Raw genomic sequence first — 57671 nt, 5'->3', positions numbered from 1 at the left:
TTCCCAGCACAGGAGCATAATGAAGAGTTAAAAGAGTGGAGAATTAAACAATGGAATGACAGAGAGATTCCAGAAGGTATTGCTTTCCTAGGAGATCCTCGTAATTGGGAAAAAGAAAAATATGAAAAAGCCCAACTTAGTGAACTTGGTGAAAAATTATTAGGACTTAAAAAATGGTAATTTAAAAGAGTTATATTTATAGTAAATAAAGTTCAACTTTGTCGATATAAAACCTTTATGGGCCCAAATAGCCACTTCATTTTAGTTATATATAATAGGAGAAACACGTCAAACAAACTCGTTTTGTTTTACTAAGGCTCCCTGTTTATCAATTGCTTTAATCACTCTAATGGCTTCTCTAGTAAATCAAGCTATATTCTAAAGTCTATACAATAGTCAATCCTTAATGATTAAAAATGATTTTAATAAGTTTTGTATGAATCTAGTGGGATATTGTAGGAAGAATTAAAGGATGAGTTTTTTTAGTTTAAGTGACACATTGCTGGTGGGGCTGAAACACGAGATCCTTACAGTTTCTTATTTTTATCATTGGATACGGTTAATAAACAATTTCACATTCTCTGTATCAAAATACACCATTTAAGTGACGGTATTTTTCTGGAGGAATCCCGACCATCTTTCTGAAAGTAGCCACAAAATGGCTTGTGGAACGAAAACCGACTTGCAGGGCAATATCACCAATTGTAGCTGAATTATTTTCTAAAAGGATTTTTTTAGCTTGCTGGATTCGTAAATTCACAAAATAGGCATAGGGAGTTACGTGAAAGTTCTTTTGAAACAACGAATTCAAATGGCGTTTCGATGTATTGATAAAGAGAGCCATTTCATCAAGGCCGACGTCCGGGTTGGAAAGATGGGATTTCATCCAGTCAATGAGTGAATATAACGTAACTAAGTTATTAGTTTCTTTCAAACTGCTTTTATTGGTTTTCCCATACTTTTTTAAAAGCAGAAGAAATTCATAGACATCAGAAGAGGCGCTTATGCTAAAGCTGTCTGTTGTCTCGTCACTTTGTTTTAACACTTTCGTAAGGAATGTGGAAATCGGTGCCTCTTGTTCCCAGTGAAAAAAAGCAGATTGATAGAGTCCAAGTGTAATTAAAATCTCTTTTACCATAATCCCGCCAAATGTTACATACAGTGTTTTCCATGAAGTAGCATCATTTTGTTCATTTTTATACGAATGTGCCATGTGCGGTAGGAGGAGGACCCCGTTATTGGTCGTGAGGTTTATCTGTTGGTTTTGAAACATGATGGAACCTTGTCCGCTGACGGTTTGAATCCAATGGTAATAAGGATAACCACTTGGGCGTGTGATATTTTCTTGTGCAGGATTAAAACCAATCGTTTCAGCAAAAAGCGGCAGTTTACTTTCATTTAATGGGATGAGAAAATGTTTTTTCATTGTTCCGCTTCCTTCCGGGAATCGCTGTTTATTGAGTTCCTTTTTCTTATATCTCTTTCCATTATATTATATGTAATCACATTTTGTAATCGTATACAATGGAATTATAATGATATAAAGGAAAAGGTGATTACATATGATAAACGAAAAACTTCCTAAAATTTGGTATGGGGGAGATTATAATCCAGAGCAGTGGGAAAAAGAGGACTGGGATGAAGATGTTCGTATGTTTAAACTAGCAGGAATTGATGTTGCAACATTAAATGTTTTTTCTTGGGCATTAAATCAGCCTGATGAAGAAACATACAATTTTGCATGGTTAGATGAGCAAATTGATCGGTTATATCAAAATGGAATTTATACCTGTCTAGCAACTAGTACAGCTGCACATCCCGCTTGGATGGCAAAAAAATATCCAGACGTACTGAGGGTTGATTTCCAAGGTAGAAAACGTAAGTTTGGAGGCAGACACAATTCCTGTCCGAACAGCCCAACCTATCGTAAATATGCAGAGTGGATGGCAGACCGGTTAGGAGAAAGATATAAAGATCATCCTGGAGTATTAATTTGGCATGTTTCGAATGAATATGGCGGCTACTGTTATTGTGACAACTGTGCTCAAAGTTTTAGAGAATGGCTTGAAGAAAAATACGAAAACTTAGAGCGCTTAAATAAAGCATGGAACACTCGCTTTTGGGGCCATACGTTTTATGATTGGGATGAAATTGTCCCTCCAAATGCTTTAAGTGAAGAGTGGAATGGGGATTCTACTAGTTTTCAAGGAATATCTTTAGATTATCGAATTTTTCAGTCCGATAGTTTACTAGAATGCTTTAAGCTTGAGAGGGATGTCTTAAAAAAGCATACTCCTAATATCCCAATAACAACAAATTTAATGGGTACCTATAAAGAGCTTGATTATTTTAAATGGGGCAAAGAAATGGATGTTGTTTCTTGGGATAACTATCCTGCTTATGACACACCTGAGAGCTTTACGGCGATGAGGCATGATCTTATGAGAGGCTTGAAAAGCGGCCAGCCTTTTATGCTGATGGAGCAGACGCCGAGCCAGCAAAATTGGCAGTCATATAATTCGTTGAAACGGCCGGGTGTGATGCGCTTATGGAGCTATCAAGCAGTGGCCCGTGGTGCGGATACGGTCATGTTTTTCCAATTGAGAAGATCAGTTGGAGCCTGTGAAAAATACCATGGAGCAGTGATCGAACATGTTGGTCATGAGAATACAAGGGTTTTCCGGGAAACAGCTGCACTTGGTAAGGAACTGGCGAAACTTTCTGATACATTGCTTGATGCACGTATACAAGCTAAAGTAGCGATCGTGTTTGACTGGGAAAACCGCTGGGCAACGGAATTATCTAGTGGCCCATCAAAGGCATTGGATTATGTAAATGAAGTTCATAAATATTATGCCGCCTTATTTGGAGAAAATATTTCGGTAGACATGATTGGTGTTGACGAAGATATAAGCAAGTATGAAGTCGTCTTTGCGCCTGTGTTATATATGGTGAAAACAGGGTATGCAAATAAGGTAAAAGAATTTGTTCAAAATGGAGGAACGTTTGTGACAACGTTCTTTAGCGGAATCGTGAATGAACATGATCTTGTCACACTTGGCGGTTATCCAGGAGAACTGAGAGATCTCCTTGGTATTTGGGTAGAGGAAATCGATGCCCTGCCACCTGAAGAAAAAAATCAAATTGTCGTGAAAAAAGAGGCAGGCAGCTTAACCGGCAGCTATGAGTGCAGTTTGTTGTTTGATATTATCCATTCAGAGGGTGCAGAAGTGCTGGCTGAATATGGCTCTGATTTTTATGCTGGTACACCGGTTATTACGTGTAATTCATATGGAAAAGGGAAAGCGTATTACGTAGGAACATGCCCTGACACAGAGTTTTTAAAGGATTTAGTAAAAACTGTTTGTGAGGAAAAGGGAGTAAAACCGTTACTTAATGTTCCAAAAGGGGTGGAAGTGACGGAGAGAAGCAAGGATGGTTTCGCTTACTTATTTATCATGAACCACAATTCATCAGTAATAGAATTCGAGATAAGTGAAGGAACAGACCTGTTAACAGGTGATGAATTTAACGGGACAGTTTCATTAGATGGATATGGAGTCATGATTATAAAGAAATAGGAAAGAGAGACTGCAGCCAATCTTGAGCTGGAGTAAGTTGGGAAATATCAGGATGAACCTAGGGGCAATAATCACTAGGTTTTTGTCCCAGCTGGATAAAAGCGATTAGTGTAAACGTATTGATGATCTTGAGGATAGATTTCGATTAGAAGAGAAGACAGTTGAGGATTATCAATTGGTCGTGTAAAGGAATAAAAATGATATTGATTGATTGGATACCAATTGGTTTAATACTGATGGTATCTTTTTTTAATTCACAGTTTCTGAGGTGCTATAACTAACCGAACAAAATATTATGAATAAGTGGACTAAAGAAAAGAAAGGGAATAGACTTCAGTCCACAAATCATATTTATGCTGGTAAATGGCGCAATTACCATGAAAATTGGGGACAATTTGTTCCCTTTTTGTTCTGGTTGCCATGGGGAATATCTTTAGGGATAGCAATTCTAGCCTATTATTTAAAAAGGCGGGGACGATGCAAGCATTGTGGTAAACTTTAACTCATCATTTTAATGGTCATTTAACATAAATAAGACCAAATGTAGCGAATTCAGATTACTTATAGATTGTATACATGAGAGTTTTTAATTTCCCTCACTTTAATTTTCGTTTATGCGCATTTCTTTAGCAAGAAATGCGCTCTTCTTAATTAATTGGGCCACTTAATGGATAAGACCTCCAAACTGAACTGGAAATTTACGTTAATGTTGGTGTGAGATGTAAAGAAATGAACTTATATAAACTAGCAGTTATCTGCAAAGAATCAACGTAACTTTTGTATTGATTTAATGGTGTCAAACTCAGTAAAACCTGTAAAATCAAGCCCATTAGGAGGAATGTAGAGTGTCAAATGGACTTCGTGTAAAATATCAATTAACCAAACTAAATCACCGTAAATGAAGTGCCTTAAATCCTTGCCATTATTGGGTTTGAGGCGCTTTTTTATAATCTCAGTACTAATGGATAAGGAAAATTATCCGAACTATCTAGATTGGTCATAACGTTTAGCTAATCCAGGTGCACTTAGTTGACATTATTGTTAACTAGTTTTGTATAGAGTATTTATGTGATAATTTGGGATCTTGCTCAACTAACTAGCATAACCAGTTCGTACTTGGTAATAATAAACAAAAATGAGATTTCGATTTTAATTAATAGATTGTAATCCTTTATACTTGGGAGACGATAATGAATCAAGAAAACATAAGTAGGTTCCAACTTTTTTATTTAATGGTTGGATACGTATTAGGTACAGCCTTGATTTTAGGGTTAGGAGCGGAAGTAAATCAGGATGCTTGGATATTTATTATAGTGGGTATGATATGCGGTATGATCTTAATGGGAATTTACACGCAATTATCATCTTATTATCCTGATGATTCATTGGTTCAAATGATACCAAAAATTATTGGCAAGTATCTTTCATACCCAATAATTTTGCTTTATATTATGAATTTTACATATTCTGCGGCAAGAGGATGTAGAGAATTAGGAGACCTGCTTGTCTCAACAATGTTAGCAGATACCCCTCTTATTGTTATAATTGGAAGCTTTATGGTTTTAATGATCTATTGTCTAAGGGGTGGAGTTGAGACTTTTTATCGTATGGGGGAAGTATTGTTTCCTGTTTATGTTTTTGCTCTCATACTGATTTGGGTTCTTTTAATTAGCGTTAAAGGATTTGATGTTAATAATCTAGCTCCAATATTAGCAAATGGTGTGAAACCAGTTTTGAAAGAGGCATTTCCTAATGCTATAAACTTTCCATTTGGAGAAACAATTATTTTCATGATGATTTTTCCATATCTAAATAATAAGAAAAACATAAAAAAAATAGGAATTTCCTCCATTCTAATTGGGGGTTTACTGTTAACAGTTAATTCAATAATGATGATGTCCGTTTTGGGTCCAGAGATTTATAGCAATAATGTTTTTTCTCTTCTTACAGCTACCCGGATGGTATCTATTGCAGATTTTCTTGAACGTTTTGATGTACTTGTTATTTTAATGATGGTAGCTGGAGTGTTCTTTAAGGTTGGAGGGTTTACATTAGGAGCTGCTGTTGGAATTGCTCAATTATTTAAGTTAAAACAAACCCGTTCTGTCATACTTGGATTGGGGACAATTATTACTTCCTTATCACTCATAAGCGCAACAAGTTATGTAGAACATATAGAATTCGGATTTACGATATATGTTCCTTATATCCATACTTTATTGCAAATCATTATACCGATACTATTACTATGCATCGCCATTATTCGCAAAAAGTTCAATCCTAAAAACTCTTCTTATTGAAGCTCAAGCTATCCGTAAAGCAGTAGAAATTCAAGATTCGAATCTAAGGGTGTTACGGTACTACTCTATGCCCATTTATATAACCAAGCTAGAAAAGAGAAGTACGATGAATGGATGTAATAAGAAATAGGATCGACTTCACGTAAAAATTTCAATTAACCAAATTAGATCAACGTAATTGAAGTGCTTCAATTCCTTGGTATTATTGGGTTTGAGGCGTTTTTTTATTAGCGCAGTACTCACGAATAGGAAAATTATCTGAACTTCCTAGATCGTTCAATTCGTTTAGCCAATCCGGTGCTTTAATTGTAAGCGATAACGTTTTACAAGGTGGACGGGTTTTTGACACCTCTCATGTTGATTTACGATCTGAAAACATGCGTGCGTTTTATCAACGCATGGCAAATGATTCTAATTTGGAATCTATTATTTTGCCAGTTGGGCATGGATTATCAATTGGCCGTGTAAAGGAATCAGTATAATATGGTTTAGGAAAGGGTTACCTTCAATTAGACATAATAGTTTATCCTGATAATTCCCTTAAGTTTGGGGAATATAGTAATACTCTTTATAAAGGATTGGTCTTATGTATATTTTAATTAACGCTTTCTATCTGATCGCAGGGTATAAATGGGGAGACTGGAGGAATTGGAAACAGTATTATCCGACCATACTTTTCTTCATCCTTGGAGACTTTTTATATAACTTTCTACTGTATGAAGAATCATTGTGGTTATTTCATGATTTAATCTTACCTAACCATACAACAATTACAATTTTAGCTATGGTCGTAGTTTACACTGCAACCGTATTAATTTATGTGGGAAGGTTTCCTAATGGATGGAAAAAACGATTATTATGGTTTTTGTTATGGACAGGAATATATTTAAGTGCAGAATATTTTAACTATAAGTTAGGGTTTATTACATACCATAATGGTTGGAATATTTGGTGGTCTGTTTTATTTACAGGTATAATTTTCTTTATTTTACCTGTTCACCACAAAAGACCTCTGTTAGCTTGGATATTTTCAATAATTATTATAGTATCATTGTTGAGTATTTTTAATGTTGAAATTAGTGAATTGAAATAGATTGTAGTGATAATTATTTTTAAGAAGAAATTTCACTAATGTGTGCGAGTGCGGCCGAGCTTAGGTCGAATATCAATCTAGAAAATGAATGGTAATCCATTAAACTTAAAATATGGAAAATAAATTACAAATAGCATTCTCCCTGATTTAATGGTAACAAGGGAGGATGCTATTTTATTCTTATTACATTTCTACATACTTAGTAGAGGTAGCACCTCAGACCCTTACCTCGAGTACCCTTTGACTTAATAAATTGTCTCTCCATTGGGTGTAGCCCACTGTATCTATCTTTTTCATTTAAATCAGTCCAAGTTATCTTTTAAAGTGTCCTTGTGTCGTCGTATGAAGTCTATTTGTTTCTCTAATTCTTCTCCTTTTTCAGCTGTCTCCACGATTCCTAACTGCACTAATTATTACGAAATAACAAGAAAACACAATGCGTGTGTATTGCTAATGAGTAATAAGGTAGAAGTAAATGCGTAAGCGCTTCCTATAACTTTAGGAAAAGAGTTAATTTTTATTCTGTAAAGAAGGGTTTTATAATAATTGTAGAGCAATACATGTTCTATCACTTGATAATAAGATAAGTAAAAAATCATTATTTAGCGTGTATACTACTATGAGATTGAGGGGGAAAAAATTGAAGATTACATCACTTATAAACGAAGATTTAATAGAACTTGAACTTGATGCTTCAAATCAAATAGAAGTAATCGAACATCTAGCTTCATTACTTGAAAATCAGGATCGAATTGATTCGAAGTCAGATTTTATTCAGGGGGTACTAGAAAGGGAAGCACAATTCACAACTGGCTTTGGAAATGGGATTGCAATTCCACATTGCAAAAGTCAAACGGTCAAAAACGCTAGCATTGTCATTGGGAAAATGATAAATGGAGTGGATTGGAAAGCAATGGATGATTGTGAAGTTTCATTTATCATTATGCTTGCAATACCAGAATCAGAAGGTGGATTGACTCATCTTCAAATTCTTTCAACTCTGTCAGGAAATTTAATAGACGAAGATTTTAGAACAAGCTTGATGAGTGCTTCAGATAAACAAGATGTATTATGTTTTTTAGAAGATTGTTTAAGTGAAAAATCCAATTCATAAAGGAGAGAGTATAATGAAAATCATCGCAATTACAGCATGTCCTGCAGGTGTTGCTCATACTTATATGGCCGCTGCAGCTTTAGAAGCTTCTGCTAAAAAAATGGGCGTCAAAATAAAAGTTGAAAAGCAAGGTGCTATGGGTATTGAGAACGCTATCAAAGAGAAAGAAATAGCTGAGGCAGGAGCACTTATTCTTGCAGTAGATACGGCCATTGCAAAGGCTGAACGTTTTAATAATATCCCGACAGTTAAAGTTTCGGTTGCTGAAGCGGTAAAAAACCCTCAAGGATTAATAAATCAAGCTATGGAATTAGCTAAGGAATAATGAATTAAGAAAAGGAGAGGGTCTCTTATGAAAAATTTTCTTGAAGAAGCAAAAAAACATCTAATGACAGGTGTTTCTTATATGCTACCTTTCGTCGTAGCAGGTGGATTGTTACTAACTATCGGTTTATTACTTGGTGGAGGAGAACAAGAAACGGGTTTTGCTAAAAAAACTGTCGAAATAGGAGTGCTGATTTTCTCATTAATGGTTCCTGTTATGGCGGGTTATATGGCCTACTCAATTGCTGATCGTCCAGGTATTGCACCAGGTATGGTTGGTGGCTTGGTCGCGAATGAGATTGGAGCAGGATTTTTAGGTGGTATTGTGGCCGGATTCATTGCTGGTTATATTGTGAATATTATTAAACAGCTTCCAATACATCGTTATTTTGTGCAATTAAAACCAATTATTATTATTCCATTATTAGGTGCTGGTGCTGTTGCATTACTAATGTACATTATTGGTCAGCCAATTGCTGCTCTTTCAGAAGGATTACAAGTATGGCTTAAATCTTTAAGTGGTGGAAACATAATTGTTCTTGGAATTATTATAGGTGCTATGATGGCATTTGATATGGGTGGCCCTGTTAATAAAGTAGCTTTTGCTTTCTGTGTAGGTATGTTAAATGAAGGGATATACGCTCCAATGGCTGCTTGTTGGATTGGAATTATGACTCCACCAATCGGTTTAGCACTAGCTACTAGACTGGCACCAAAGAAATTTACTTTAGCTGAAAGACAAAGTGCTTTACCAACAACGTTTATGGGTGCAACTGGAATAACTGAAGGTGCAATACCATTTGCGGCAAGTGATCCACTTCGTGTAATTCCTTCAATTGTAATAGGTTCAGCTGTAGGTGGAGCCTTGGCCCTGGCTTTAGGTGCAGAAGCTCCAGTTCCAAGTGGTGGAGTGTTCGTCCTACCATTCTTCATTAAGCCAATCATGTTTGTCATTGCTTTTGTAGTAGGTATTATCGTAACAGCTGTAACAACAGTTGTATTAAAGAAGAATGTAGAAGAAGAAATGGCGATTACTGAAGAAGCAGTATAAAAAATTAATCTTGTTGACATTGGGGACCTAATAATGGTTCCCTCATGTTTATTATGACCAAAATAGATTCTTACTGATGGAGGCTCAATATGAACTATCATGTCATTGCTCATACACATTGGGATCGAGAGTGGCACCAAACCTACCAGCAATACCGAGTAAAGCTTGTTCGGTTTATGGATGAGTTAATTCAACTACTAGAGACTAATCCTGCATATATATCATTTATGTTAGATGGACAGACGATTGTGTTAGAGGATTATTTAGAGATTAAACCTGATAATAGGGAAAAAATTGAGAAGCTAGTTCAAGATGAACGTTTATTAATTGGACCTTGGTATATTCAACCAGATGAGTTTATTCCAAGTGGGGAGTCTTTAATTAGAAACTTACTAATTGGACAACAAATTGCAGATGAGTTTGGACCAGCTATGCAAATTGGGTATCTGCCTGATTCATTTGGTCAAGCTGCTCAGATTCCTCAAGTATTACATGGATTTGGAATCAAGAATGCACTTTTTTGGCGTGGTATTACAGATGAGGAGACAAATAAAACTGATTTTTGGTGGGAAGGTCCAGATGGATCAAAAGTATTAACTACCCATTTGCCATTAGGGTATGGAAATGGAAGAATGCTTTCAACCGATCTTGAACAGAATTTAAAAGTTATTGAAGAAAATAATAAAGAATTAAAAGATATGGTTAACTCAACAAGTATGTTATTAATGTGTGGTTTTGACCAAAAAAGTGCTACAAAAGAGCTACCAGAAATTGTTGAGGAGCTCAATAGCCATTATTCTACCATTGGTAGTAACTCTTCAGTGAAAATTAGCAAATTAAAAGATTATTTTGATTCTGTACAGGAAGAGCCTCAAAACTTGGAAACAATCCAAGGCGAATTTAGAAAAGGAAAAAACATGCGTGTGCATGTAAGTATCGCCTCTACTCGTTTAGACTTGAAGAAGAAGAACTTTGAAGTTCAAAATTTATATGAAAAATACATTGAACCGCTTAATACGATGTCTCTTCTTTTAGGAAACAACTATGACAAAGATATAATTAACAAGGGTTGGAAATACATGCTACAAAATCATGCTCATGATTCCATTTGCAATGTTTGTACAGATGCTACACACAAGGAAATGGAAATGAGGTATGAATTCGCAAAGCAAATTGGTCAAACCGTTCAGAATGATGTAACAACTGATTTAATTAATAAAATCAAATTCGACTACAACAAAGGTATCCCCCTAATTGTGTTTAACACATTAGGTCACAAAAGAACGAATATTGTAGAGGCTACCCTTCATTTGAAGTCAAAGGAATTTGCCATCGTGGACCCAAAAGGTAATCATATTCCATATCAAATCATTGAAACGAAAAAAGAAAACTTAAATGATAAACAAATTGAGATTGGTGTTAAAAATGAAGATCAATTCGTTTGGACGACCAACATTAAATTCCTTGCAGAAATAAATGGTCTTGGTTATAAAACATTTTATATTAAAGAGAATCGATCAACGAATCATGATTCAACTCACATATACCAAGACGGTGTTTTTTCTAATGACTATTTTCAAGTAAAAGTTCAATCAAATGGTTCGATATCTGTTAAAGAACGTTTAACAGGTAAAAAATATTCCAATCTCAATGTTTTTGAAGAAGGTGGAAATGCTGGAGATGAATATGATTTTTCTCCACCGAGAGAAGATATGATCATCACAACGAAGGATTCTACGCCTGAGATCGTAGTCATTCATAACGGTCCTATTTTTGCAACTGTAAAAATAGTTCATACTCTACAATTTCCTGAAGATACAGATGTTAATGGACGATCGAAAGAAACTAAATCATCCACGATTGAAACATTGGCTACGATAAATCGTCATGAGAACAGAATTGATATTAGAACGGTTATTGATAATACAGTGAAAAACCACAGAATTCGGGCCCTTTTTGAAAGTGGACTTAAAGCAAGTACTCATACTGCTGATCAACAATTTGGAACGATATGCCGTGAAAATTTCCTTCCACAAGTGGAGTATTGGGAAGAAGAAAAATGGGAAGAAAAATATTATCCAATCTATCCACAACAAAAATTTGTCAATGTTTCTGATGAAGAACAAGGACTTACTATTTTTAATAAAGGATTGCCGCAATATGAGATTCTGAATGGACAAGAACCAACTATTGCATTGACCTTATTATGTGGAACTGACTATATGGGTAAACAAGATTTAGTTGATCGACCTGGAAGAAGATCAGGTCTCCATGTTGAAACCCCAGATAGCATACTTTATGGTAACCATGAGATGGAATATTCTATTATGCCACATTCCGGCAATCTTAACGATGCGAAAATTGGAGTAACATCTAACGAATATACTGCTCCAATGGTAGCTATTCCGGTCTATCATCAATCAGAAGCTGGGAAGTTCAAAGATGTGAATCATTTCTTTGCATTGGATAACTCTCAAATGGCTATTAGCGCTGTGAAAAAATGTGAAAATGATGATAGTATTATTGTGCGAATTTACAATACAACGAATCAGGAATTACCTATTGCAATGGCTTCTGTCAATACAGAATTCTTTAACAAAATTGAGGTTGTTGATTTTAATGAAATCCTTCATCCTGAAGCAGATGAGCGTATTCAATTAAATGAAAGCGAAATAGTGCTGAACGATCTTAAAAGTAATGAAATAATTAGCTTTAAATTAAGTAGATAAAGTTCATCGAAAAGGGGGATACCTTGATGCAGAGTTAGACTGTCTACTCTTTTCAAGTACCCTCTTTTTTGTTAAATGACAATCTGGATTGATAATCATTGAATTTGCTATACTAAGAAGGTTTAATCTTAAGGCTGACTCGCCAAACTTTGTTGCTATTTACCAAGTAGTGCGGTGTGGTTGATTGCAGCGAGAGATGCTCGCTTTCCGCGGGGCGGGCGGTGAGCCTCCTCGGCGTAAACGCTACATGAGTCTCGCAATCCGTTCCAATCAACCTTAAAAAGTTTTCGTTTTAAAAGCAACAATCTCTTAGAAAAGAGCCAATCTTAATGAAGGGAGGTTATGGGATTGTTAAACAACCGTTTAATAGAAATAATAAAAGAATTGCTAGCTTACGAAGTGCCTATCACAAGCGAATACTTATCAAAACTGGTAGGTGTCACTTCACGTACGATAAGAAATGATATTTCCACTCTAAACCTAGAGCTGAAAAAAATCGGCGTAAAAATTGATGCACAAAGAGGAGTAGGTTATTTTTTAGAACCTAAACCTAATAAAGAAATCAGGGAATTAATAGAAGAATTGTTCCAAATACATGAAACATTTGGAAATCAAGACCTTCCAATTTTACCCGAAGAAAGAGTTCTTTATATTTTGAAAAGAATCATTATGGCTGATGATTATATAACAATTGAACAAATAGCCAATGAATTATTTGTCAGTAAATCGACGGTGGACAACGATTTAAAGATAGTAGAAAAGCTATTGAGTAAATTCGATGTTTCTCTTTATAAAAAGCCTAACTATGGTATAAAACTAGTCGGTATTGAGATGAACATTCGCTTTTGTTTGTCTGATTGTTTGTCAAATATGAAAAGTGAGCAATCACGTGATGCGATGAATAATAGTGATCCTTCATTTGTAGAAGGGATAGACGTGAATTTAATTAAAGCGATTACTAATAATCATATTCAGCACCTACCGATTAATATTGCTGAAATGCCTGTTAATAATTTAATTATGCACATTGCTATTGGGATCCAACGCATAAAAAAGGGAAAGAATATTGAACCTAATACATTAGAAATTAAAGATATTGAAGAACAGAGAGAATACCATGTGGCAACCAATATCGTAAAGGCATTGGAAAAGGAATTTTCTATAAAAATCCCTAAAGAGGAAATTGCGTATATAACGATTCATCTACTCGGAGCAAAGCAGTTTCAAGGCGGAAATCTGTTGCATGATGATTTTATTGAATTAATTGGAGAAAGTAATTATCAATTAGTAATAGATATTCTTTCTGAAATAAATAGAGAGTATCGTATTGAGCTTTTGGAAGATAAAGAACTAGTGTATGGACTAGGATTGCATTTAAGGTCAGCAATGAATCGAATGAGATATAAAATGAATCTTCGAAATCCGATGTTGCAAGAAATAAAAAACAGCTACCCGTTTCCTTTTGAACTAGCTATCGTTGCTTCTAATATCATTCTGCGTGAACAACAAATTAGTATAAATGAAGATGAAATTGGATATATCGCTGTTCATTTAGCTGCTTCAATTGAACGGATAAAAAATAAGAAAAAACGTGAAGTAAGGCGGGTAGCCATTGTTTGTGCATCAGGTATGGGTACAGCAAAACTTCTTGCTGCTAGTATTGAAAGTAAATTTCCTGGATTAAATATTGTTGGAACATACCCATCCTATTCCATTAAAGACATTGAAAATGAGGATGTCGATTTAATATTAAGTACCGTTTCAGTAAAAGAAGAAAGAACGATTCCGATACTGCATATTAATGCTTTATTGACTGATAAAGACGTAGATATGGTAAATGACTATATTTCACGAAAGTATTTGAATGATGACAAAGAAAAATCATTTGAAAAACTCCAAAATTTATTTAGTGAAGATTTATTTTTTTCACAAATTGACAAAAGAGACCCTGCCGAAACTATTAAAACGATGGCTTCCACGTTAAACAGTAAAGGATATGTAGATGATTCATACGTAGATTCTGTACTTGAGCGTGAACAAATATCACCAACTTCGATTGGCAATTTAGTAGCCATTCCACATCCATTAAAACCAAATGCTCTTGATTCATGCATTGCAATTGGAATCTTAAAGAAACCGATAAACTGGGGAGGATCAAATGTCCAATTAGTGTTACTGCTAGCATTAAATGAAAGGGATAAGGAAGAATTCAGCACCTTATTTAATAGACTATGGAAGTTAGTAGAGGATAAGAAATTAGTAGCGGAGCTTTGCAAAACCGCTAGCTTTTCAGAAATAGTGTCTAAATTAGAAAAGACTAAATAATCAACTATAAAAATGAGGTATTTTATGAGAGTTTTAATCGCTCCAGATTCATTTAAAGAATGCCTTAATGCAAGTGAAGTAGGGCAAAGTATTAGAAATGGAATTCTAGCCGAAATTCCTGACGCTCACATCGATGTTTTGCCGATGGCTGATGGCGGTGAAGGGACCATTGAAGCTCTTGTTCATGCTACAAATGGTCGAACAATTGAACTTAAAGCAACTGATCCATTTGGAAAACGAGTAACAACATGCTATGGAATTTTAGGTGATAACAAAACCGCAGTCATTGAAACGGCAAAAATAGCAGGATTGCAGATTGTTTCCAAAAGAAACCCTCTATCTGCCTCCACTTTTGGGGTAGGAGAGCTTATCAATCATGCGATAGATTCCGGTTATCGAAAGATTATTATTGGACTTGGCGGAAGTGCAACCAATGATGGTGGCTTTGGTATGCTTCAGGCATTAGGTGTGAAGTTTCTTGGTGCAGAAGGGCAACAAATACGCCAAGGTCGAGGATTTTTTTCAAAGATTGCTTCAGTTGATTTATCCTCAATTTGTCCTTCCATTCATGAATGTGAAATCATTATTGCAAGCGATGTGGAGAATGAACTTTGTGGCCCTAATGGAGCAACCTATGTCTTCTGACCTCAAAAAGGAGTAAAAGAGATAGATCTTGAACCACTAGATAAGGGCTTAGGTCACTATGCGAGCCTTATTGAAACCGTTATGGGTAAAAGTATAAAAAAAACACCAGGAGCTGGTGCAGCAGGTGGATTAGGTTTTGGGTTGCTAGTATTGGGGGGACAGATTCAATCGGGAGCGAAAATTGTTTCTGAAGCAATTAACTTAGAGAAGTATATTCAGGTCTCGGATTGGGTCATTACAGGAGAAGGGAAAAGCGATTTTCAATCAGCCTTCGGAAAAGTCCCTGTTCATGTAGCGAAAATTGCAAGGAAGAATAATATTCATACGATCTTACTTTCTGGTTCACTAGGAAAAGGTTATCAAGAACTGTATGAATATTTTATAAGCTGTCATTCTATTTCAAGTGGACCTATGAGTTTGGAACAATCGATGCAAAATGCAGCGCAATTGCTAAATGATTCATCTCGTAATATAGCCCGCTTAATAAGAATGATTAATAGGTAGTTACGTATATTAATATGTTAAAAGAGATGGAGGCAAGTGCTATGGTTAAAATAGCGATAGGACAAATTACACCAGAAACGGGTCAGAAAAACAAGAATCTCGAAAAAATGAAACGATACACAATAGATGCAGCGGAACAGGGAGCAAAATTAGTTGTTTTTCCTGAATTAGCATTGACTGGTTACAACTGTGGGGATGATTTTTTTGATGTAGCCGAGCCTATTCCTGGAGATGCTGTAACATTTTTTAAAGAAATAGCTACTCAACATGACATTTATATTATTTGGGGGATGCCAGAAAAAAGTATAAACGGTATTCTATACAATGCAGCTGTCCTTGTTGGTCCAGAAGGTTACATTGGCTCTTGTAGAAAGAATACACTTCCAGGACATGCAACAGACCAAACTGGTCCTGGCGCATTTCCAGACAGAAGATACTTTAAGGCAGGAGAAAATCTCCCTGTATTTGATACGGCAATAGGAAAAATTGGGATACTTATTTGTTATGATATCTTCTTCCCAGAATTAGCACGCTTGCTTACATTAAAGGGAGCCGATATCATCGTAGGCATTTCAGGTTCACCAACATTTGAAAAGGACATTTTTGAACCTATTGTAAAAGCAAGAGCGATGGAGAATACAATTAACTTTGTATACACAAATCTTGTAGGACAAGAAGGAGAAACCACATACTGGGGTGGTGGATGTATTATAGGAGCCGGTGAAAAAGAAACAAAAGTACCTGGAACACCGGTCGTATGTAAAGCTCCATACGAAGGCGAAGGAATAACAATCGGTGATATAGATATACAGCACCTTAACAAAATACGTCCATATTTCCCTGTCTTAAGAGATATTACCACACGAATGTACGAACAACTGGCAGATGCTCATAGAAAGTTGACTTAACTGCTTGAAATTGATCCTAATTGAGAATCGATCATTTTGCCAGTTGGACAGTGGTTATCAATTGGTCGTGTAAAAGAAAATGAAATTTATGGAAGGGACACCAATTGGTTTATTGCCGATGGTATCCTTTTTTATTTTTATATATTTGTAGTTTCTGAGGCTGCTATAACTAACTGAACAAAAAATTATGAATAAGTAGACTAAAGGGGAAAATGGGGAATACACAATTCAATTCTTTTTCATCAAAAGGGCCGTTTGCTGAATTAATAAAGTATTTATAATCTATTAACATTAGCTAAATAAAATTATGTTAACTTTAAATTGTAACGATGAGGACAACTATTCTATTGAGTATAGGGTGTGTTAGATAAAATGGTTACTAGAGTGGGCATAAGTTTTTTACTTATAATGGTACACTTCTACTTGGTTTGAGTAGATCTAATTTTTTTTATTTTAATATAATAATTGAACCATAGAATTAGATGTCAGCAAAAATAATGCTGATTTTTTTTATTGTGCAGAACTGGGCGGAACTACTCAGTAACGTAACGAATTCTTATTGAAGCTCTCGTTTTTCATTTTAAGGGAAGTTTAATTAAAAAAGCTTATTGAGCTAAATGGGAAGGTAGTCAAAAAAAGATAAGGAAAAGTTATTACTTTTAACAAATAATTTGTAATACTCCATCAAAGAGGGAAGTGTCATTATTTTCCTATTAAGGGAGTGGTGAGTATGATGTTTACCATAAATCCTATTGGAGTAGTTTACAATGACCGTAAAGCACCAGAAGATGATTTTTGGGGGGAAGTTCTTTTAGAAATAAAGTTAGAAAAAGATTAGGATATGAGTTGTATGTTGGGTATTCACAACTAGAAACTCAATATCTTTAGCCTCTAGTAAATTCACATTGTGGTGAAGCACTGATTTTGGTGCTTAACTGAAGCTCAAGCTATCCGTAAAGCAGTAGAAATTCAAGATTCGAATCTAAGGGTGTTCCGGTACTACTCTATGCCCGTTTATATAACCAAGCTAGAAATGAGAAGTACGATAAATGGATGTAATAAGAAATAGGATCGAGTTCACGTAAAAATATCAATTAACCAATTAAATCAACGTAAATGAAGTGCCTTAATTCCTTGGTATTATTGGGTTTGAGGCGTTTTTTATAAGCACAGTACTCACAAAAGGAAAATTATCCGAACTTCTTAGATCGTTCAATTCGTATAGCCAATCCTGTTGCTTTAATTGTAAGCGATAACGTTTTGCTAGGTGGACGGGTTATGACGCCTCTCATGTTGATTTACGATCTGAAAACATGCGTGCGTTTTATCAACGCATGACGAATGATTCTAATTTAGAATTTATTATTTTGCCAGTTGGGCAGGGATTATCAATTGGTTGTGTAAAGGAATCAGTATAATATGGTTTAGTAAGGGTTACATATTGGTTTATCGCCGATAGTACCCTTTTTTGTTTTCGTTTAGGAAATAATAAAATTCTTGAACTGTGGATAAGCGCACGACATCCAGCTCCAGCGCCTAACCCCTCTAGGGTCTAGATAATTTAGAATTGAAGGCAAAGAACGCCTTCTATTCTAAATCATCTTATTTGCCCGAGGCTGATCAGGGCGCTTGCGCTTTTGTTCTTATATTCGTAGTTTCTGAGTCTTTTATAACTAACTGAACAAAAAATTATGAATGAGTAGACTTAAGGAAAAGATGGGGGATACTCGATTCTTTTTCAACAAAAGGCCATATAATTGAAGATCACATTCTCCAATTAAAGAATAGATGAAACCTTTAAAGGGTAGTTAACGTAGAACCTAAATAGAAGGTTATATTTGGAATATGAATCGAGGTGTTTTATGAGGGAAACATCAATTTACAAAAGTACAGAAGGAAAAAGAAAAATTGCTCAGTACTATGAAAATTATATAAAGACTTTCACATACGATATTGAAAGATTTTATATTGATACAAGTTACGGAAAAACACATATGCTTGTTGCAGGTCCGACTGAAGGTAAACCTTTGTTTATACTTCAAGGTGGCAATTGTATTAATCCAATGACATTATCCTGGTTTTCACCTCTTATAGATAAGTATAGAATCTATGCACCAGATACTATTGGACACCCTGGATACAGTGAACAAAAAAGGATTTCAGCAAAAGACGATAGTTTTGCTCAATGGATAACAGAGCAAATGAATTATTTCAATATTGAAAAATGTGCATTTATAGGTCCATCTTATGGTGCTGGAATTATTCTTAGATTAGCAGCATTTATGCCAGATAAGATTGATTGTTCAATTTTAGTCTCTCCAGCAGGAATACAGTTGGGATCTAAGTTTAAAATGAGTAAGAATATTTTACTTCCATTAATCCTATTCAATATCACTTCTTCTGAAAAATATCTCAATAATATTACAAACGTAATGTCGTCTAATAGCATGAAAGAAATTGATAAACGCATTATTGGAGATATTTTTAAATTTATTAAACTTGAACAAGAAATGCCTAAATTAACAAAAAAGGAGGAATTAATGCGGTATAACTCTCCTACTTTGATTATTACAGGAGAAAAAGACATCTTTTTTCCAGCCAATCGGTTAAACAAAGTAGCAAGAGAAATCATATCAAATTTAATAGAAGCCAAAACAATTGATATGGGACATTTCCCTTCAGAAGAACATTTAATAGAAATTAACAATGAAATTAAGGAATTCTTAAATACACACTACTAATAATATATATTTAATTCAGGTGCAAAATTTATAAATATTATAAGCCTATTCCAGAAAAGGGCGCGATTGCTCACCAAGGGCAGTCGCTTTTTTGTGCTAATGTGGAGTTTAGTATAACAAACAAGGAACTTCAATAGAAATAAAAAATCACATGGAAAAAAGTAAAAAAAAGATATGAGATTTTCTTAAATTGTTGTAATAGATAAGAATAGAGTAATCGGTAAAGAGAATGACATCTCCTGGAGAATTCCAATAGATTGGGAGTATGTTAAAGATATTACAAAGGGACATCCAATCATATTAGGTAGAAAGATCCTTGAGTCAATTTGAAGGACTTTAAACGAAAAAAAAGGAAACTATAGCAGAGAATGAAATTATAGTGAAAAATCAAGAGAATTAAACGAACTTAAAAAAACACTTATTATAAATATCTTCTCATTTTGCATCAGGTGTGAAATTTGAAGACATCGTAGAAATGCCTAAAGAATCATCTGATGAAGTAGTGGAAGAAGTTTAAAAAGAATAGGTTTGGAATTAATTAGTTTACTATTGATCAGAAGTTGATTAATGTCTCAGTTCGCAGATAATACGAATTTGAAGAAAATAGAATATTAATAATTCTCATGATGTAAAATCAATTATCATTTTTCCTATCCACACTCCAAGTGAAATCCAAATTAAAATAAAGAGAATACCAACAAACCAATTTTTTGGTTTTTCATTCTTCTTCAACTCTTCAGCCATAAACCGATTTTCCTCTATAATATAAGTAGGTATTAATTTTATGGCAAGGGAGATTCCTAGAGGAATGAGAATGAGGTCATCCAAATACCCTAAAATAGGAATAAAATCAGGGATTAAATCAACTGGACTAAAGGCGTAGGCCACAACACAGATTGCGACTGCTTTAGCATACCAAGGTGTTCTGTTGTCTTTGTATGATAGGTAAAGAACGAATAAATCCTGTTTTAATTTTCTTGCATAATTTTTTAATCTAATTATATTGTCATTTTTCATTATTAAATTACCCCCATTCACAACAATTATAAATAACTTAATGGGGTAGGTAAACTACTGAAGTTAATGAACATTTCTCACTTATTCCGAACCATAATGTAAACTATTCGAGATTTAATGGCCAGGATTTTTATTTCGAACAAAATAAAAGTGCCAACGAGTAATTAGACAAGCAATTAAGAATTAGATAGGAGTCCACCAAAGCTTCCACCCCTTATAAACAATGTACCCAAAATAGCTGGATATAAGTTCAAAAAGTGTCGAGAAAATAACCCAAAACAATAGATAATAGATAAACCGTTTTTTGCTTTTGGGCATGAAGTTTAGATAAAGAATCCCAAATGTTGCTGGCAAGGTAATCTGAACAAATAAATCATATGTTTGAGGTCCTGGGTCCATTAAATCGTATAAATCAAGTATATCGCCAAAAATTAGATCAGCCGTAAGTGCATTTAGAGTAACAAACATCCATGTTATATAAATTTCTTGTCGTGTTAGTTTAATGGGTACCAACAGAATTATTAGTATGTTAATAACTAATGAGGAAATGGTAAAAATGTAGACCAATGTAAGTCTCCTAGTTATGGAATATAGTGACAAACTTACAATAAAACTTAGTGAGTACCACATAATTCTAACTTATTTTGCAAATTCTTTTTTTTCTGTAGCAATTGAGGGATTGTGAATTTTTTTATCCAAGAAACGAATTCCCTCAATGCATCCTTTAACAAGCAAAAAAGTAAACGAAAGAACAATAAATGTAATATAGCTATTCCAGCCCTTATTATATTTCACTAATTTGGTATTATTTTCAAGCCAATTCTCAAAAAGTGTCATTGGTCCGCTAAAAAGGAAAACACTCACGATTGATTTTAACGGATTCATTTTATAAGTAAATTGATTATATATGACACATGATAAAGGAAATAATATATATAAAAACACAATGTTTGAGTCAAATAATTTAGGAAAATAGCGGTGTGGATATTGCACATATTTTGTCTTTATTACTGGTCCATCAAATACAGTAGAAACTAAAGTTTTAATAAAATAAATAAGAAACCAGTCCTTCAAATCACCTTTTCTTCGTAATAAAAAAAATATGCTTCCACCTATTCCAAATATAGTCAATAAGTTCAAAATTGCCTTGTCCTTCATATTTGCACCTCCTATAAATAATATATCCTTTTTAAAAAATATTATCAGGAAAACAAATTCTTGTTTCACTAACAGGGGCGATTCTCTTAAAGATTAAGACTCCAATGTCTTTTCTTCAAAAAGTAATATTCGCTTGTATAAAATGTGTAATAAAGAAGGAATTAAGATTGTAATGTAACCCCAAAATAGACAAAGGACCAATATCTTATCCATATGTGAGCCCTACAATAGGTGGCTCCCATGTATTAGGACGAAATTCAATTCCTGAAACAGATATTTTATCTACAGCCTGTGCAATTCAAAATATGTGGTTAACATCTTGTGCAGAAGGATTGGCGTTGGGGTGGGTAAGTTTTTACAAAAAGAATGATATTCGAGATATTTTAGAAATACCACCACATATTGACCCTATTGATCTTATATCTATTTGTTATACTGATAACTACCCAGAAAAACCTATTTTGGAATTAGTTAATTGGGAAAAAAGGCGTGCTTTAGAACACCTTATTTTCGAAAATAAATGGGGAAGAAACTAAAGGTTTATTAAACAAACGGGGGTGAAATAGCAGAAGATGAAGGCGATTTGATTCAATTTTTGCATCAATATATCCCTGATATTCGGCAATAGAAGTATGTAAAAACCTGTTTGTATACACTTAAGTCTGATGAAAAAATTTATCATAGATCTACATCCTAAGTACTTCAAAGTTGCGATTACAGCAGGATTCTTAGGACATGGGTTCAAATTTTGTAGTGCAGTTGGACAAGCCCTAAGTAACTTGATTATTTCAGGTAAGAATGACATAGATATTTCTCAGTTTTCAATCAATAGATTTAAAAGGGAGTAGCTAAGGTGAGATAATGAAGATATATAAGCTAAAGAATAATTTTAAAGGTATAAAAAAGGGAACACAATTCTATTTGATTGCTGAATCTGAATTTATAGGTGTCAAAGATTTTGTTTTACGAACTAAAGACTTGGCAATTAGGATATCAATTAATGAAAGGGAGCTGCAAAACAATTTTACTTTATTGAGAGATGGACGAACGGTTTGACCAGTTAATTCAATATTGAAGTAACTGGGTGCTTTACTTTAACAAGGATAGAGCTTATTTCAATATACTTAAATAAGTAGCCTTACATTTTCTACCTGATTTTTAATGATTTTCTCATTATCCTTTAAATTTTTTATAGTACTTTAAAAAGAAATAAAAGTACTTTTGGAGGGATATTAAGTTGAAAATCGTAATAGTGCCGTCCGTGATATCCGTTGCATTCGATAATCCGCTTTTTAATGAGTAAAGATAAAATAGGAATTTAATTATCAAAGAGATCAATTTGCTTAGCCCTTAATTATAATTTGGGCTTTTTTATATGGGGAAAAGCAGGAGTTTTGTACTAAAAAGACAACGAATGAGAGAAAAGACCAAAAGAACTCGGATTTTGTCGGATAGAAGTACTTTCCCACTATTTAGTGACCTAAAATAGTACCATTTATGGAAAATGCTGTTGAATTTTGGAAGACTATCAAACTATTATTATTGTTGTGCCGACGCGTTAGGTATATTAGAAGAATATTAAAGGAGTGGGAATGTGAAAAAGCAATTATTTGGTAAAGTAGTTAAACTGGGAATGGTTTTATCAATTGCTGCAACTGTTACATTATCTGGATTTGGAGGAGTTGCCTCAGCGGAAGAACAACAGAGCAATACTCCATCTCCAATACCAAATATTCAAGAATCAGTGGAACAGTATGTAGACACTACAAAAAGCTTTAGTGCAAAAGAAGAAAAGGAATTAACTAAAATTGCTAAGTCCAACTTAAATGAATTAGAAATGATTAAAAAGGGGGATCTAGATACTAATAATCCTGTAATCAAAGCTCTAAATGACGGGACTACTTTTGTGCAATTCTTGATAAAAGATTCTAGTAAATTAGAAGATATTAGTGGTGTTTCCTTTGTAATTGATGAGAATAACTCTGTAGCTTCAGTAAATGAGATTTATGTAAAACTGTTAGATGAAGAGAGTGCTGAATTACGTTTATTTACAAATGGTGAAGAAGTAATTTCTGAAATCTTGGAAAAACCGGATGTAATGCCACAGTGGTCTTGGAGTGTATTAAACAACTGTTTAGCATCTCAAGGTATTTCTTGGACTGTTATAGCGGTTGTTGGAGTTGTTTGTGGGGGGATCTGCTTAGTAACAGCTGGAGCAGGCTGTGTATGGTGCATTATGGTTGAGGCTTCTGCAACAGGTTCAGTTGCAGCGATGTGTGTGAAAAAAGCAGCCGAAGCCTAAATTAACCTAAATTAAAAAGGGAGACTAAAAACCAAAGGGTCAGACCCCTCCAACACAATATATAGCACCTTAAACGTTAAAGGCTACTATATATTAGTAATGTTGGGAGGTGTCAGACCCTTTTGAGTCAGCCTCTTTAATTCCTCTTTGTAATTATAACTAAAGAGACAAAATAAGTAGTTAAAATAAGAAAAACATATAGGAGCATACCGTTAAGAATATCTTCGAGAACACCTAGCTTTATAGATAGAAATATGAGGATAAAATAGATTAAAGCCAGGATGATGGTAGAAAAGGCAGTTTTCTTTTTTATGTCGTTAGCTCGCTCATCATTGTTTCTTAAATGTGGTTGTAAGTAATACAAACAAAACGAAATAATCGCAAACGATAAAATAATGAGTGAGTTGAAATTTATGCTAGTCGATTTTGCCATAAAAGTAACAAATGTCATAAAGAGAAAAATTAAAGTAAAGAGTATTCCTAAATACAAGTACAATTTTCTTGAATTCATTATTTTTCATCCTCCAAATCTAAAATGAATATATCCTCAACAGTTGTGTTAAATGTTCTTGCTATTTTGATAGCTAGAATCAATGAAGGGTTGTATTTCTGTTTTTCGATTGAAATAATGGTTTGGCGGCTTACACTTAACATGTTGGCTAGTTTTTCTTGAGAATACTTATGTTTCTTTCTTATTTCCTCTAATTTATTTTGCATCCAATATGTTAACCTCCTGTTTTAATGATATTTCAATTTTAATGTAAAGGAAACTTTACGTAAAGGACCCTTTACAATTAAGGTACGAAAGGACTACATAATTATGAAAAAAGTACTCTATTTACTTTTAGCGGCATCCATTTTATTTCTATCTGGATTTGGAGTTTATAAAGGAATCGAAAGAAAATCACAAATTGGTTTATATAACAAGCCTTTAGAAATTATTAATGCTAGGGATATTTTACCTTATCAAGATAAAACACCGAAAATAGCTATTATCGATACAGGAGTTGATTTGGGTAATAAATATTTATCAGAGAGCAATATCTCACAAGAATCTTTAAATTTATTGACTTCTAGTTCTCAACAACTCCATGGAACAATGGTAAGTGGAATTTTAGTAAGTGATGGTAATGGCCATTCACAACCAGGAGGTTTAGTACCAAATGCTCAAGTATTATCAATACAAGCTGGTACAGATATGGGGTTAACTTCAAAGGATTTAGCAGAGGCAATAGAAGTTGCTATTGAAAATGATTGCAAAGTGATTAATATCAGTCTTGCGACGAAGAAGAATACGGATATATTAAAGGCAGCAGTTGATAAAGCTCTAGCTAAAGGAATAATTATTGTTGCTTCTTCAGGGAATGAAGGTGAGTCAGAAGACTATTATCCAGCTGCATATGACGGTGTGATTGGTGTCGGAAGTGTAGATCTAGATGGTAATATCATGGGAAAGCCTAACCTAGATAATATTGAAATTTTTGCACCTGGAGAGGATATTTTAACATCGACAGTCAGTGAATCAGAAAAGGGGTTATTCGAAGGTAGCTCTGCGTCTACTCCTATTGTATCTGCTGCTTTTATAACATTAATTACAATGTATCCAAATTTAAGCTCTGAAGAATTAAAGGATCTCGTTATTTCTAATGGAGATTTAGAGGAATTTGATAAGGGAACCTATAATGTTCTAAATTTACAAAAAGCCGTTGAAGCGGCTGATGGAGTTTATGATAAAGACAATAATGAAATAAGGTGTTGGATTTTATTCATTGGGGATAACGTTTTACAAGGTGGACGGGTTTATGACGATTCCAATATTGATTTCCGGACTGAAAAGATGCTGTTTTTTAATGAACGAATGGCGAGTAATCCTAATTTGGTAACTATCAATTTATTTGTAAAAGGATTATCGATTGGTCGTGTAAAGGAATCAATATAATATGGTTGAGGAAGGGTTACCTATTGGTTTTCGCTGAAGGTATCCTTTTTTATTTTTATATTCGTAAACATTATTAAACAATCAGGCCGTGATACTTTAAAAACGAAAGATCTAAATTTTTGGCTGTTTTCGCAAACTTTGTTGCTATTTACCAAGTGAGGTGTGGTTGATTGCAGCGAGAGGATGCTCGCTTTCCGCGGATCGGGCGGTGAGTCTCCTCGGAGTAAAACGCCTGCATGAGTCTCACCTGTACCGCTGCTCTAAGCATGAGTCTCGCAATCCGCTCCAATCAACCTGAATTAGTTGTTGCTTTAAAAGCAACAATCTCTTAGACATGAGCCGAATTTTTTAACAGCTGAGATACTCCTTTAATATTTTCAATCCGATTTCTAACTCTGTGAATGTATTTGTAGTAGAAAGTGCAATTCGTAAATACTTCTCAGGAGTGGTCTGCCCGCTTAGAAAACGATCGGAATGAAAAACTCGAATTCCATGCTCCTTTAAATCAGTTTCTAACTTCCATGCGTCATTTTGCCCGTCAATTGGTAGCCAACGATAAAAACTTAGAGGGTGTCCTGCATTCTTTCTTAAAGGAAAATATTCAAAATAAATATCATTTGCAGTTTGTGCTAGCTGTTTCTTGAAAGAGATAATTTCATGGGCCTTTCCTGATAGAATGAGTTCTGTGATGACCTCTGCATCAAAAGAAGAAGTTTTTACATTGATGTTAAAAATAGCCCTTAAAATTTTCTCACGTAAAGCATCTCCAAATACCATAAAGGCAACTCTTAATCCAGAACAAATTGACTTAGAGGTGCTACAAATATAAACGCTCTGTTCTGGCAGTAAATTGAACATTGGTTGTTGATAATCAGAGATTATACCTGCCGTTAGAAATGCATGAATATCATCCTCGATTAATAGTAAACGATGCTTTCGGATGACTTCAGCTAGTTCTTGCTTTCGAAAATCTGAAATCATAACAGTAGTAGGATTAGAACAAGAAGGCATTAGGAAAATGCCGTGAATATTTATTTGACTGCATTGCTTTTCAAGTTCGTCTGGTAACATACCAAATTGGTCCCCAGGAATAGGCACTAACTGAATATGGAACATTTTTGCCAATTCGATAAAGTTTGAATACGTGTATAAGTCAGTTGCAATTTTATTACCAGGCTCAAATAAAGCAGCTAAGGCAATAGACAATGCATTTTGAGCACCAGAAACTATCGCTATTTGCTCTTGGTTCGCTTGAATACCAAATCCTTTTATCCAGTTTAGGGCAGCCGCTTTTTGATGTGGGATACCTGTTGGATCGTTGTAATTTAAAAGTTGCTCCAAATAACTTTTATTCGCAACGGTTCGAATAATGTCTGTTACTGCACTATTGGTTTGCTCAAAAGATGCTACAAAGCCAAGGTCAATACCGTTTGACATTTTATCCGTGGAAATGGTTATAGAACGAGTAGCATTAGGAGCCACAAAGGTACCACTTCCCGTAATGGCATAAATTAATCCCTTTACCTCGCATATTTTGTAGGCTCGTGTAATCGTGGTGAAGTTTAAGTCAAGAAAATCTGCTAATTCCCGTTGCGGAGGTAATTTTGTTCCAGGTGCTAAGTAACCATTTGTAATATGCTGTTCAAGTAAGGAAGCCAGAGATTTATAAAAAGGGCGATTTAATTCCTGCTTATCAGGTTTCCAAGACATTGGATAATGATCAAATGAATTTACTGGCATACTCCACCTCTATGATAATATTCCATACAATTACATTGTATATTGTATGTATTTTAAACGATATTGTATGAATATAAAAGCTACCTAAAAAGATCAAATATAATAAGGAATTTTACATCATTCACTCGCATTCTATCAATCTAAGTAAGCATTGAAATTGTAATCCATACAATTATTTAATTTATTGTATGGATTTTGTGTGTTAAAAATAATATAAAGTAAAACATCAGGATGTGAATCATATGAAAAACGAAAATCAAATATGGATAGCATTTCGTTCGGCCTTTCCATATACAGTGCCAATATTGGCGGGATTTGTATTTTTAGGAATTGCTTATGGAATCTTTATGAATTCATTAGGTTTTGGTGCAATTTACCCAATTCTGATGAGTCTATTAATATTTGCAGGATCAATGGAGTTTGTGGCAGCCAATTTATTGCTTGTTGCTTTCAATCCGATTAACGCACTACTTCTAACTTTAATGGTGAATGCACGTCATTTGTTTTATGGTATTTCTATGCTCGATAAGTATAGAAAAACTGGAAAGAAAAAATGGTATCTAATATTTGGTCTATGTGATGAGTCGTTTTCAATCAATTGTACTGTTGATATTCCAAAGAATGTAGACAAGGGGTGGTTTATGTTCTTTGTGACATTGCTCAATCATTCCTATTGGGTAGTAGGATCAGCAATTGGGGGTATTTTTGGCTCACTTGTCAGGTTCAATACAGAAGGTCTTGAATTTGTTATGACCGCTCTTTTTGTTGTGATTTTCATTGAACAGTGGTTGAAAGAGAAAAGGCACCATAGTGCTCTTGTAGGGCTAGGACTTTCAACATTTAGTCTTATTGTTTTTGGAGGAATCAATTTCATTATCCCTGCGATGCTAGCGATTCTAGGGATACTTACCATTCTTAGAAAACCATTGGAGAAAGTTGAGGTTAGCGTATGACGATGAGTATAACTCAGCAAGTGATCACAATCGCCATGGTTGTGTTGGGGACAATGCTTACAAGATTTCTTCCCTTCATTATTTTCCCATCGGGTAAGCCCACACCGAAGTATGTACAGTATCTCGGTGAAGTATTGCCTTCTGCGGTAATAGGACTTCTAGTTGTTTATTGTTTTAAAGATGTGAGTTTGTTATCTGGAAGTCATGGTATCCCTGAAATAATTGGAGTAGCAGTAGTTGCACTGCTTCATTTTTGGAAGAAACAGATGCTTCTCTCTATAGCTGGGGGGACAATTGTTTATATGTTATTGGTGCAATTGCTTTTTTAAACACTGTAGTAATGACAAGAATATGTCCAATTACTATACTGCTATGAATGGTAATTGAAATAAACTAAAAAGGGGGCAGTATTTGTGAAGAAGAAAATTGATGAAAATCAAATTTTCGAAAAACACTACGAATAAATTTACAATCAAGTAAAAAACGATCCTATGCTCAGTCGTTAGGAATTAAGTTAACAAAATTTGACTCAGGTTTTGCAGAAACAATACTAGAAGTGCAAAGCCATATGGTAAATGCATATGGAACTGTTCATGGGGCAGTTATTTATGCTTTAGCAGATCATGCTTTTTCAGTAGCCTGTAATGCATATGGAAAAACTTCTTTAGGACTATCAACAACAATCCAGTTTATTGAATCAGCCCAACCTGGAGACAAGATAGTTGCCTGTGCGACAGAAGTAAAACGAAACTATCGTACAGGATTCTATCGAATTGACGTCTTACATGAGCAAAATCTGATAGCAACCATGGAGGCAGTGTCTTATCGTAAGGATCAATATTTTATTAAATTTTGATGAACAAGGTTAAATGTAGAAATACAACATTTTTCAAAATGAATAGAAAATGACGGAATTATAATAATAGATTTGCTTTTAAAAGGAGTTTTATGGAAAAGTTTATAAAGAGCTTTAAAAATTAGGATTTTCGCAATATGAATTCCAAGTATATAAAGAAGTTTTAAGGGACTTTCCTATAACAGGATATGAGATCAGTATAAGGTCAGGCATTCCTAGGTCAAAGATATATGGAACATTAGTTTCACACTGAATTTATTAAACTTGAACAAGAAATGCCTAAATTAACAAAAAAGGATGGAATTAATGCAGTATAACTCTCCAACATTGATTAATACAGGAGAAAAAGACATCTTTTTTCCAGCCAATCGGTTAAACAAAGTAGCAAGAGAAATCATATCAAATTTAATAGATGTTAAAACAATTGATATGGGACATTTTCCTTCAGAAGAGCATTTAATCGAAATTAACAATGAAATTAAGGGATTCTTAAATACACACTACTGATACAATAAATTTAATTCGGGTACAAAGTTTATAAATATTATGAACCTTTTCCAGAAAATGGTGCGAATGCACAACAAGGAAAAATAGCCTGCAGAAAATCCCCTACAGGCTCGATATCAAAAAGTTATTTCTTCATCTCTTTATAAGACGAACTGAATTCTTCGATTATTTTATCTCCACCTTGTTTTTTCCACTCTTCTACTGCTGCTTCGAATCCTTTTTTATCTAGGTCTCCAATAATATATTTGTATGTGGCGTCATCAATGATTTTTTGTAAAGAAACACTTTTTTCTAAGAAGGTAGGTGAATCAAGCCCAATTGTCGGGTCTTTAATTAAATATTGTTCGTTATCGGTAAATAACTCTTCTGCTTTATTTTGTGGTTCATAAGTGAAATAACCTTTTAATCTACCATTGGTTTCTTCCTCGGTGATCTCTAATGTTTGTATTGGTAGTACTTCTCGATCAAATAAATTTTGATCTTTTATTTCTGCCATCCCATCCTTTATTGTATAATGTTCACCTTCGATACCCCAATAAATTAAATTTGCACCTTCAGGAGTCATAAGGTAATCATAGAAAGCTAGGATTTTCTTTAACTCTTCTTCTGATTCAACAGATGATTTAGGGAATAATATAGCATTTCCATATCCCGGTAAAGACCAGACTGTAAATTTATCATCTGGACCTGCAACTTTATTGTGTACATCTAACTCAACATCAGGGTTAATGGCAGCTGCATCGGTGTATAGAGATTGAACATCTCCCATAGACCCAACATAAACGCCTGCTGTCCCATTTTTTAACATCGCTTGCTGATCGGTTTTACTTGTTACTGGGAAATCTTTGTTTATATAGCCTTTTTCATGTAGGTCTCTAAAAAAGTCCAATGTCTCCATATATTCAGGGAACATAAATTCTGGTTCGATTTTATCGTTCTTCACGCCAAAGTTGTTAGGCGTATGGAACCAAGATGCAACTGTTTTGAATGCTCCGAATATTAATTCATTTCGGTCTGTTAAGCCAATGGTATCATCTTTTCCATTTCCGTCGGGATCGTCCTCAGTAAATGCTCTTACCATTTCATAAAACTCATCTGTATTTGTTGGAGCAGAAAGTCCAAGTTTTTCCGCCCAATCTTTTCGATAAATCATACCTTGACGAGATGCTGGCTTTCCTTCATAGATCATATAAATTTTCCCATCAACCTTCGTGTTTTCAACGACTTCTTCCTTCATTTTACTTAAATTTTCAAACTCATCTAAATAAGGACCTATTTCCCAAAATTGTCCATCACGAATTGCCTCTTTGTATTGTGTTAACATTTCTAAGTCTAAAACAACGGAGTCAGGAAATGATCCTGTGGCAAATAAGGTATTCACTTTTTCTGGATAAGTAGTAGCAGGCACAAATTGAATATCTAATTCCATATTCGTTTCTTTTGCAAGGATGTCTAACACCTTTTTATCAGGAACCTCTGGAGTATGTAGTTTAACCATGGCTGAAAATTCAGATGGTTCTTTAGAACTTTCGTTTGAAGCGCTTTCATTACTGCATGCTGTAAGTGAACCAATACCTAAAGAAAGTGAAAAAATGATAGAAAAAACCTTTCCTGATTTATTCATTTTTATTAAACCCCCATTGTCGTGATATTTGATATTTGATATATCAACACTTTTTATATTAAACGACGACCATTTATAAGTAAACAGTTTTTTGAATTTTTAATATTTTTTAAATTTATCTGATAACTAACATTAATTAGAAGTCTTTTAGTGAAGAGTATCCTAATATATTTATTTACACACAAGGTTAGTCTAGCAGGATATAAAATTGTTCAGTTGAAATGCTTCTTGTTGACAACGCTTTCAACATACTTTTAAATATAAGGAAATATTGATTCCATTTTCATTTTTGGTGAAAAATGGTTTTTTTAACATTTTAAAAGAAAGCTAGGAGGGAATGTACAATGGATTATGAATTAGTAGGAAAGTTGAAAACGCAATATATGAATGGGTGTGGTAAATGGTATTCGTCAAGATGGCACTACATTGAAGGTTGTATCCTAAAGTCATACTTAGATAGCTATCAATACACAGGTAATGAGGATGATTATCTTTTTGTAAAGAACTTTGTTGACAATCTCTTTAATGAGTATGGAGATATTGATGCGATTAAGATCCAGTATTACAATATTGACCAAATTCGAATGACATCCATATTATTTACGCTTTTCAAGAAGGAAGGAGATCTAAAATATAAAAGAATACTAGATTTAATTTATAACCAATTAGAAAGCTACCCAAGGACAGATAGTGGAAGTTTTTGGCATAAAACAAATTATGAAAATCAAGTTTGGTTGGATGGTCTTTATATGGGGCAACCATTTTATGTTCAATATATAAAGGAGTTCAAAGAGAAAAAGGATTACTCTGATATACTACAGCAATTTAGAAATGTACGTAAGTTTCTATTTGATGAGAAAACTCAACTTTATGCCCATGCATATGATGAAAGTCGCGAGATGTTTTGGTGTGATAAGAAAACGGGTCGTTCACCACATGTATGGGGACGTGCTGTTGGTTGGTATGTGATGGCCTTAGTTGACATACTTGAAATTTTAGAAGGTGAGGAAGGAATTAGCGAGGAATTAAAAAGCCTTTTAGAAGAAACAGTAGATGGGATGCTGAAATATCAGCATGACAATGGTATGTGGTATCAAGTTGTTGATCACATTGGTGAAGAAGGAAACTACCTGGAAACAAGCGGAACATCAATGCTGTCTTATGCCATCTTAAAAGGAGTGCGTCTTGGTTATTTGCCCAAAAAGTATAAAGATAAAGGTGTAGCCGCATTTGAAGGTACAGTAAAAAGGTATATTCGTGAGGAAAATGGTGAAGTTTTGCTCGGTGGTATATGCAGAAGTGCAGGTTTGGGAACAAATCCAGATACAGGGATCGTTCGTGATGGTAGTTATGAGTATTATGTTTATCGTGAAAAAGTCGTAGAAAACAATGGGCATGGAGTAGCTCCTTTGCTAATGGCATATAATGAGATGCTGATGCTTAAATAGATAATCATATGTTTTAGATTACTAAACGGTAATTACCAATTGCATCTAACCCTAAACCGTTATCTGATAATTCGTTATTTACATAAAAAAACGCTTATGCTAAAATGTGATATATCAGATATCAGAACTACAAGAAACACAAAATGGGGGAGTTTTATGAGTGAACAATCAATAAGCAGGGACTTATTTTCAATGAAAACCGAACAAGTAAAATCACTAAGAGATATCGTCATTGAATCCCTTCGAGAAGCAATAGTAACTGGTCGATTTCAGCCTGGAGAACATTTAAAAGAACGGGAGCTCTCAGAAATAATGGGAGTGAGTACTACCCCTATAAAAGAAGCATTTCGAATGCTTGGTTATGAAGGGTTAGTTGTAACAGTCCCAAGAAAAGGTACATATGTTTCCGATTTGGCGGAGACTAGTATTCAGGAGGTGCAAATGCTAAGGGCTGCAGTTGAAGGAGTATGTGCAAAACTTGCTGCGATGAAATTAACGAAAAAAAACGAATTAGCCTTGAAGCAGCAGATTGAAAAAATGGAACTTCTGTTAAATAATAATGAAATTGATCAATTGGTAGAGGAAAACACAAAGTTTCACCGTTTGATTAATGAGATAGCTGGTAATCCGATGATGCTGCAAATTACTGATAATATTTCGAGTTTTGACAAAGCCTTTCGGAAAAGAGCTTTAAAGGAAGAAAGCGAATTACGAGCGGGTTTCTCCGAACATAAAGAAATATATGAAGCAATTGTTTCAAAAGATCCAGAGCTTTCTGAAAAGGTAATGAAACAACATATTTTAAGAACGGCCCAAGATGTTTTAAAAGTATCGCAAGAAAAGTAGATCATTCTTAAAGTACTTGTTCTGTATGGGAAAAAGCAGCGATATTGCTTCTATAGAGGATGCCCCTTCTGAACAAGTACTTTATTTCACTGGTGTTCCATTTTAGTTACTTTTGAAAGCGCTAACTAATCGAGTCTGTTCTCTTATTGAAGAATATAAGCTATAAAAGTCTTAGATCCATAGAGATCTTTGTACTTAGCATAAAGGAGGAAATGATGTATTACGCTGAATTTAGGAAAAAATTCGAAACTATATCGGGAATTACAATTACACCTTTTAAAAAAGATACGAAAGAAGTAGATTGGCGTGGCGTGCAAGAGAATGTTGAGTTTCTCATAAATAAAGGTGTAAAAGTCATAGTACCTTGTGGGAACACAAGTGAATTCTATTCCTTAACAATTGAGGAAGCAAAAGAAGAGATTAAAAGAGTTGTAGAATATGTGAATGGTCGTGCAATAGTTGTAGCAGGCATCGGCTACTCAGTTGATACAGCCATTGAAATGGGTAATTACGCCAAAAAAGTAGGCGCTGATAGTATCATGATTCATATGCCTATTCACCCTTATATTACAGATGAAGGTGCTTTCGATTACTTTGAAACGATTATTGAAGCAGTTGATTTACCTTCCGTCATTTATTTCAAAGATCCTAATTTAAGTGATGATATCCTTTTCAAACTAGCCCCCTTAGAAAAACTTGTAGCTGTTAAATATGCTATTAATGACCTTCCTAGATTTGCAAACACAGTTCAATCAGTACCTAAAGAATTTAATATTGCCTGGATATGTGGGACGGCAGAGAAATGGGCGCCATTTTTCTATCACGCAGGGGCAATTGGGTTTACTTCAGGACTAGTAAACTTATATCCTGAAAAATCATTTGAAATGCTTGAAGCACTGCAGTCCAAAAATGAAGATAAAATATGGAAAGTATGGAGAGAGGTTGTACCTTTTGAAAATTTGCGAGCTAAATATAATAACGGAAATAATGTTGTCGTTATAAAGGAAGCTATGGAGCATATTGGATTAAACGCTGGTATTACAAGACAACCAGTTGCAGAGCTAAAGGAAAATGATCGTCAAGAATTACGAAATCTTATTCATTCCTGGGGATTTACTCCACATTCAGTCAAGTAAAGATCCAATTAGAAGGGGAAATGATAGAAAATGAGTAAATTATATGCGAATTTCATTAATGGAAATTGGTGTCAATCTAGTAATGACGAAACGCTGGAAAGCAAAAATCCTGCAAATACTTCTGAAATTGTAGGATTATTCCCTAGTGCTACCTCTATGGAAGTAGACCGTGCTGTTCAATCAGCAAAACATGCTTTATCATCTTGGAGAAATCTCTCAGCTCTGGAGAGAGGCAACTTTCTACATAAAACAGCTGATATTTTAGCTGGTAAATTGGAAGACATTGCTTATACAGCGACGATGGAAATGGGTAAGACCTTAGCAGAAACAAAAGGTGAGGTTGCTAGGGCGGTTCAAATATTAAGATATTATGCACAAGAAGGATATCGCAAAATTGGAGATAATATTCCATCTGGTGAGAGTCAAAACCTATTATTTACAACAAGAGTACCAGTAGGCGTCGTTGGAATTATTTCTCCGTGGAATTTCCCAATTGCGATACCAGTTTGGAAAATTGCGCCAGCACTAGTGTATGGGAATACAGTCATATTGAAGCCAGCGTCTGAAACGTCTATCACAGCGATTAAAATTATTGAGGCATTTGCAGAAGCTGAGTTCCCAACTGGTGTTGTCAATATTGTAACAGGTAAAGGTTCTGTTGTAGGTGGAAATTTAATTAATAATCCAGATGTAAATGCAATCAGTTTTACTGGTTCAAATGAGATCGGCAAAGCTGTTGCCATGGGATGCATAGAGCGAGAGGCTAAATATCAGTTAGAAATGGGTGGGAAAAACCCAGCAATAATACTTGATGATGCAGATTTGAACCTTGCAGCAGAGCTGACAGTGAATGGGGCAATGAAACATACCGGACAAAAATGCACAGCAACTAGTAAAGCATATGTACATGAATCAATATATGAAGAATTTAAAGCGAAGGTACTTGAGAGAGTAGCAGCAATAAAAGTTGGCCCTGGTTTAGATGAATCGACTTATATGGGACCTGTAGCTTCTAAGGCTCAGCTCGAGAATGTCTTAAATTATATTGAAGAAGGGAAAAAATCAGGAGCAACATTGCTTACTGGTGGTAAAGTTCCAAAAGGAAATGAGTTCAAAGATGGATACTATGTAGAACCTACAGTGTTTGAGAATGTAGATAACAAAAGTGCTATTGCCCAAGAGGAAATTTTCGGCCCTGTTTTATGCTTATTTAAAGTTAATAGTTTAAAAGATGCACTTAAACAAGCAAATGACAATAAGTTTGGTCTATCTGCCTCCTTATTTACAAGAGATTTAGCTAAATCATTTACGTATATTAATGAAATAGATGCAGGATTAATCAAAGTAAACGGTGAAAGTGCAGGAGTTGAATTGCAGGCACCGTTTGGAGGAATGAAAGCATCAAGCTCTCATTCAAGAGAACAAGGTGAGGCTGCAAAGGAATTTTTCACTTCAATTAAAACAGTCACAATCACCCCAGTTCCGTAAAATGCTACAACAAATATTCTACTAGAATCTACATAACAATCATATTTTGCATGAAAAATAAGTCTCTTTTCTAAAAGAGTGTTGTTTTTGAACAAAACTGATTAGGTTGATTGGAGCGGATATGCGAGACTCCTGTGGGAGTAGCGGGATAGATGAGACCCCGCAGGCGCTTCGCGCTGAGGAGGCTCATTGCCCGCCCCACGGAAAGCGAGCATCCTGGAGTGTCAATCAATCAACCCAATACTATTTTCAAAGCAACAAAGTTTGCGAAAATAGCCAAAAATAAAAGTGTAAGGATGATGGTAATTGAAGATCACAGATATTAAGTTAACGGTAGTTGGTGTTCCGCGTCATACAGGTTTTATAAATAAACATATTATCGTAAAGATTTATTCAGATGAAGGAGTAACTGGGATCGGGGAAATGTCTGATTTTTCTCATCTACCGCGCTATGCACCAGATGTTGAGGATTTAACGAATGTAATCAAGTCAGTTCTCGTTGGTGAAAATCCATTTGATATTATGAAGCTAAACAAAGAGCTCGTCGGAAATTTTCCTGAAGCTATGTACTATTATGAAAAAGGTAGTTTCATTCGTAATGGAATCGACGCAGCACTTTATGACCTTTGTGCAAAATACTTAGGAATTTCAGTTGCGGATATGTTGGGTGGTAGAGTAAGAGAAAAAATAAAGGTCTGCTATCCAATTTTTAGAATGAGGTTTATGGATGAAGTAGAGGAGAATATTGAAGTTGTTCGAAAGCGTTTAAATCAAGGTTTTGATGTGTTTAGATTATATGTTGGGAAAAATATAGATGCAGATGAGGCATTTTTAGATGCTGTACAACGTGAATTTGGTCAGAAAGTAAAAATAAAGTCATTAGATTTTAGTCACTTACATGATTGGAAAACGACTCTACAAGCAGTTAAAAGATTAACCAAGTATGATTTAGGATTGGAAATGATCGAAAGTCCGGCCCTTGCAAATGATCATGAAGGCCTTAATCATATTCGAATGAGAACAGATTATCCAATTAGTGAACATGTGTGGAGTACTAGACAGCAATACGAAATGATTAAGCATGATTCAGTCGATATCTTTAATATCTCTCCAGTGTTTATTGGTGGCTTAACCGCAGCGAAAAGAGCAGCCGCAGTGGCAGAAGTTGCTGCAAAAGGTGTTATACTAGGAACCACACAGGAACTATCAATTGGAACAGCGGCAATGGCGCATTTAGGAGCAGCACTTACGAATTTAACTTATACATCTGATCCAACAGGTCCAGAGTTATATATAGGGGATGTAGTAAAAAATAGAGTTCAATATAAAGATGGTTACCTCCATTTACCAGATCGAGGAGTAACAGGTTTAGGTATTGAATTGGATGAAGAATTGATAGAAAAATACCGAGTAAATGATTTGAGCTGGGGAGAAGTTTCTGTCCATCAATTGCAAGACCGAACAGCGCAAACGAAAGTCTAAGAACCGTATGAGTATTTTATAGAAGAGGAATGAAGATCATATTAAAAAGTATCTGTGAAGTATGAGCGCAGATGCTTTTTTTTGAGGGATTTTTTCATAGAGATGGAGATATACCGAACAGTCTCCATCTCTATTTTATTCGAAATGTTGTCTGAACCCCTGACGCTACCCATTAAACAGCTTATTTTGTAATTCTATTAACCTCACAAGGATTGGAACCAGTTTTCGACTAAACTTTCTTATTTTCTAACAAAAACTAGTAAAAATTCCAAAAAATATGTAACATTCCCTTACAAATATGTACAAATATTCCGAAAAATGCATTAAATTAAAATCTATTAACAGGAGGTGTAAAGAAAGATGACAAGTAATCAAGAAAAAGGTATGACGAGAAGGGATTTTTTGGATCAAGTCGGAAAAGTTGGGGGAGCAGTTGCGGTTTGGGGTGCAATGGAATCACTTGGTTTATTAGGTAAGCCATTAATGGCAAGTGCAAAGGAATTTACTAGTCCTAAGAAAAGCGATTTAGCAATGGCGAATAAAAATGGCAAAAAAATCATTATTTTGGGAGCGGGCATTGCTGGAATGACTGCAGCTTATGAATTAGGAAAGGCAGGTTATGATTGTAAAATACTTGAAGCAAGGGAGCGCACTGGTGGTCGCAACTGGACAGTAAGAAAAGGTACAGCAGAAAGTGAAATAAATGGGGTAAAACAAATTGCGAAATTTGATAAAGGGCTATACTTTAATGCCGGTCCAGCGCGTATACCTCAGCATCATGTAACAATTGATTATTGCAGAGAGCTTGGTGTTGAACTTGAAGTATTCTGTAATGCCAATGAATTCTCATACTATTATCAAGAAAACACCGGGCCACTATCTAGCCAGAAAATACGAAAGGGCACTGTAAAAGCAGATACTCGCGGTTATATTTCAGAGTTGTTAGCGAAGGTTTCAGATAAAACCTTACTAGATCGCCCTCTTTCGAAAGAGGATATTGAACGGTTAACAGCCTATCTTAAAGGTGAAGGAGATTTATCTTCAGATTATACATATAAAGGTTCAACTCGTCGTGGATATAAAGAGTTGCCGGGGGCTGGTCTTAAGCCTGGTACAATCGATTCGCCATTAGCCCTTACAGAGCTGCTGCAATCAGGAATGATGAACAGCATCAGCGGTGATTATGATTTCAATCAACAACCGATGGTGTTCCAACCTGTAGGAGGGATGGATCAAATTCCAAAAGCTCTTGAAAGTAAGTTGTCGGGAAAAATCACTTTCGGAGCTGAAGTACAAGAAATTAGACAATCAGCGGAGGGAGTTCGAATTGTATACAAAACAAATAAGAATGGTAAAACAAGTGAAATAACAGGAGACTATTGTATTTGTACTATTCCCCTTCCTGTATTAAAAAATATTTCAGCTGATTTTACACCACAAATGAAAAATGCAATTAAAAATATAAATTATGCAACGACTGGAAAAATTGGTCTTCAGTTTAAAAACAGATTCTGGGAAAAAGATGATCGTATCCTTGGCGGAATTACAACAACGAATATGGATATTTCACAAATTTGGTACCCATCCAATGACTTTTTATCTCAAAAAGGAGTGTTAGTTGGCTATTATAATTTTGGTCAAAATGCAGTGGATTATGGGAATCTACCAATCTCGCAGAGACAAGCTCGTGCGATATCTCAAGGTGCGAAAATTCATCCTCAATATGCGCAAGAATTTGAAACTTCTTTTTCACTGGCTTGGCATAAAATCAAATATAGTGAAGGCGGATGGGCTTCATACTCTGCATCTGATCGTACGAACTACTATCCTATCCTAAATGAACCACAAGGGCGAATTCATCTTGCTGGTGAACATCTAAGTTATTTAACTGGATGGATGGCAGGTGCTTTTGAGTCAGCAAGAATTGCCGTTAGCAGAATTCATGAAGAAGTACTCAAAGAAAGTAAGGTTACTTCTAAAGTAGGCTAAACAGATCTTCAATATTCATAGGTAGAAGGAGATGGAATGATGAAAAAAACGATTAAATCTATGGTAATAACCACTGTACTTGGGACAAGCCTAATTGCTGGATTCTCTGCTTCTGCAGGAAGTGAAAGTTCAGCACTGAAATCAAATAAAGTAACCTTCTTTGGATCTCCAACATCTTCGATTTCTAGTTCAGTTGCTGTGCCGCACAATTATAATCGATTATCGTATAGTGGGACAGTCCCTCCATTATTAAATAGGGATGGAAAAACGACATATGAACGATATGGAGATACAGAAACGCAAGCCATTGGAATATTAAAGACCTTTAAAGCTGATCTTGAAGCAAAAGGACTTTCTATGGCAGATATCACATATTTAAGAGTGTATCTTACTCCAGACCCTAGCAAAGGGAATAAGCAGGATTACCAAGGATGGTTCAATGCTTATGCCAAGTTCTTTAATACAAAAGAAAATTCAGTAAAGACTGCACGTTCAACGGTAGGTGTCGATAGTTTAGTAAATTCAGATTGGTTAATTGAGATTGAGGCGGAGGTAGCCTATAAAGCTAAATGAAGGAAAGAAAGCAGTAAACTTACGACAGCGGGTTCTGTACCCTTTCCTTCATATAAAAAATAAATTATAGACAAGGGAGAGAATCATTATGCTTCAGAATATCGGTGTTCCAGGGTTAGTCTTAATTCTTATCATTGCACTTGTCATTTTCGGGCCTTCAAAATTACCTGAGATTGGGCGTGCATTTGGTAACACTCTCAAAGAATTCAAAAAGGCAACAAACGATCTTGTGAATGGAGACAATGAATTGAATGAAACACAAGAAGAAACAAAAAAACTACAAGCAGTGGAATCGACTAAACAAAGTAACACTGGTAGTTAACATATTTAAAAAGATGTAGGTAGGTGATCCTGCTTACATCTTTCTTATGTAGAAGGATCTTTTTACATGATAGTGTTTAAACGTCAATAAGGGTTTTCGTTAGGGGGCTTACATTTGGATAAAACCAAAATGAATCTAGTTGAACATTTAGGAGAATTGCGAAAACGAATCATTATCGTTTTAATTGCTTTTATCGTATTCCTTTGTCTATCCTTCATTTTTGTGCAAGATATTCACCAGTTTTTAGTGAAAGATTTAGATGATAAATTAGCATTACTAGGTCCTGGTGATATCTTATGGATTTATATGATGATTGCTGGAGTTGTTGCAATTGCGGCAACAATTCCGATTGCAGCTTTTCAAGTTTGGAAATTTGTAAAACCTGCTCTCAAAAAAGAAGAACAAAAAGCAACAATAGCATTTATACCAGGTATATTTCTTTTATTTTTGTTGGGGATTTCCTTCGGCTACTTTATCCTTTTTCCAATTGTCCTATCATTTTTAGAAAATTTAGCAGGAGAACAGTTCGAAGCGTTCTTTACAGTCGATAAGTATTTCAGTTTCATGATCAATTTAACGTTGCCTTTTGGATTTTTATTTGAAATGCCTGCTGTTATTATGTTTTTAACAAAACTAGGCATCATAAATCCTCATAGACTTGTAAAAGCAAGAAAAATATCCTATTTTGTTTTAATGATTATTTCAGTGGTCATTTCTCCCCCCGATTTGGTTTCCGATGTTCTAGTCATCGTACCTTTACTCATCTTATATGAGTTTAGCATTACATTATCTAAAATAGTATTTAGGAAAAAAACAGAAATACTAAAAGAAGCAAGTTAATAATGGAAGTTTTTTCTCTTTCTCTTTTTCGGTGCCTGTGCCACCCGCAATGAAGGTTGTGGCCGCACTGATAAGGAATTTACAAAAAGATGATGCACTCACCATAGAAAAAATGGTGAAAATCGCAAAATTGTCATTTCAAATTCGATTGTACTTGGTTTTATTGGCTTTCTAACGATGGCAATTATGGTTTTGCTGAGGTAAGCGAGAATTCTCGCTTACCTTTTTGAATCTTGACATGAATATTACATTTATGCTTTTTGACATTAAAACCTTTGGAAAGGAATGGTCGCTCCTCATCATTATAAGGTTCTAATTAGTTAACAAAACATGGGCACCCTGTATTGAATTGTTGAAAAATAGGCATAGGAAAAAAGAATAAAGTATAATTCTAAAGGATTTGAACCAGAAGAATTTTTCTCACATAAAAGTCATCAACAAATCCGTCTAAAGGTTAAAAACTAATCTTCAGACGAATAAATACGAGTGCTAAATTGCCACCATAAACCGATAATCATTGTATTAGATTCTCAGATTCGAACAGCTTGAAACGCAGTGTTTTCAAGGGGATATGAGGAAGTGATTATTTACGATATGATTTTCGTGAATTAGTCTGTAGATGTGATTCACGAAAAAACAATTAGATAATGGAGGATAGGAGAATGACTAGATCATGAAAGATTGTTAGTACTGCTCTTACACTAAGGATAACCACATTTGTCACTCGGCTAAATGAAAGCGCTTAAAAATATCTTCGGATTCACCTGCACATATTAAGAAAAGAAGAAAGCTTGAACCAGCTATTTTAAGACAGCATTTATAAATATATGCTAGGCAAATTCGATAAAGGTTGATTTGATCGTGCTGTAGATGAGTGGAATAAGCAAGATGGATATTAGCTCTATTATGAGGTTAATAGTTTCTTAAAAGTATATCTATACAAAAAAATTTTGTGCTGGATATAAGAAGATTGACGGTTTTCCATGTGAGGTGCATTGGCAGGGGGCGTACCCTTCATACATTCTATTCTAGAAAGGATGATGGCAATGAATAGTGAGGTAGCTGTAAACACAGATCCTATCGTTTTGAAAGAAGCTCGACGGAAAGAACTTATGGGGAAAATTAAGAAGAATAAGTGGATCTACTTAATGCTTTTACCAGGTATCTTGTATTTCATTATTTATAAGTACATTCCTATGTATGGACTAATCATTGCGTTTCAAGATTATAAACCGTATTTAGGAATCTCCGGCAGTGAATGGGTAGGTTTGGAACATTTCGAAAGGTTATTTACAGATCCTGATTTTTGGATGATCTTTGGAAACACGCTTATGTTATTTGCGTTAAATTTAATCCTCTTCTTTCCAATTCCAATCATTTTAGCACTCATGCTTAATGAAGTAAGGTTTATGGCATTTAAACGAACCGTTCAAACATTGATTTATATACCGCATTTTATGTCTTGGGTCATCATTGTTTCAATTGGATACGTCATGCTGACACTTGATGGTGGAGCCATTAATGGATTATTGACTGCTGTAGGTTTGGAAAAAATTAATTTCCTTTTGAATCCTGACTGGTTCCGTCCTATTTATATCACCCAGGTAATTTGGCGTGAAGCAGGATGGGGGACGATTATTTATCTAGCTGCAATGGCAGCGATTAATCCTCAATTATATGAGGCTGCGAGAATGGATGGAGCAAGTCGACTCCAGCAAATGTGGCATATTACACTGCCAGCCATTAAGGGTGTTATTATCATTTTGGTTATTTTGAAAATTGGTGATGTTCTTGAACTTGGATTTGAACATGTCTTCCTTTTATTAAACGCAGCAAACCGAGAGGTAGCAGAAATCTTCGATACGTATGTATATACTGCAGGATTAAAGCAAGGTCAATTTAGCTACAGTACAGCTGTTGGTTTCTTTAAAGGAATTGTTGGACTGATTCTTGTTATCTTTGCTAATTGGTTAGCTAAGAAAAGTGGAGAAGAAGGAATTTATTAATTCTATAGGGGGAAAACAGAATGGTTGAAGACAAGTCTTTAGGGAGCCGTATATTTACGATTACGAATATCCTGCTACTATCCATTATTGCATTGGTGACTGTACTGCCGTTTATCCACGTGATAGCAAGTTCTTTTACGACAAGCGCTGAATTAGCAGAGAAACAATTTGTTCTTTTTCCAACGGAATGGAGCTTAGCAGCCTATAAATATATCTTTTCAACTGATACAATTTTCCGATCGCTGTTAGTATCAATTGTTGTCACAGCAGGCGGAACTTTGTGGAGTATGTTTCTTTCTGTCTTAACAGCCTATGGTCTTTCAAGAAAAGATTTAGTTGGTCGGAGATTTATTATGTTTTTTTTCGTCTTCACTATGCTGTTCAATGGTGGAATGATACCAACTTTCTTAGCCGTAAAATATACAGGGTTGCTCGATTCTTTACTAGCGTTAATTATCCCAGTTTCAATCAATGTATTTAATATGATTATCTTAAAAAGCTTTTTCCAGGGCTTGCCTGACTCATTAGAAGATGCCGCAAAGATTGATGGTTGTAGTGACTTTGGAATACTATTTCGAATCATTATTCCTTGCTCAATGCCGGCAATTGCTACCATTTCCTTGTTTTATGCGGTAACGTATTGGAACACATATATGCATGCCATTTTGTATATTAATAATGCCGATCTATGGCCTGTCCAGGTGCTTTTGCGACAAATTGTTGTGTTGGCAAGTGGCCTAAACTATGACGGAGCAGAGTTTACTGATGCTCCTCCACCAGAATTGACAGTTAAAATGGCTGTAATTGTAGTAGCTACACTACCGATATTATTGGTTTATCCTTTCCTACAAAAGCATTTTACGAAAGGTGCCTTGCTAGGATCCATTAAAGAGTAAGCGATCAATATGGAACATTAAAAATAGGAGCGATCTCAAATCGAGAGAGCTCCTATTGTTTCTTTACTGGAAGCTATTTGCGTTATTTTGCTTTCTTTACCTCGCGGTATTTCCCTGGTGTTGTCCCCTCATTTTTACGGAACGAACGAATAAAGTTTTGTGAGTTATTATATTTAAGCTTTTCGGAAATTTCTTTTACAGACATATTTGTTTCCAATAACCATTTTTTAGCCATATTTATACGATACAACGATAAGTAATCACTGAACGAAATATTTGTCTCTTTGCTAAAGATGGTGCTTAAATAATTCGTATTATAGTGAAGCCTTGCTGCAATTGATTCTAATGTGATATCTGAATCAAATTCCTGTTGAACAATATGGATAATCTTATCAGATAGGTTTTTATATTGAGACTCTGTTCGTTCTTCTATTTTATTCATTAAAGGATAAATAATGATGTCCCTAAACCAATATTGGATTTCTGTTAATGTTTTTAATTCATACAAATGATCAAAAAGCGATTTCTTATTATCAAATTCAAAAATTTCGATACCCAATGTTTGCATTAATTCTATTAGATCATTTAGTAGTCGAACAATGGAAATTTGATAATGAGTATGATTTAATTCCTTTTCCACGATTTTTGATAAGAGAGTATGTAGTAGTTTATCAATTTTCGGTTTATCACAGACTTTAATGGCATCAAATAATTCATTTTCAATTTGTTTTGGAAAGAAAGTATGAAACGTTTTACTTCTTTGTAAATTTTCAAAAAAGATAATGGATTCTTTATCGAATTTTATAGTGTATTTCAGTGCTTCACTGCCCTCTTTGTACGCGTGAATTGTAGAAGTTAAATTGGTAAAAGGTAAACTTATTCCAATGCTTACAGGGATATTCAACTCATCTTTAACCTTTGTTTGAATCGTTTGAGCAGTGTTGGTGATAAACTGTGTGTATTCCCAGTCAGAATCATGGTCGCTTAAAAAGATGGTAACCTGGTAATAATTCATGACAATCGGCGTCATTCTTATGTCGCTTGGAAAAAGATCCTCAATCATTGTATTAATTGCAAATAGTAATAAATCCTCTTCCTTACTGTTATAGCCTGTCCCTTCAAACGAATCAATTTGGAGCGTAAATACACAAAGTCTTTTCCAGTGCTGATTAAAGCCAAAGGAAACTAGCTTTGTTTGTAGCTCATCTGTACTTACCTTTCCTTGCAACAGCTTAACCATAAAAAACTGCTTTAATTGTGTCACCTGACCTTGTACCTTCTGTTCTAGTTGAACATTTTGGTCTAACATATGTTGAATTTGATGCTCAATTAAGTCAAATTCATTTCGATGCTCGAGCTCGGGTTTATTATGAAACTTACTTGAAATGAAAGATTGAAGCTGGTGAATTGGTCTATACATTCGGTTTGAACCTATGAAAGAAATAATCAAAGACAGAATAAGCAATAATGTACAAATAAAGAAGGTAAACCAACCGATGGAACTCGATTGTTTGTTCAAGTCTTTTATTTTTATTAACGATAGATAGGTCCAACCATTATAATCTGATTTTCGAAACGTAATTTTGTAATCGGTTTCATTAATATCCATGTTAAATTGTCCTGATTGCTGCTTGATCCCCTGCAAGTTTTGAATCAATTTATGGTTGGAATAGTTTTTTCCGATATTTTTGTTTTTACTATGGCCAACGACCTCGAATTTTTCATTTAATATTACCGTCTCTTCCAGGTCAAGATTTTGTGATGTAATGCTTGAAAATTCACAAATAGGTATGGTTGCCACAGCAACTCCAGTTTTCCGTACATTATTAATAGGTAATTGTTTAACGAGATTCATATGATACATACAGGATTCGTTTGCATCTTGATTAAATAATAGCTCGTTTTTCTTTTCCAAAACCCACATCGATTTCGTTGGTAAAGAGAGGTAATTACGATGAATCTCCTTTGCTTGTTCATTATTAAGTCTACGAAGACCACTGTTGTTTATGATCCAATTTTCATAAAAACTGACTAATAACACATCTTTCAATCCAGTATCATAGGTTTGAAGATGGCTTAATTCTTCTCTTACCTGATTATATATCTGAAATTGATTTGGAGTTAATGGTTGTTTTAAAGTTTCATTAAGTTGCGAAGAAGAAACAAAATTAGTAAATGAATGATCGACGGTTTTCATCACTTGTTCAATATTTGTTTGAACTTGGTAAATACTATGTTGTTTTTCTTTCGCTACATTCGATTGAATAACCTCAGAAGATTTTAAATAAGAAAATAATCCAACAATAATAACAGGAACAGTCGTTAAAATGATGATAAAGGTCATTAATCGAAAATAGTAGTTTGTTGAATTTTTCTTCATAAGAACCCCCTTACATATCTTTTTTGAAAATTTGCATTATAGTAATTTAATTATATCTTAAAACACGACAATATGGGTATAATCATTATCTTATGTCACATTCAGTATCTCAGTTTTTTGATTGAGGGACACCTATAAATATTGGAAACCATTCACTTAACTGTGGATATGATTATAGATGTCATATCAATTTTCAGGTAATTTAGAGTCAAGAACTTGGATAAGGGGGAGAGGATCGTACATTTCAATAAAATGGTATCGTTTACAAACTCTAGACACATTTTGATTCGATATGTATTTTTTATTTCTATTTCTTCACTCATCGTATTGCTTATGACTGGCTGTCAGCAGAAAAGCGATGATTTTCAGCTACTCATTTTTACAAGCTTACTTGAAAAAACAAAAAAACAAATACAAACAATCATTAATGATCGTTCAAAAGGAGATCAAAATATTGCTGTTGAGTTTCATAATCCAATGCCTGAAAAATTGATTGTAGAGTTCGTGGACCACTCAGGAGATCTCATACTTATGGAAAAGGAGTTATTGTCATCCATTTTCGATCCGGTTGGTTTACATGCTTTGGATGAAATCAAAAATACAAATGATAAAAACGATCTTAAAGAATATCAGTTGAAAGATGAAGATGGAAATATTCATCTTTATGCGTTACCTATACCACTAGAGTCACCCTTATTAAAGAAGCTTAATTACAAAGGCTCTGCTGAAATGGTAGGGATTATTCCAAAGTACACAAACTATCAGGATGAAGCTTATAACATTTTATCTGAATTGGTAACTACAAATAATTAAGAGGTGATATAAATTGAGGAAATATGCGATATGTGGATTAAGCAATAGAGCAATGAAAATGTTTATTAAACCTTTATTAAACGAGTTCTCTTCTACCAACGAAATTGTTGCGCTACTAGATTTTGATGATTATAGAGTTACTGCATGTAAGGAAGAGTATCCACAATTAATCAATGTTCCTACATATGGACCAGAGCAATTTCAACAAATGATTAAAGATACAAAACCGGATACATTAATTGTAGCAAGTAGAGATGATACACATATAGATTATATTCTAAATGGACTTGCTCATGACTTGGATGTAATTACAGAAAAACCTATGGTCACAAATGTTGAAGATGTCAAAAAAGTACTAAAAGCAGAGGCAAACAGCAAAGGCAAAGTGACAGTTACATTCAATTATCGTTATAGTCCATTTCACAGAAAAATCAAAGAACTACTACTAGAAGGAAAGATTGGAAGAATTACATCTGTCGATTTAAACTGGTATATCGACACATATCATGGAGCAAGCTATTTCAAACGTTGGAATCGGATGCGGAAGTATTCTGGTGGACTATCAATTCATAAATCAACTCATCATTTTGACTTAGTCAATTGGTGGCTGGATCAAAATCCAGTTGAAGTATTTGCATTTGGTGCTCTAAATTATTATGGACCAGAGGGTGAACACAATCCTGAAATCGGAGATAATCGCTTTTGTGGTACATGTCATGTAAAACATAAATGTGATTATTTTATGAGATGGAGTACGCGAAGCGAGACGGCAAATGTTGAAGATGATCATTATACGATGAAAGATATGAGTGCTAGTAATTATACAGGCTATCGTCCTGATGCTTGTATTTTTGATTCGGAGATTGACATCGAGGACACATATGCTGCAACTGTAAAGTATGACAAAGGAGCGCTGTTAAGCTACTCTATTAATTTTTCTTCACCGTATGAAGGCTATCGCCTAGCCATTAATGGTACAAAAGGAAGAATTGAAACAACGGAATTCCATGCACCAAGTAGAGTGCCATTTCCAGTACCTGAACAAACAATTGACTATTATCCGTTATTTGGATCGAAGGAAATAATTCATGTTGTTCAAACACCAGGAGGACATGGTGGAGGAGACCCGATTCTCTTAGAGGACATTTTCTTAGGTCCTGATCCAAGAAGGTCCTATGAGATAATGGCAGGAACTGTTGCAGGAGCTTATTCTATCGCTATTGGGGAAGCCGTATGGAGATCGGTAAAGGAAAAAGCGCCAATCAACATCAAAAGTATGTTAAAGCATGAAAATAAGGTGAATAGTTAGATTTTCTTCTAATCTAAGGAGGCGGCAAATATGAGATTAGGTGGGCTATCTGGCGGATTTTTCAAAATAAGTGAATGGATCTCAAGGCTTGCATATGTAAACTTCCTTTGGATTGTTTTTACATTGGCAGGGATTGTATTCTTAGGGTTTATGCCCGCAACAGTTTCCCTATTTACAGTCATCCGCAAATGGGTATTAAAACAAACCGATGTTCCTGTATTTTCGACATTTTGGAAAACCTATCGTAAAGAATTTGTGAAATCAAATATACTTGGTGTGATCTTAGTTATTTTCGGCTACATTTTATACGTTGATTTAACATTAATCCCAACCGAAGGAATACTCTACACCATTCTAAGATATAGCGTTTTAGTCATTAGCTTCTTGTTTCTCATCGTCTTACTTTATATTTTTCCTATTTATGCTCATTATGATTGGAAAATAAGCAAATACTTAAAATATGCCTTTATTTTAGGTGCTTCATATCCACACTTTACCTTTGGAATGATCTTCTGCTTGTTTCTGTTATATTTCCTATTAACGATTGTACCTGGGTTTATACCATTTTTCAGTGTTAGTTTATTAGCCTATCTCGTCATGTGGATAGCGAATCAAGTATTTGTAAAAGCAGAGAGCTTAGTAGTAAACAAAGACGCTAAGCTTAAGAATGAAAATAGGGAACTCGTATTAATCGAAACAAGCAATAACACTAAGAATAACTAGTGACTGAACTTGGAACGCTTCTACCGAGTAGCTCATGTAGTAGAGGTATTAGACAGTATTTTAGAATAAATAAACTAACATTGTTAACAAGAAAGAAAACAACCTTCGATGAAACGTTGTTTTCTTTTTTTTCGTCTAGGAAATTATAAAATTCTTGTACTGTGGATAAGCGTTTGGCATCCAGCTCCAGCGCCTAGCCCCTCTTGGGTCTACAGCCACTTAAGAATTGAAGGTAAAGAACACCTTCTATTCTTAAGCTTCTTATTTGCCCGAGGCTGTTCAAGGCGCTTGCGCTTTTGTTCATATCTTGGTTTGCTTATTCGAAGGAGTTTTTCCAGGATCTCATATTTTCAAAAACTGACAGGAATATTTCATTTATGTCGAAATTTGATTTCTATTAATCTTTGTATTTGAAAGCGTTTTCAATTATAATGATAATGGGTTGGATGGCACGCGTGGCTGTCATAGTATTTGGCGTAGGTGGGGCCGATACTAGGAACGAGGTCTAGAAGTTAAAGGAGATTTTCCTTGTTCCATTAGGAAGTTTAGATGTATAAAAGAATGATAGATTGGGAATCATAAGGATAATGAAGTACATACAGGAGGTAAATAATGAGAAAAAGCAAATTAACGTTGACTGATTTTGTTTATAAAGATCGATTTGAATTAAATTCTTACCTTACATATTTGGTTCATCAATTTAATGATACTGTTCCTAATCAGTCAGGAGATAAAATGGTAAAATAATAGATTTCCATATAAAGGAGACTGAAAGGGATGAAAATAGTCATAAGTGTGAAAGTAGACTAAGCGACCTTGTTATTCTAAATTAGAATTAACGGGGTCGCTTATTGTTGTTATTAACCTTTATCAATCTGTTTAGTAAGGTATCATGAAGATAAAGATTTAAATATAATTGCAACCCTACATTCCTTAGGAATTGTAGGGTTTTTGTTATTTTATTGGATTAACAATTGCATTATTTCTGAACGACAGGGATAAGAAACACATATTTTTTCGATGGATATTTGATTTGTAGATTGATTTTTTTTAAAACTGTTAACGCTTACATTTTTGCAAATTGAAGTTGCAATAAGATGTACTAAACTATTTGAATATTAGAAATTATAATCAAATTATGAAAGGAGTTACTATCATGAAAGAACGAACTCAACGAGTACTTACCAGATTTTTGACAGTAAATACCTTTTTGACTTGTGAGGATTTAAGTAAAGAGTTCAATATTAGTGAGCGTACTTTTCGAAACGAATTGGTCCTAATTAATAAATACCTAGCAGAAAATAATTATCCGTCCATTACGACGACAAGAGGCAAAGGGTTGAAATTAGAGCTGTCAGAGATGGATTGCGAAAAGCTCCTGTCTAAAATTGGGGATGACAGAGAATCAGATTATTATAGGCCCAATGAACGTTTTCTTGCCTTACTCTTAGATATTGCCGATACTACAAAAACGACATTGCTTTTTGAAATGGAAGAAAAACTGCAGGTATCGAAAAGTACATTGGATGAGGATATGAGAAAACTACGTCAGTTTTTAAAGGAGTATGGTATTTCTGTAGTGAGTTTAACGAAGCAAGGTATTGTATTAAAAGGTGATGAACGATCAATACGCACTATGTTGTATGACGTGATTAATAGTATGACAGATATTGCTAATCTCTTGGGGTACCGAGATATTGATACAGTGAATACCTTTGCAGATCGATTTGTCCTTGATTATTTGGATGCAAGTGCACTGAGGGTCATTGGAGAACATTATGACGACGTCTTTGAAAAGTCCAGAGTAGAGATTAATCATGTATATCGAAATCAAAGCATTCTATTTTTAGGTTTATGGGTAAGGCGGTTGCAAGAAGGAAATACCCTTAGGGAATTAGCCAAAGTAAGAGCCGAGATAAAAGAAGATCCTGTCAGAAACTTTGTCGATTCCATCTGTATAGAGTTTGGTTTATATCCATCATTAAATGAAATCAAATATACCACCTTTACAATCGAATCGTTTAATCCAAAAGATATGAATAATTCATTCGATTGGGTTACCGCACAATTATTAGCTATTCAATTAATTGAGCATGTAGAAAAGGTAACAAGAATCCCCTTTTCTCAGAGAGAAGAAGATTTGTATGAAGGTTTGTATAAGCATATCACTGGGTTGTTAAGCAGGGCGAAGAATGATTTACAGGTATTTAATCCGTTAAAAGACACTATTAAGGAATCCTATGCAGAGATTTATCAGGCAGTCACTTGCTTTAGTAAGCAAATAGAAGACTATATTAAAAAGCCATTATCAGAAGATGAGATCGGGTTTTTGACCGTTTATTTTTCAACTTCTGCCAGCCAGATAAAGCAGAAAGAACAATATGTTTATCAGGCGGTTGTGCTTTGTAATCATGGGATCTCAACTGGAAAGCTATTGGCTGCGAATTTGAAAGAGCAATTCAATATCGAGATTGTAGCTGTATTGAGTTCGTATGAATTAGCCTTTATTGACAAGTTAGATGTTGATTTAGTTTTTACGACCATTTCAATTGATTATCCAAGAAAACCTGTATTATTGCTTAATCCGATTTTAAGAGAAAGTGATAAGAAGGAAATTAAAGAATTTTTACTCAAAAATAAGAATAAGAGAAGAATCGTGTCCAAGAGGTTAGACGCCACAAAGCTAATGCAGGATATTCTGATGTTAATTGTTGAAAGCGGCGGGAAGGTAACACAGGAAAGCTATCACAAAGTAGAAGACACTTTTAAAGAACATCATTTGAAAATTAATACAAGGGAGATACAGCCGATGTTGCAGGATATTTTGAGGGATTCCAACATTCTACTGAAGCAAGAATGCAAAGACTGGAAAGAGGCGATTACGAAGTCTGCCCAGGTCTTGTTAACAGAAGAGGTCATTGAAGAACGATATATAAATGCCATGATTAAATCTGTGGAAGAGTATGGGCCTTATATAGTAGTAGGGAAGCATTTAGCGTTAGCACACGCAAGGCCGGAAGATGGAGTAAATAAATTAGGTATTAGTGTCATGACGTTAAAGGAACCGGTGAATTTCGGAAATCCTGATAATGATCCGGTGAAAATTGTTTTTTGTTTAGCCGCAGTGGATTCTTATTCACATCTAAATGTGATGAAAAATCTGATTGAGTTAATCAATGATGAAGAGAAATTAGACCAATTAATTACAGCACAAGATGTAAACATGTTTAAGCAGGTGTTATATGGAATTGAAGTAATGGAGTGAGGAATGCTGTGGTTATTAAAATTGATGTAGAAGAATTTTATAAAGGCTCTTTTCTAAAAGATTGTTTTTGAACAAAACTGATTAGGTTGATTGGTACGGAAGGTGCGAGACTCCTGTGGGAGTAGCGGGACAGATGAGACCCCGCAGGCGCTTTCTGCTTTAGGAGGCTCATCGCCCGCCCCACGGAAAGCGAGCATCCTGGAGTGCCAATCAATCAACCCAATACTATTTTCAAAGCAACAAAGTTTGCGAAAACAGCCTTTATAAAACAAATGATTTTCCTAGTAACAAATAAATAGATAACCCAAAAAGTGTATAGGAGTGAGTGAAATGAAAAAAGTAAATATCTTATTTGTATGTGGAGCAGGTCTAGGAAGCAGTTTTGCTTGTCAAATGGCGGCAGAGGATGTATTAAGCAAATTAGGTGTCAATGCCAAGCTAGATCATAGTGATATCTCGTCTGCTGTTTCAGTAAAACCCGATATTATTATTACGGCACAGAATTTCAAATCCCAATTTGAAAAATTTTCAGTTGATCCTAAACAAACGACAATTGTTTATTTGAGAAATATTGTATCTAAGCCAGAGATTGAAGAAAAAATCACCCCAGTATTAAGGGAAAAAGGAGTATTAGCTTAAAAATAAATAGAGATAGCTAGAAATGGGGGTAAAAAAATGGGTGTAGTTAACTTTATTATCGAGAATATTTTGACACAGGCATCAGTCACAATTGCGTTGATTGCTATGTTGGGGTTGATTTTGCAAAAGAAATCAACAGGGCAAGTTATTTCTGGTTCGTTAAAGACGATGTTAGGGTTTATGGTATTGTCAGCTGGTTCTAGCATTATTGTTGGTAGTTTAATATATTTCGGTCATATTTTTACAGAAGGTTTCCATATGCAAGGGATTATTCCTTCGATTGAAGCTATTAACGGTCAAGCAATGAATGAGTTAGGCTTGGGTCGTGATATCGCACTAACCTTCTTAGCTATCTTTGTTTTTAATATCATCATTGCACGGTTCACTAAATGGAAATACATCTTTTTAACTGGTCAGGCAATTCTTTGGATGGCTACTATGACAACAGTATTTGGTTACTTTGCAGGTTTACGTGGTCTTGCCTTGATTTTAGTAGGCGGTTTCATTGGGGGTGTCTTTGCGGTAGCAATGCCTGCTATTGCACAACCTTTTGTTCGTAAAATTACTGGTATGGATGATATTGCTTTAGGCCACTTTTGTACAGTTGGGTATGTGTTTGAAGCAGGTGTAGCGAAACTAGTTGGGGGAAAAGGCGAAAAGAAAAAATCTGTTGAAGATTTGAAATTACCAGCTCAATTTGAATTCTTACAAGATACCTATCTATCTTTGATGGTGGTAATGACTCCACTTTACATTATTACAGCAGCGTTTGCAGGTGAAGAGTTCGCTTCTACATTATCAGGAAATACCCACTATTTAATGTTTGCATTCTTACAATCTATCCAATTCGTAGTTGGGGTGTATGTATTATTAGCTGGGGTTCGCTTATTACTAGGTGAAATTGTTCCGGCATTTAGAGGGATTGCAATGCGATTGGTTCCAAATGCAAAGCCTGCATTAGATTGTCCAGTCCTATTCCCATTTAGCCCCAATGCAGTCATTGTAGGGTTTATCACAACTACTATAGGCTCGATTATTGCAATGTTTGTATTACCTGTCTTTGGGTTGGCAATGATCTTACCAGGTATGCTTACAGCTTTCTTCGCGGGTGGTACTGCCGGTATATTCGGTAACTTAACAGGTGGTATTCGCGGAGCAATTATTGGTGGTATTGTACATGGTTTCTTCATTACATTATTACCAGCACTGTTAGTAACGACTTTCAATTCTATGGGATTTGTCAATGCAACAGCTACAGATGTTGATACAGTAACAGCTGCTTTACTATATGCATGGCTCATTGGTCCACTTTTAAAAGCATTCTAGAATGTGGGAAGAGAAAAGGAGGTTTTAAGTAATGTTTGGATTTGGTAAGAAAAAAACGAAAGAACCGAAAAAAGAAACAACCGAAGAGGTAGTGTTAACAGCAGAACGAAAAGAAGTATTATTACGTACCATCTCCATTAAAAAAGAAGACGTAAATCAAACATCTGGAGAAGAACAAGCAAAAATTTATGAGGAGATTGGCTTAGCATTTAATGAACTTGGCGATGAAGATAATGCTATTGATTCGTTAGAAAAAAGTATTCAGGCCAAAAAGTCATTAGGAAATGGTTACAAAACGTTATTAAAACTTTATAACAAGAAGCGTGCAGAAGCAGCAAAAGTGAATAATGAAGAATTATTACAGATATATCTAAAGAAAATGGATGAAATGATGCAAGTTTCTAAAGAGGTTACGCGTGGTGTTCGATAAGGAAGAAAATAAAAGATTAGTATAAAGGGAGAGTAATTGACCATGTATACAACATTAAAAGAAGTAACACTTAGGGCTGAAGAATTGAATTATACAGTTGGTTCATTTAATGCACATAATTTAGAGATGTTACCGGATATGATCCGTGCTGCAAAAGAGCAAGGAGCACCAATTATTATTCAAACAAGTATAGATACTGCGAAATATATTGGTCATGAAAATATAGTTGCTGTATGTAAAACGATGGCCACAAATGAAATGGTGGATGTGGTATTGCATTTAGACCATGCAAGGGATTTTGATGATATTAAAGAGGCAATCAATAAAGGATATACATCAGTAATGTTTGATGGTTCTCATTTACCATTCAAAGAGAACATTATGAAAACAAGTGCAGTAGTAGAATATGCACACAAATATGGTGTTTCAGTAGAGGGCGAACTAGGAACTATTGGCGGTACGGAAGAAGGGATTCATGTAGATGAGAATGATAAGGTTTTTACGGACCCAAAAGATGCAGAAGAGTTTGTTAAAGCAACAGGGGTAGATGCTTTGGCCATTGCAATTGGTACTAATCATGGTCAATACAAATCCAAAACAGAAGTAAATCTACCACTATTAAAAGAAATCAACGCTGTAGTAAATGTACCTTTAGTTATTCATGGAGGTACAGGTGTTAATGAAATGGATATACATGAATTAATTAATAACGGAATTCGTAAATTTAATGTAGGTACTGAGTTGTTAGTAGCATGGACGAAAACAGCGAAAGAAACATTCGGAGAAACAAAAGTAACTAAATCATTACGACATAATATTATTCCGTGTAACCAGGCAGTCAAAGAAATTGTCAAACATAAAATCGGAATCTTCATGAATAAAGAAGACCGTACCCTTCAAGTAAAATAATTACAAAAAAAGCTCAAAGTCTTTTTCATAAGGATTGGAGAAGATGTGGCTAATAAAGAGAGTACGGGGAATTCCTTGTACTCTCTCTTTATTCGTTAGATTATGAGGTGGTAAGATGGATAAAGTCTTAATCTTATTAGCGGGTTTACCAGGAACAGGAAAAACCTACTTGAGTAATATCATCAATAGTACATTAGGGGCATTTTATAATCTTTCTCAGGATAACTTGAAAGAATATTATTGTGATATGTATGGTTATCGTAATTTAGAAGAAAAGCAGAAGATTGAAAAAATAGCATGGGCGAAGTACTATGAACTAATGGAACAGCAAATGCAAGTAGGTAGCAATATTATGTCTGATTATCCTTTTAGTCAGAAACAAAAACCTCATATTCAGCAATTAATAGAAAGTTATGGTTATGAGGTTGTTACTATTCGATTAATTGCAGATTTAGATGTTTTATTTGAACGACAAAAAAAACGAGATTTAGATCCGACAAGGCATTTGAGTCATATCGTATCTTCCTACAAAAAAGGGGATCAATTAGCTGATAGAAGTAATGCTGATAACTTATTAAACTATGAGGAATTTATAAAAAGATGTACAACAAGAGGATATGACACGTTTGAATTAGGTAAGTTATTTGAAGTGGATGTTTCAGATTATACAAAAGTGAATTATTCTAGGTTGTTGGATGATCTTTTAAAGATGGAGGATTAAAATGGTTGAAAAAATATATACAATAATTAGCGATTCTGGAATTCATGCAAGACCTGGAACCTTTTAAGTTTGGGTTAAGGCTACCAGTGATCAATAACTTTGGCTCTTTTCTAAGAGATTGTTGCTTTTAAAACAAAAACTAATTCAGGTTGATTGGAGCGGAAGTGCGAGACTCCTGCGGGAACAGCGGGACAGGTGAGACCCCACAGGCGTTTACGCCGAGGAGGCTCACCGCCCGCCCCGCGGAAAGCGAGCATCTGGAGCAGAAATCAACCACACCGCTTTACTTGGTTAATAGCAACAAAGTTTGCGAAAACAGCCATAACTTTAAAAGGAAGTAGCTAGGTAAGAAAATGAAGATATATAAGCTGAAAAATGATTTTAAAGGTATAAAAAAGGGAACACAATTCTATTTGATTGCTGAATCTGAATTTATAGGTGTCAAAGATTTTGTTTTACGAACTAAAGACTTGGCAATTAGGATATCGATTAATGAAAGGGAGCTGCATAACAATTTTACTTTATTGAGTGATGGACGTACGGTTTGACCAGTTAATAAGGGTCTTCAACATGTTATTATCCCCTTATAGAAGACAGTAAAAAGAAAGGATTGTACTGTCTTCTATGGAGGGGATTTTTTCATGGGGAAAATTAGAACAACCTATACAAAAGAAATTAAGCTAAAAGCGATTAATTTATACCAAAAGGAAGATATGGGT

47 protein-coding genes and 4 pseudogenes (1 of these 51 running past the window's edge) are annotated in these 57671 nt (G+C 34.8%); 43 read left to right on the top strand and 8 right to left on the bottom strand.

Annotated elements, in window-relative coordinates:
• Positions 1 to 180, top strand: partial view of a phytanoyl-CoA dioxygenase family protein gene (locus I7822_RS25680; protein ID WP_207981911.1) — the 3' portion only. It extends 741 nt beyond the left edge of the window; only the last 180 of its 921 coding nucleotides appear in the window; its start codon lies off the left edge, out of view; the stop codon is at positions 178 to 180.
• A gap of 406 nt (positions 181 to 586) precedes the next feature.
• Here I7822_RS25680 and I7822_RS25675 read toward each other — a convergent pair whose 3' ends face one another.
• Positions 587 to 1426, bottom strand: coding sequence for an AraC family transcriptional regulator (locus I7822_RS25675; RefSeq protein WP_207981910.1), 840 nt, complete (start codon positions 1424 to 1426; stop codon positions 587 to 589).
• A gap of 136 nt (positions 1427 to 1562) precedes the next feature.
• Here I7822_RS25675 and I7822_RS25670 point away from each other — a divergent pair, with 136 nt between their 5' ends.
• The 13 genes and pseudogenes from I7822_RS25670 to I7822_RS25610 all read left to right on the top strand — a co-directional run.
• The gene (locus I7822_RS25670) at positions 1563 to 3581 is read left to right on the top strand and encodes a beta-galactosidase (protein WP_207981909.1); all 2019 of its coding nucleotides are present in this window, start codon (positions 1563 to 1565) and stop codon (positions 3579 to 3581) included.
• 1190 nt (positions 3582 to 4771) lie between these two features.
• Positions 4772 to 5881, top strand: a complete 1110-nt coding sequence (locus I7822_RS25665; RefSeq protein ID WP_207981908.1) for a GerAB/ArcD/ProY family transporter — start codon at positions 4772 to 4774, stop codon at positions 5879 to 5881.
• A 245-nt stretch (positions 5882 to 6126) separates the two neighbouring features.
• Positions 6127 to 6363, top strand: coding sequence for an O-methyltransferase (locus tag I7822_RS30770; RefSeq protein ID WP_372442228.1), 237 nt, complete (start codon positions 6127 to 6129; stop codon positions 6361 to 6363).
• A gap of 104 nt (positions 6364 to 6467) precedes the next feature.
• The gene (locus I7822_RS25660) at positions 6468 to 6974 is read left to right on the top strand and encodes a CBO0543 family protein (protein ID WP_207981907.1); all 507 of its coding nucleotides are present in this window, start codon (positions 6468 to 6470) and stop codon (positions 6972 to 6974) included.
• Positions 6975 to 7614: 640 nt separating this feature from the next.
• Positions 7615 to 8088: a PTS sugar transporter subunit IIA gene (locus I7822_RS25655; protein ID WP_207981906.1), complete on the top strand. Its 474-nt coding sequence runs from the start codon at positions 7615 to 7617 to the stop codon at positions 8086 to 8088.
• Positions 8089 to 8101: 13 nt separating this feature from the next.
• Positions 8102 to 8413 (top strand): PTS fructose transporter subunit IIB, encoded by a 312-nt coding sequence (locus I7822_RS25650; protein ID WP_207981905.1) that lies wholly within the window; start codon positions 8102 to 8104, stop codon positions 8411 to 8413.
• 27 nt (positions 8414 to 8440) lie between these two features.
• On the top strand, positions 8441 to 9463 hold the full coding sequence (locus I7822_RS25645; RefSeq protein ID WP_207981904.1) for a PTS fructose transporter subunit IIC: 1023 nt from the start codon (positions 8441 to 8443) through the stop codon (positions 9461 to 9463).
• Between the two features lie 89 nt (positions 9464 to 9552).
• Positions 9553 to 12192, top strand: a complete 2640-nt coding sequence (locus I7822_RS25640) for a glycoside hydrolase family 38 N-terminal domain-containing protein (protein WP_207981903.1) — start codon at positions 9553 to 9555, stop codon at positions 12190 to 12192.
• Positions 12193 to 12540: 348 nt separating this feature from the next.
• The gene (locus I7822_RS25635) at positions 12541 to 14517 is read left to right on the top strand and encodes a BglG family transcription antiterminator (RefSeq protein ID WP_207981902.1); all 1977 of its coding nucleotides are present in this window, start codon (positions 12541 to 12543) and stop codon (positions 14515 to 14517) included.
• Positions 14518 to 14529: 12 nt separating this feature from the next.
• A pseudogene (locus I7822_RS30030) lies at positions 14530 to 15666 on the top strand (glycerate kinase).
• Positions 15667 to 15707: 41 nt separating this feature from the next.
• A complete protein-coding gene (locus tag I7822_RS25620; protein WP_207981900.1) occupies positions 15708 to 16574 on the top strand; it encodes a carbon-nitrogen hydrolase family protein in 867 nt (288 codons plus the stop codon).
• A gap of 1838 nt (positions 16575 to 18412) precedes the next feature.
• Positions 18413 to 19315: an alpha/beta fold hydrolase gene (locus I7822_RS25615; RefSeq protein ID WP_307847886.1), complete on the top strand. Its 903-nt coding sequence runs from the start codon at positions 18413 to 18415 to the stop codon at positions 19313 to 19315.
• 189 nt (positions 19316 to 19504) lie between these two features.
• Positions 19505 to 19642: pseudogene (locus I7822_RS25610) on the top strand (dihydrofolate reductase); the annotation flags it as partial.
• 294 nt (positions 19643 to 19936) lie between these two features.
• On the opposite strand, the gene I7822_RS25605 reads toward I7822_RS25610, so the two are convergent.
• The 3 genes from I7822_RS25605 to I7822_RS25595 all read right to left on the bottom strand — a co-directional run bounded on the left by I7822_RS25605 (position 19937) and on the right by I7822_RS25595 (position 21490).
• A complete protein-coding gene (locus tag I7822_RS25605) occupies positions 19937 to 20332 on the bottom strand; it encodes a YkvA family protein (protein WP_207981899.1) in 396 nt (131 codons plus the stop codon).
• A 183-nt stretch (positions 20333 to 20515) separates the two neighbouring features.
• On the bottom strand, positions 20516 to 20899 hold the full coding sequence (locus I7822_RS25600) for a hypothetical protein (RefSeq protein ID WP_207981898.1): 384 nt from the start codon (positions 20897 to 20899) through the stop codon (positions 20516 to 20518).
• A 72-nt stretch (positions 20900 to 20971) separates the two neighbouring features.
• Positions 20972 to 21490 (bottom strand): CBO0543 family protein, encoded by a 519-nt coding sequence (locus I7822_RS25595; protein WP_207981897.1) that lies wholly within the window; start codon positions 21488 to 21490, stop codon positions 20972 to 20974.
• Positions 21491 to 21711: 221 nt separating this feature from the next.
• On the opposite strand from I7822_RS25595, the pseudogene I7822_RS25590 reads away from it, so the two are divergent.
• Positions 21712 to 22026: pseudogene (locus I7822_RS25590) on the top strand (nitroreductase family protein); the annotation flags it as partial.
• A gap of 1058 nt (positions 22027 to 23084) precedes the next feature.
• A complete protein-coding gene (locus I7822_RS25585; protein ID WP_207981896.1) occupies positions 23085 to 23792 on the top strand; it encodes a hypothetical protein in 708 nt (235 codons plus the stop codon).
• Positions 23793 to 24302: 510 nt separating this feature from the next.
• Here I7822_RS25585 and I7822_RS25580 read toward each other — a convergent pair.
• Positions 24303 to 24509, bottom strand: a complete 207-nt coding sequence (locus I7822_RS25580) for a helix-turn-helix transcriptional regulator (RefSeq protein WP_207981895.1) — start codon at positions 24507 to 24509, stop codon at positions 24303 to 24305.
• Between the two features lie 103 nt (positions 24510 to 24612).
• On the opposite strand from I7822_RS25580, the gene I7822_RS25575 reads away from it, so the two are divergent.
• Positions 24613 to 25731: a S8 family serine peptidase gene (locus I7822_RS25575; RefSeq protein ID WP_207981894.1), complete on the top strand. Its 1119-nt coding sequence runs from the start codon at positions 24613 to 24615 to the stop codon at positions 25729 to 25731.
• Positions 25732 to 26079: 348 nt separating this feature from the next.
• Here the strand turns inward: I7822_RS25575 and I7822_RS25570 are convergent, their stop codons facing one another.
• A complete protein-coding gene (locus I7822_RS25570; protein ID WP_207981893.1) occupies positions 26080 to 27471 on the bottom strand; it encodes an aminotransferase-like domain-containing protein in 1392 nt (463 codons plus the stop codon).
• 242 nt (positions 27472 to 27713) lie between these two features.
• Here I7822_RS25570 and azlC point away from each other — a divergent pair, with 242 nt between their 5' ends.
• The 5 genes and pseudogenes from azlC to I7822_RS25545 all read left to right on the top strand — a co-directional run bounded on the left by azlC (position 27714) and on the right by I7822_RS25545 (position 29787).
• Positions 27714 to 28424 carry an azaleucine resistance protein AzlC gene (azlC, locus tag I7822_RS25565; RefSeq protein ID WP_207981892.1) on the top strand — a complete coding sequence of 237 codons (711 nt, stop codon included), beginning with the start codon at positions 27714 to 27716 and terminating at the stop codon, positions 28422 to 28424.
• The gene (locus tag I7822_RS25560; RefSeq protein ID WP_207981891.1) at positions 28421 to 28753 is read left to right on the top strand and encodes a branched-chain amino acid transporter permease; all 333 of its coding nucleotides are present in this window, start codon (positions 28421 to 28423) and stop codon (positions 28751 to 28753) included. Before azlC ends, I7822_RS25560 begins: the two co-directional genes overlap by 4 nt.
• A 131-nt stretch (positions 28754 to 28884) precedes the next feature.
• Positions 28885 to 29280, top strand: a complete 396-nt coding sequence (locus I7822_RS25555; RefSeq protein ID WP_307847888.1) for a PaaI family thioesterase — start codon at positions 28885 to 28887, stop codon at positions 29278 to 29280.
• 97 nt (positions 29281 to 29377) lie between these two features.
• Positions 29378 to 29512 (top strand): annotated as a pseudogene (locus tag I7822_RS25550) (helix-turn-helix domain-containing protein); the annotation flags it as partial.
• Positions 29513 to 29586: 74 nt separating this feature from the next.
• Positions 29587 to 29787 carry an alpha/beta fold hydrolase gene (locus tag I7822_RS25545; protein ID WP_207981890.1) on the top strand — a complete coding sequence of 67 codons (201 nt, stop codon included), beginning with the start codon at positions 29587 to 29589 and terminating at the stop codon, positions 29785 to 29787.
• A 124-nt stretch (positions 29788 to 29911) separates the two neighbouring features.
• Here I7822_RS25545 and I7822_RS25540 read toward each other — a convergent pair whose 3' ends face one another.
• On the bottom strand, positions 29912 to 31411 hold the full coding sequence (locus I7822_RS25540; RefSeq protein WP_207981889.1) for an extracellular solute-binding protein: 1500 nt from the start codon (positions 31409 to 31411) through the stop codon (positions 29912 to 29914).
• Between the two features lie 344 nt (positions 31412 to 31755).
• On the opposite strand from I7822_RS25540, the gene I7822_RS25535 reads away from it, so the two are divergent.
• The 11 genes from I7822_RS25535 (at position 31756) to I7822_RS25485 (ending at position 44437) form a co-directional block, all read left to right on the top strand.
• A complete protein-coding gene (locus tag I7822_RS25535) occupies positions 31756 to 32859 on the top strand; it encodes a glycoside hydrolase family 88/105 protein (protein WP_207981888.1) in 1104 nt (367 codons plus the stop codon).
• Positions 32860 to 33015: 156 nt separating this feature from the next.
• Positions 33016 to 33705 (top strand): GntR family transcriptional regulator, encoded by a 690-nt coding sequence (locus tag I7822_RS25530; protein ID WP_207981887.1) that lies wholly within the window; start codon positions 33016 to 33018, stop codon positions 33703 to 33705.
• 215 nt (positions 33706 to 33920) lie between these two features.
• A complete protein-coding gene (locus tag I7822_RS25525) occupies positions 33921 to 34841 on the top strand; it encodes a dihydrodipicolinate synthase family protein (RefSeq protein ID WP_207981886.1) in 921 nt (306 codons plus the stop codon).
• A 30-nt stretch (positions 34842 to 34871) separates the two neighbouring features.
• Complete coding sequence (gene gucD / locus I7822_RS25520; RefSeq protein ID WP_207981885.1) at positions 34872 to 36329, top strand: alpha-ketoglutaric semialdehyde dehydrogenase GucD; 1458 nt, start codon at positions 34872 to 34874, stop codon at positions 36327 to 36329.
• 306 nt (positions 36330 to 36635) lie between these two features.
• Entirely contained in the window at positions 36636 to 37811 is a 1176-nt protein-coding gene (locus tag I7822_RS25515) for a mandelate racemase/muconate lactonizing enzyme family protein (RefSeq protein ID WP_207981884.1), read from the top strand.
• 360 nt (positions 37812 to 38171) lie between these two features.
• Positions 38172 to 39800, top strand: a complete 1629-nt coding sequence (locus I7822_RS25510) for a flavin monoamine oxidase family protein (protein ID WP_207981883.1) — start codon at positions 38172 to 38174, stop codon at positions 39798 to 39800.
• 36 nt (positions 39801 to 39836) lie between these two features.
• Positions 39837 to 40373, top strand: coding sequence for a RidA family protein (locus I7822_RS25505; RefSeq protein ID WP_207981882.1), 537 nt, complete (start codon positions 39837 to 39839; stop codon positions 40371 to 40373).
• A gap of 88 nt (positions 40374 to 40461) precedes the next feature.
• A complete protein-coding gene (locus tag I7822_RS25500) occupies positions 40462 to 40695 on the top strand; it encodes a twin-arginine translocase TatA/TatE family subunit (protein ID WP_207981881.1) in 234 nt (77 codons plus the stop codon).
• Between the two features lie 114 nt (positions 40696 to 40809).
• Positions 40810 to 41535 carry a twin-arginine translocase subunit TatC gene (gene tatC / locus I7822_RS25495; protein WP_207981880.1) on the top strand — a complete coding sequence of 242 codons (726 nt, stop codon included), beginning with the start codon at positions 40810 to 40812 and terminating at the stop codon, positions 41533 to 41535.
• Positions 41536 to 42581: 1046 nt separating this feature from the next.
• The gene (locus tag I7822_RS25490; protein ID WP_207981879.1) at positions 42582 to 43541 is read left to right on the top strand and encodes an ABC transporter permease; all 960 of its coding nucleotides are present in this window, start codon (positions 42582 to 42584) and stop codon (positions 43539 to 43541) included.
• A 20-nt stretch (positions 43542 to 43561) separates the two neighbouring features.
• The gene (locus I7822_RS25485; RefSeq protein WP_207981878.1) at positions 43562 to 44437 is read left to right on the top strand and encodes a carbohydrate ABC transporter permease; all 876 of its coding nucleotides are present in this window, start codon (positions 43562 to 43564) and stop codon (positions 44435 to 44437) included.
• An 82-nt stretch (positions 44438 to 44519) separates the two neighbouring features.
• Here I7822_RS25485 and I7822_RS25480 read toward each other — a convergent pair whose 3' ends face one another.
• Positions 44520 to 46817, bottom strand: coding sequence for a helix-turn-helix domain-containing protein (locus I7822_RS25480; RefSeq protein ID WP_207981877.1), 2298 nt, complete (start codon positions 46815 to 46817; stop codon positions 44520 to 44522).
• Between the two features lie 216 nt (positions 46818 to 47033).
• Between I7822_RS25480 and I7822_RS25475 the strand changes: the two genes are divergently transcribed.
• The 10 genes from I7822_RS25475 to I7822_RS25435 all read left to right on the top strand — a co-directional run bounded on the left by I7822_RS25475 (position 47034) and on the right by I7822_RS25435 (position 56952).
• Positions 47034 to 47630: a hypothetical protein gene (locus I7822_RS25475; RefSeq protein WP_207981876.1), complete on the top strand. Its 597-nt coding sequence runs from the start codon at positions 47034 to 47036 to the stop codon at positions 47628 to 47630.
• Between the two features lie 13 nt (positions 47631 to 47643).
• The gene (locus tag I7822_RS25470) at positions 47644 to 48939 is read left to right on the top strand and encodes a Gfo/Idh/MocA family protein (protein WP_207981875.1); all 1296 of its coding nucleotides are present in this window, start codon (positions 47644 to 47646) and stop codon (positions 48937 to 48939) included.
• Between the two features lie 30 nt (positions 48940 to 48969).
• The gene (locus I7822_RS25465) at positions 48970 to 49662 is read left to right on the top strand and encodes a YesL family protein (protein ID WP_207981874.1); all 693 of its coding nucleotides are present in this window, start codon (positions 48970 to 48972) and stop codon (positions 49660 to 49662) included.
• A gap of 612 nt (positions 49663 to 50274) precedes the next feature.
• A complete protein-coding gene (locus I7822_RS30350) occupies positions 50275 to 50409 on the top strand; it encodes a hypothetical protein (RefSeq protein WP_279382020.1) in 135 nt (44 codons plus the stop codon).
• A 409-nt stretch (positions 50410 to 50818) separates the two neighbouring features.
• Positions 50819 to 52927 (top strand): BglG family transcription antiterminator, encoded by a 2109-nt coding sequence (locus I7822_RS25460; RefSeq protein ID WP_207981873.1) that lies wholly within the window; start codon positions 50819 to 50821, stop codon positions 52925 to 52927.
• 330 nt (positions 52928 to 53257) lie between these two features.
• On the top strand, positions 53258 to 53566 hold the full coding sequence (locus tag I7822_RS25455; RefSeq protein WP_136355383.1) for a PTS sugar transporter subunit IIB: 309 nt from the start codon (positions 53258 to 53260) through the stop codon (positions 53564 to 53566).
• A gap of 36 nt (positions 53567 to 53602) precedes the next feature.
• Positions 53603 to 54892: a PTS sugar transporter subunit IIC gene (locus I7822_RS25450; protein WP_207981872.1), complete on the top strand. Its 1290-nt coding sequence runs from the start codon at positions 53603 to 53605 to the stop codon at positions 54890 to 54892.
• A gap of 31 nt (positions 54893 to 54923) precedes the next feature.
• Complete coding sequence (locus I7822_RS25445; protein WP_207981871.1) at positions 54924 to 55322, top strand: tetratricopeptide repeat protein; 399 nt, start codon at positions 54924 to 54926, stop codon at positions 55320 to 55322.
• A gap of 42 nt (positions 55323 to 55364) precedes the next feature.
• Positions 55365 to 56231 carry a class II fructose-bisphosphate aldolase gene (locus I7822_RS25440; protein ID WP_207981870.1) on the top strand — a complete coding sequence of 289 codons (867 nt, stop codon included), beginning with the start codon at positions 55365 to 55367 and terminating at the stop codon, positions 56229 to 56231.
• A gap of 115 nt (positions 56232 to 56346) precedes the next feature.
• Positions 56347 to 56952 carry an AAA family ATPase gene (locus tag I7822_RS25435; protein ID WP_207981869.1) on the top strand — a complete coding sequence of 202 codons (606 nt, stop codon included), beginning with the start codon at positions 56347 to 56349 and terminating at the stop codon, positions 56950 to 56952.
• The last annotated feature ends 719 nt before the right edge of the window (positions 56953 to 57671 follow it).

Origin of the sequence: Metabacillus bambusae (assembly GCF_017497975.1) — a bacterium.
Taxonomy (GTDB): Bacteria; Bacillota; Bacilli; order Bacillales; family Bacillaceae; genus Metabacillus; species Metabacillus bambusae.
The sequence above is the reverse complement of the archived record's forward strand: the minus strand, read 5'-3'. Positions and strand labels throughout refer to the sequence as shown.

What these genes read in the sequence shown, in the direction of transcription:
- I7822_RS25450 (WP_207981872.1), top strand. Translation starts at nt 53,603, where the DNA reads ATGGGTGTAGTTAACTTTATTATCGAGAATATTTTGACACAGGCATCA.
- I7822_RS25480 (WP_207981877.1), bottom strand. Translation starts at nt 46,817, where the DNA reads ATGAAGAAAAATTCAACAAACTACTATTTTCGATTAATGACCTTTATC.
- I7822_RS25595 (WP_207981897.1), bottom strand. Translation starts at nt 21,490, where the DNA reads ATGAAGGACAAGGCAATTTTGAACTTATTGACTATATTTGGAATAGGT.
- I7822_RS25460 (WP_207981873.1), top strand. Translation starts at nt 50,819, where the DNA reads ATGAAAGAACGAACTCAACGAGTACTTACCAGATTTTTGACAGTAAAT.
- I7822_RS25675 (WP_207981910.1), bottom strand. Translation starts at nt 1,426, where the DNA reads ATGAAAAAACATTTTCTCATCCCATTAAATGAAAGTAAACTGCCGCTT.
- I7822_RS25535 (WP_207981888.1), top strand. Translation starts at nt 31,756, where the DNA reads ATGGATTATGAATTAGTAGGAAAGTTGAAAACGCAATATATGAATGGG.
- I7822_RS25465 (WP_207981874.1), top strand. Translation starts at nt 48,970, where the DNA reads ATGAGATTAGGTGGGCTATCTGGCGGATTTTTCAAAATAAGTGAATGG.
- I7822_RS25660 (WP_207981907.1), top strand. Translation starts at nt 6,468, where the DNA reads ATGTATATTTTAATTAACGCTTTCTATCTGATCGCAGGGTATAAATGG.
- I7822_RS25665 (WP_207981908.1), top strand. Translation starts at nt 4,772, where the DNA reads ATGAATCAAGAAAACATAAGTAGGTTCCAACTTTTTTATTTAATGGTT.
- I7822_RS25435 (WP_207981869.1), top strand. Translation starts at nt 56,347, where the DNA reads ATGGATAAAGTCTTAATCTTATTAGCGGGTTTACCAGGAACAGGAAAA.
- I7822_RS25540 (WP_207981889.1), bottom strand. Translation starts at nt 31,411, where the DNA reads ATGAATAAATCAGGAAAGGTTTTTTCTATCATTTTTTCACTTTCTTTA.
- gucD (WP_207981885.1), top strand. Translation starts at nt 34,872, where the DNA reads ATGAGTAAATTATATGCGAATTTCATTAATGGAAATTGGTGTCAATCT.
- I7822_RS25530 (WP_207981887.1), top strand. Translation starts at nt 33,016, where the DNA reads ATGAGTGAACAATCAATAAGCAGGGACTTATTTTCAATGAAAACCGAA.
- I7822_RS25505 (WP_207981882.1), top strand. Translation starts at nt 39,837, where the DNA reads ATGATGAAAAAAACGATTAAATCTATGGTAATAACCACTGTACTTGGG.
- I7822_RS25605 (WP_207981899.1), bottom strand. Translation starts at nt 20,332, where the DNA reads ATGAAAAATGACAATATAATTAGATTAAAAAATTATGCAAGAAAATTA.
- I7822_RS25545 (WP_207981890.1), top strand. Translation starts at nt 29,587, where the DNA reads ATGCAGTATAACTCTCCAACATTGATTAATACAGGAGAAAAAGACATC.
- I7822_RS25580 (WP_207981895.1), bottom strand. Translation starts at nt 24,509, where the DNA reads ATGCAAAATAAATTAGAGGAAATAAGAAAGAAACATAAGTATTCTCAA.
- I7822_RS25490 (WP_207981879.1), top strand. Translation starts at nt 42,582, where the DNA reads ATGAATAGTGAGGTAGCTGTAAACACAGATCCTATCGTTTTGAAAGAA.
- I7822_RS25440 (WP_207981870.1), top strand. Translation starts at nt 55,365, where the DNA reads ATGTATACAACATTAAAAGAAGTAACACTTAGGGCTGAAGAATTGAAT.
- I7822_RS25445 (WP_207981871.1), top strand. Translation starts at nt 54,924, where the DNA reads ATGTTTGGATTTGGTAAGAAAAAAACGAAAGAACCGAAAAAAGAAACA.
- I7822_RS30350 (WP_279382020.1), top strand. Translation starts at nt 50,275, where the DNA reads ATGAGAAAAAGCAAATTAACGTTGACTGATTTTGTTTATAAAGATCGA.
- I7822_RS25560 (WP_207981891.1), top strand. Translation starts at nt 28,421, where the DNA reads ATGACGATGAGTATAACTCAGCAAGTGATCACAATCGCCATGGTTGTG.
- I7822_RS25455 (WP_136355383.1), top strand. Translation starts at nt 53,258, where the DNA reads ATGAAAAAAGTAAATATCTTATTTGTATGTGGAGCAGGTCTAGGAAGC.
- I7822_RS25525 (WP_207981886.1), top strand. Translation starts at nt 33,921, where the DNA reads ATGTATTACGCTGAATTTAGGAAAAAATTCGAAACTATATCGGGAATT.
- I7822_RS25650 (WP_207981905.1), top strand. Translation starts at nt 8,102, where the DNA reads ATGAAAATCATCGCAATTACAGCATGTCCTGCAGGTGTTGCTCATACT.
- I7822_RS25575 (WP_207981894.1), top strand. Translation starts at nt 24,613, where the DNA reads ATGAAAAAAGTACTCTATTTACTTTTAGCGGCATCCATTTTATTTCTA.
- I7822_RS25510 (WP_207981883.1), top strand. Translation starts at nt 38,172, where the DNA reads ATGACAAGTAATCAAGAAAAAGGTATGACGAGAAGGGATTTTTTGGAT.
- I7822_RS25500 (WP_207981881.1), top strand. Translation starts at nt 40,462, where the DNA reads ATGCTTCAGAATATCGGTGTTCCAGGGTTAGTCTTAATTCTTATCATT.
- I7822_RS25620 (WP_207981900.1), top strand. Translation starts at nt 15,708, where the DNA reads ATGGTTAAAATAGCGATAGGACAAATTACACCAGAAACGGGTCAGAAA.
- I7822_RS25570 (WP_207981893.1), bottom strand. Translation starts at nt 27,471, where the DNA reads ATGCCAGTAAATTCATTTGATCATTATCCAATGTCTTGGAAACCTGAT.
- I7822_RS25485 (WP_207981878.1), top strand. Translation starts at nt 43,562, where the DNA reads ATGGTTGAAGACAAGTCTTTAGGGAGCCGTATATTTACGATTACGAAT.
- azlC (WP_207981892.1), top strand. Translation starts at nt 27,714, where the DNA reads ATGAAAAACGAAAATCAAATATGGATAGCATTTCGTTCGGCCTTTCCA.
- I7822_RS25645 (WP_207981904.1), top strand. Translation starts at nt 8,441, where the DNA reads ATGAAAAATTTTCTTGAAGAAGCAAAAAAACATCTAATGACAGGTGTT.
- I7822_RS25670 (WP_207981909.1), top strand. Translation starts at nt 1,563, where the DNA reads ATGATAAACGAAAAACTTCCTAAAATTTGGTATGGGGGAGATTATAAT.
- I7822_RS25640 (WP_207981903.1), top strand. Translation starts at nt 9,553, where the DNA reads ATGAACTATCATGTCATTGCTCATACACATTGGGATCGAGAGTGGCAC.